Source organism: Saccharothrix xinjiangensis, assembly GCF_039527585.1.
Taxonomy (GTDB): Bacteria; Actinomycetota; Actinomycetes; order Mycobacteriales; family Pseudonocardiaceae; genus Actinosynnema; species Actinosynnema xinjiangensis.
Map to the genome: position 1 here is coordinate 115,344 of NZ_BAAAKE010000025.1, position 46,840 is coordinate 162,183.

17 protein-coding genes (1 of these 17 running past the window's edge) are annotated in these 46,840 nt (G+C 76.3%); 5 read left to right on the forward strand and 12 right to left on the reverse strand.

Going from position 1 to position 46,840, the window contains the following annotated elements; translation table 11 throughout:
- Positions 1–1,039 carry the 3' portion of a beta-ketoacyl-[acyl-carrier-protein] synthase family protein gene (locus ABD223_RS34220; RefSeq protein WP_344040868.1) on the forward strand. The gene continues 233 nt to the left of window position 1, outside the view, so only the last 1,039 of its 1,272 coding nucleotides appear in the window; its start codon lies off the left edge, out of view; the stop codon is at positions 1,037–1,039.
- A complete protein-coding gene (locus tag ABD223_RS34225) occupies positions 1,036–2,802 on the forward strand; it encodes a CoA transferase subunit A (RefSeq protein WP_344040869.1) in 1,767 nt (588 codons plus the stop codon). Before ABD223_RS34220 ends, ABD223_RS34225 begins: the two co-directional genes overlap by 4 nt.
- Here ABD223_RS34225 and ABD223_RS34230 read toward each other — a convergent pair.
- Both ABD223_RS34230 and ABD223_RS34235 read right to left on the reverse strand, forming a co-directional pair.
- Positions 2,793–4,256, reverse strand: a complete 1,464-nt coding sequence (locus tag ABD223_RS34230; protein ID WP_344040870.1) for a phytoene desaturase family protein — start codon at positions 4,254–4,256, stop codon at positions 2,793–2,795. The two genes, ABD223_RS34225 and ABD223_RS34230, sit on opposite strands and share 10 nt — an antisense overlap.
- A gap of 16 nt (positions 4,257–4,272) precedes the next feature.
- Positions 4,273–5,598, reverse strand: a complete 1,326-nt coding sequence (locus tag ABD223_RS34235; RefSeq protein ID WP_344040871.1) for a hypothetical protein — start codon at positions 5,596–5,598, stop codon at positions 4,273–4,275.
- Positions 5,599–5,877: 279 nt separating this feature from the next.
- Between ABD223_RS34235 and ABD223_RS34240 the strand changes: the two genes are divergently transcribed.
- Positions 5,878–7,581, forward strand: coding sequence for an MFS transporter (locus tag ABD223_RS34240; RefSeq protein WP_344040872.1), 1,704 nt, complete (start codon positions 5,878–5,880; stop codon positions 7,579–7,581).
- Between the two features lie 92 nt (positions 7,582–7,673).
- Positions 7,674–10,550, forward strand: a complete 2,877-nt coding sequence (locus ABD223_RS34245) for an AfsR/SARP family transcriptional regulator (RefSeq protein WP_344040873.1) — start codon at positions 7,674–7,676, stop codon at positions 10,548–10,550.
- An 86-nt stretch (positions 10,551–10,636) separates the two neighbouring features.
- On the opposite strand, the gene ABD223_RS34250 is transcribed toward ABD223_RS34245, so the two are convergent.
- The 3 genes from ABD223_RS34250 to ABD223_RS34260 are packed head-to-tail and all read right to left on the reverse strand — an operon-like array spanning position 10,637 to position 14,980.
- Complete coding sequence (locus tag ABD223_RS34250) at positions 10,637–11,899, reverse strand: cation:proton antiporter (RefSeq protein WP_344040874.1); 1,263 nt, start codon at positions 11,897–11,899, stop codon at positions 10,637–10,639.
- 10 nt (positions 11,900–11,909) lie between these two features.
- Complete coding sequence (locus tag ABD223_RS34255) at positions 11,910–13,496, reverse strand: class I adenylate-forming enzyme family protein (protein WP_344040875.1); 1,587 nt, start codon at positions 13,494–13,496, stop codon at positions 11,910–11,912.
- Positions 13,493–14,980: a carboxylesterase/lipase family protein gene (locus ABD223_RS34260; RefSeq protein ID WP_344040876.1), complete on the reverse strand. Its 1,488-nt coding sequence runs from the start codon at positions 14,978–14,980 to the stop codon at positions 13,493–13,495. Before ABD223_RS34260 ends, ABD223_RS34255 begins: the two co-directional genes overlap by 4 nt.
- Before the next feature lie 255 nt (positions 14,981–15,235).
- Here ABD223_RS34260 and ABD223_RS34265 point away from each other — a divergent pair, with 255 nt between their 5' ends.
- Positions 15,236–16,279, forward strand: coding sequence for an LLM class flavin-dependent oxidoreductase (locus ABD223_RS34265; RefSeq protein ID WP_344040877.1), 1,044 nt, complete (start codon positions 15,236–15,238; stop codon positions 16,277–16,279).
- A gap of 88 nt (positions 16,280–16,367) precedes the next feature.
- On the opposite strand, the gene ABD223_RS34270 is transcribed toward ABD223_RS34265, so the two are convergent.
- From ABD223_RS34270 to ABD223_RS34300, 7 genes are all read right to left on the reverse strand, one after another.
- Entirely contained in the window at positions 16,368–16,913 is a 546-nt protein-coding gene (locus ABD223_RS34270) for an EF-hand domain-containing protein (RefSeq protein ID WP_344040878.1), read from the reverse strand.
- A gap of 53 nt (positions 16,914–16,966) precedes the next feature.
- Positions 16,967–18,199: a cytochrome P450 family protein gene (locus ABD223_RS34275; protein WP_344040879.1), complete on the reverse strand. Its 1,233-nt coding sequence runs from the start codon at positions 18,197–18,199 to the stop codon at positions 16,967–16,969.
- Between the two features lie 11 nt (positions 18,200–18,210).
- A complete protein-coding gene (locus ABD223_RS34280) occupies positions 18,211–18,711 on the reverse strand; it encodes a hypothetical protein (RefSeq protein WP_344040880.1) in 501 nt (166 codons plus the stop codon).
- Positions 18,712–18,751: 40 nt separating this feature from the next.
- Positions 18,752–25,921: an SDR family NAD(P)-dependent oxidoreductase gene (locus ABD223_RS34285; RefSeq protein WP_344040881.1), complete on the reverse strand. Its 7,170-nt coding sequence runs from the start codon at positions 25,919–25,921 to the stop codon at positions 18,752–18,754.
- Positions 25,922–26,014: 93 nt separating this feature from the next.
- Complete coding sequence (locus ABD223_RS34290) at positions 26,015–31,015, reverse strand: type I polyketide synthase (RefSeq protein ID WP_425564065.1); 5,001 nt, start codon at positions 31,013–31,015, stop codon at positions 26,015–26,017.
- 34 nt (positions 31,016–31,049) lie between these two features.
- The gene (locus ABD223_RS34295; protein ID WP_380647004.1) at positions 31,050–41,759 is read right to left on the reverse strand and encodes an SDR family NAD(P)-dependent oxidoreductase; all 10,710 of its coding nucleotides are present in this window, start codon (positions 41,757–41,759) and stop codon (positions 31,050–31,052) included.
- Positions 41,760–41,798: 39 nt separating this feature from the next.
- A partial coding sequence (locus tag ABD223_RS34300) for an SDR family NAD(P)-dependent oxidoreductase (protein WP_344040884.1) occupies positions 41,799–46,840 on the reverse strand: 5,042 nt, incomplete at its 5' end.

Below are 46,840 nucleotides of genomic sequence, written 5' to 3' on the forward strand. Positions count from 1 at the left end.
GAAGTACAGCACCGAGATCCTGGCGGGCATGTCCGCGACCACCCTCGCGCTGCGCGACGCGGACCTGCGGGAGGGCGACGTCGACCCGAGGCGGCTCAGCGTGATCGAGTCCAGCTCGCGCGGCGGCCTCCAGTGGTGGGTCACCGAGGGCGCGGACCGGCACGGTCAGGACGGGCTCGGCAGCGGCGCGATGTTCCGCGGGCTGCCGGCCTCCGCCGCCTCCCTGGCCGCGATCCACCTGGGGGCGCGCGGCCTGGTCACCACGCTGAGCAGCGCGTGCGTCGGCGGGCACCACGCGGTCGGCCTGGCGCTGCGCGAGCTGCGCAGCGGCGCCAGCGACGCGGTCCTCGTCGGCGGGCACGAGTTCCCGCTGGTGCCGCCGGTCCTGCGCAGCTTCGAGGCGCTCGGCCTCGGCGTGCTGTCGACCGAGCGCGACGAACCGGGGCGCGCGGTGCGCCCGTACAGCAGGGACCGCAACGGCATGGTGCTCGGCGAGGGCGCGCTGGCGCTGTGCCTGGAACGCGCCTCGACCGCCCGGGAGCGGGGCGCCCGGCAGTACGCGCACGTCCTGGAGCACCGGGCGATGAACGAGGCCGGGCACGCCACCTCGATGAACCTGACCGGCAAGCCCACCGCGGAGCTGATCACCGAGGTGGTCGAGGCGGCGGGCAGGCGGCTGGAGGACGTCGGCTACTACTGCGGGCACGGGACGGCGACGCACCACAACGACCTGGCGGAGTGCCGGTCGATCCGGTTGCTGTACCCGGGGCGCGAGCCCGCGGAGCTGCCGCCGCTCGGCTCGAACAAGCCCATCTTCGGCCACACCCTGGGCATGTCGGGGATCGTCAACATCGCGGCGACCTCGCTCATGCTGGCCCACCAGGAGCTGGCGCCCACGATCAACCTCGACGAGGTCGACCCGGAGTGCGACCAGGACCACGTCACGGCCGCCCGCGCGGCGGAGTTCGACCTGGCGGTCTCGCTGTCCTTCGCCATCGGCAGCCAGGTGTCGGTGGTGGCGCTCGGCGCGGCCCGGTGAGCGCGCCGGAGGTCGCGGCGGACGTGGACGAGCTGGTGGCGCGCCACGTCCGCCACGGCATGCACCTGCACTTCAGCGCCACGATGTCGCGGCCGAACGCGCTGCTGAACGCCGTCGCACGCCGGTTCCGCGGCACGCGAGGGCTCACCGTCAGCGTCCCGGCGGTGCACTCCAACGCGCACGCGCTGGCCCTGGCCGGCGCGGTGGACCTGATGATCACCGGTTTCCTGGGCGAGACCTACCCCACGCCGCGCCCCTGCCCGCTGTACCGGGACGTGCTGGCCGGCGAGCCGTTCACGCTGGAGGCCTGGTCGCTGCTCACCCTGACCCAGCGCCTGGTCGCGGCCGGGAGCGGCCAGCCCGCCGCCGCCACGTCGGCCCTGCTGGGCACCTGGCTCGCCGAGGGCAAGGAGCACGCGCTGGCGCCGGCGGCCGACCCGTGGACGGGCGAGCCGGTGGCGCTGCTGCGACCGCTGCGGCCGGACCTGACCCTGGTGCACGGCGCGTGCGCCGACCGGCGCGGCAACGTCGTGCTGTGCCGGCCCTCCGGCGAGGGCCCGTGGGCGGCCTACGCCGCGCGGCTCGGCGTCATCGCCTCGGTGGAGCGCATCGTCGACGACGCGGTGGTCGACGCCCACCCGCAGGACGTGGTGATCCCCGGGCAACGCGTGCTCGGGCTGTGCGAGGCCCCGTTCGGCGCGCACCCGCAGTCGCTGCGCACCCAGGGCATCGGCGGCGTGCCCGGCTACCGGGACGATTACGCGTTCCTCTCCGCCACCGCGCTGGCGTGCGCGGACCCGGGCACCGCGCGGACCTGGTTCGACGAGTGGATCGACCTCGACGGCGGCCACGGCGCGTACCTCGACCGGCTCGGCCCGGACCGGCTCGCCGCGCTCACCCGGGACGACGGGCTCACCCGGGACGATGCGCCGGGGCCGACGCGGGCGGGAGCGCGGGTCGGCCCGGTGCGGGCGGGAGCGCGGACCGACCCGGCGCGGGTGGACGCGCGGACCGACCCGGCGCGGGCGCGGACCAACCCCGCGCCCGCGACCCGCCGGGAAGCGCTCGTCGTCCTGGGCGCCCGCGCGGTGGCGCGGCAGGTGCGCGAGCGCGGCTTCGACACCGTCCTCGCGGGCATCGGCGCGTCGCACCTGGCCGCGTGGCTGGCGGCCGACCTGCTGCGCCGGGAGGGGCGTGAGATCGCCCTGGTGGCCGAGCTGGGCTTCTACGGCACCCGGCCGCACGAGGGCGACGTCTTCCTGTTCAGCCAGCGGCACGCCGACCGCTCCCAGCAGCTGTCCTCCATCGGCGAGGTGCTCGGCGGGATGGTGGCGGCCAACGACCGCTGCCTGGGCGTGCTGGCCGCCGCGGAGATCGACGAGAGCGGGGACGTCAACACCTCGTTCCTGCCCGACGGCGGGTGGCTGACCGGGTCGGGCGGCGCGCACGACATCGCCGCGTCCTGCGACTGCGTGGTGGTCGCGGCCTCCGGCCGGCACCGCTACGTGCCGAAGGTGGCCGCGGTGACCACCAGCGGGCGGCGGGTGCTCACCGCGGTCACCGAGTTCGGCGTGTTCCGCCGCGAGTCGGGCGACGCGCCGTTCCACCTCGACAGCGCCCTCGACCCGGGCGCCGCGCGGTCGCTGGTGGCCGAGCGCACCGGGTGGGGGTGCGACACCTCCGGCGCGGTCGCGGAGGAACCGGTGCGCCCGGACGAGCTGGCCGTGCTGCGGGCGCTCGACCCCGAGGGCCACTACCGGTGACCACCGCCGGGTGAGAGCGGCGGCGCGGACCGGAGGCCGAACTCCCGCCGCAGCGCCGACCGCGCGGCCAGGTGCCCGCACATGCCGTGCACGCCCGGTCCCGGCGGGGTGGCCGAGGAGCACAGGTACACGCCCGCCAGCGGGGTCCGGTACGGGTCGAGGCGCGGCGTCGGCCGGAACACGGCCTGCCGCAGCGTCATGGCGCCGGCGGCGATGTCACCGCCGACGTAGTTCGGGTTGTACCGCTCCAGCGCGGCGGCGCTGGTCCCCTGCCGGGCCACCACGGTGTCGGTGAACCCCGGCGCGTGCCGCTCGATCCGAGCGGTCACCGGCGCCACGGGGTCGGCGGGGTCGCCGTTGGGCACGTGGGCGTAGGCCCAGACCGGGCGCAGGTCGCCCGCGCCGCGATCGGGGTCGGCCGCGCAGGGGTCGACCACCAGCACGAACGGTTCGGTCCCGGGCCTGCCGCCGGCCACCGCCGTCTCCTGGCGGAAGACCTCCCGGAGCGTGCCGCCGAGGTGGACCGTGCCCGCCCGGCCCACCTCCGGGTCGGTCCACGGGATCGGCCCGGACACCAGGAAGTCCACCTTCGCCGCGCCCGGACCGTACCGGTAGGACCGCAACCGCCGCCGGTAGCGCTCGGGCAGGAGCGGGCCGGCGAGCGCGAGGAACCCCCGGGGGCCGACGTCGAGCAGCACGGCGCGGGCGTCCCGGAACTCCCGGAGGTCGGTGACCCGGTGGCCGGTGACCACCTTCCCGCCGTGCGCCACCAGGTCCGCCACCAGCGCCTCCGCGATGCGGGCGCTCCCGCCGCGCGGCACGGGCCACCCGGCGCCGTGCGCGAGGTGGCCGAGCAGCAGGGCGACCGCGGCCGACGTGGGCGTGGGCATCGCGCCGACCACGTGCGCCGCCACGCCCGCGAGCAGCGCCCCCGCCTCCTCGCCGGCGAAGCGGCGCGCCGCGAGCGGGGTGCCGTGCGCGAGGACGCCCCGCGCCAGCAGGGGCAGCACCGCCGGGTCGGCCGGCAGGCCGCGCTGGGCGGAGAGCAGGAAGTCGACCAGGCCCCGGCTGTGCTCCAGCAGCGGCGTCATCAGGGCGCGCCACCGCGGGCCGTCCGCGCCCAGCCGGGCGCAGGTCTCGTCGAGGTCGCGGTGGGCGAGCGCCGCCCGCCCGCCGGGGAACGGGTGCGCGTAGCTGATCTCCGGCGCGAGCAGCTCGACGCCGCGCGCGGCCAGGTCGAACTCGCGGAAGAACGGCGACACCGGGGCCATCGGGTGCACGGCCGCGCAGATGTCGTGCCGGACGTCCGGGTGGAACAGCGCCCGGGAGCGCAGGCCGCCACCGGGGTCGTCGGCCAGCTCGTGCACCTCGACGGCGAGGCCGGCCCTGGCGGCGGTGACCGCCGCGGCCAGGCCGTTCGGCCCGCTGCCCACCACCACGACGTCCGGAGCCACCGCTCCTCCTCCTCGCTCAACCGGCGTGCACGGCCGCCGGGTCCACGTTGATGATCGGCGCGACCAGGATCGGGCCGCCACGCGCGGGCGCGCCGGCGCGCGGGTCGTCGACGAACGACTGGGCGGCGTCGTCGAAGACCAGCGGGACGAGCCGCACGTCGGCGCCCACCTCCCGGGCGATCCGCGCCAGCTCGCCCGCGACCGGGCCGGACACCACGTGCCGCCCGTCCCGCAACTGGTCCAGCACGTGCTCCGGCACCGCGCCCGAGGCGTCCTCCGGGGAACCGCCCTCCCAGGACACGCGGAAGTACGTGGTCCGCCACGGCGGCCGGTACCCGAAGACGCGGGCGTTGCTGTACGGCCGCACGTTGGAGAACATCGCGAACGCCCACTCCGACTTCACCCCGAGCAGCAGCAGGGCGAAGTTCGCCACCACCACCACCAGGACGACCACCGGGCCGGCGCCCCACGCGCCCGGCTCGCCGCCCGGCGCGGAGATGGACCGCCACACCGCCACCGCGGCCATGCCGTAGACGGCCGTCAGCACGACGGTGACCGAGAGGCCCGCCGCGAACCTCGGGCCCGAGCGCAGCACGCGCCGCACCACCGAGTAGGCGGCCACGGCCGGCACCGCGGCCACTCCCAGCACCACCAGGTGCCCGCCGCCGAGCAGTTCGCCCAGGGGCAGGTGGGCGCCCGTGGCCTGGTACCAGAAAGCCAGGCACACCAGGGAGAAGTGGTAGTTGCCGACCACCCCGAAGAAGAAGTGCAGGGCGACGCACGCGAGGAACGCGGCCAGGACGCCGCGGTCGGCCAGCAGCGCCACCCCGGAGCCCAGCTCGGCGAGCACGACCACGAACGGGCTCGTCACCGCGAACCACCGGGGCGAGCGCAGCCGCACCTTGTCCAGCCCGTCCGCCAGGACGAACCTGCCCACGCTCGTCTCGGAGAACAGGAAGGCGCGGTTGCACTTCACCAGGCCGGAGATCAGGTACACGCAGCCGAGCAGCAGCCGGGCCGCGGTCACCTGCTCGGCGGGCGGGAGGAAGACCAGGACCGCCGCGCCGAGGAACGCGAGCCACAGGTGGTTGGAGATGCGGAGGTTCTGCGCACCGACCCAGCACGCGTACACCGCCAGGGCGAGCACGCCCGCCACCCGGTCCCCGGTCGCCAGCAGGACCAGGAAGACCGGGATCCCGGCCACCTGGAGGGCGGTGAACAGCGGGCGCGGCAGGCGCAGCCCCAGCGCGGGCGCGAAGCTCAGGGTCAGGTACCGGGGTCGGGTGACCAGGTACATGACGACGTGCGCCAGCAACCCGGCCCCGAGTAGCAACAGGAACAAGTCCGCCCCCAAGGTCTGTTCGATGGCGCCGCCGACCGGTCGCACCGGGATTGAACCAGCGCGGTGGCGGGTGGGCGCAGTTCCGCGCGGCACCGCGTGATCACCGGGCGGTAATCGCGGCCCGCGCACCGGCGCGGACCGGCGCTCGCCGGCACTACCGTGGGCGCGGGCGTGCCCGAGCACACCGGCCCACGACGCCCGCTTCGCCGGAACCCCGTTGCCAGGCCTGCGCCCCGCCCTGCCCCGCTCCGGCGAACGGGCCCGTCGAAAGGACCTCAGATGACCGGTGCGCCCACGAAGTCCGCGAGCGGGGGGTCCTCTGTGGACCGCTACCGCTGGGTGGCGCTGACCAACACGACCGCCGCGCAGTTCATGGCGCAGCTCGACGGCTCGATCATCATCATCGCGCTGCCGGCGATCTTCCTCGGCATCCGGCTCGACCCGCTGGACCCGGGCAACATCGCCTACCTGCTGTGGATGATCATGGGTTACCGGATGGTGCAGGCGGTGTTCGTGGTCATCGTCGGCCGGTTGGGCGACATGTACGGCCGGGTCCGGATCTACAACGCGGGCTTCGTGGTGTTCACCATCGCCTCCGTGCTGCTGTCGGTGTGCCCGTTCGAGAGTTCGGGCGGCGCGCTGTGGCTGATCGGCTGGCGGTTGCTCCAGGCGCTCGGCGGCTCGATGCTCCAGGCGAACTCGGCCGCCATCCTCACCGACGTGTTCCCGCGCGAGCAGCGCGGTTTCGCGCTGGGCATCAACCAGGTCGCCGGGCTGTCCGGCCAGGCCATCGGCCTGGTCGCGGGCGGCCTGCTGGTCGAGCTGGACTGGCGCGCGGTGTTCTGGGTGAACGTGCCGGTCGGCGTGTTCGGCACGGTGTGGTCCTACCTGCGGCTGCGCGACAACGGGGTGCGCCGGCCCGGCCGCGTCGACTGGTGGGGCGGCGCCGCCTTCACCCTCGGCCTCGGCGCGGCGCTGGTCGCGGTCACCGAGGGCATCCAGCCGTACGGCGGCCGGGCCATGGGGTGGACCAACCCGCTGGTGGTGGCGCTGCTGCTCGGCGGCGCGGCGCTGCTGGCGGCCTTCGTGGTGATCGAGACGAGGGTGGCCGAGCCGATGTTCCAGCTCGGGCTGTTCCGCATCAGGGCCTTCGCGTTCGGCAGCCTGGCGGGGTTCCTGGTGTCCGTGGCGCGGGGCGGCCTCCAGTTCGTGCTGATCATCTGGCTCCAGGGCATCTGGCTGCCCCTGCACGGCTACGACTACGAGCGGACCCCGCTGTGGGCGGGCATCCTGCTGCTGCCGCTGACCGCCGGGCTCCTGGCCTCCGGCCCCGTCTCGGGACGCCTGTCCGACCGGTTCGGCGCGCGGGGCATGGCCAGCGCGGGCATGGCCCTGTTCGCGGCCACCTTCGTGGGCCTCCTGCTGCTGCCCATCGACTTCCCCTACTGGGCCTTCGCCGTGCTGATCGCCCTGGCCGGCATCGCGTGCGGCATGTTCGCCGCCCCGAACACCTCCTCCATCATGAGCAGCGTGCCCGCCCACCAGCGCGGCGCGGCGTCCGGGATGCGCTCGACGTTCCAGAACTCCGGCACGGCGATCTCCGTCGCGGTGTTCTTCTCGCTCATGACCGCCGGGCTGGCCAACGCCCTGCCCACCGCGCTGGCCACCGGCCTGCGGGAGAACGGGGTGCCCGCGGGCGCCGTCGAGACCGCCGACGCCCTGCCGCCGGTGTCGTCGCTGTTCGCCGCGATGCTGGGCGCCAACCCGGTGCAGCAGCTGGTCGACCCCGGTGTGCTGGCCTCGCTGCCCCCGGCGCAGCAGGCGACGCTCACCGGCAGGGAGTTCTTCCCCGGGCTGATCTCGGCCCCGTTCCACCAGGGCCTGGTGGTGGTCTTCGCCACCGCCGCCGGGCTGTGCGTGCTGGCCGGCCTCGCCTCGCTGCTGCGCGGCCCCCGGGACACCCGGTCGACCGAGCGCCACTAGTGCACACCTTAGAAACGCCGTCGCCGGCGTTCGCCGCCCCCGACAGCGGCTACGGTCGGTGGCAGGTTGTTCACCCTAAGTGCGAGGGGCAGATGCGATTCAACGTCCTGGGAGAGCTGACGGTCCTCGTCGGCGCTCGGCAAGTCCCCCTGGGGGGCGTCAAGCAACGCGCCACGCTCGCGTTCCTGCTGCTGCACAACAACTCGTTCGTGCCGGCCAGCGCGCTGATCCAGGCCATGTGGCCGCAGGGGGCGCCGCCGACCGCGCGCAAGATGCTCCACAACGCCGTGTCCCGGATCCGGACGATGCTGTCCGAGGCCGGTGACGACGCCCCGTTCCGGCTGATCACCCACGCGCCGGGCTACCTGCTGCACGTCGACCCCGACCACATCGACCTGGCCAACTTCGAGGCGCTCGCCGACCGCGGGCGCACCGAGCTGCTGGCGGGCGACCCGCAGCGGGCCGCCGGCACCCTGCGCGAGGCGCTGGACCTGTGGCGCGGCCCCGTCCTCGCGGACCTGGTCGAGGTGGGCATCTCCTGGCCGGAGGTCACCGCCGTCCAGAACGCCCGGACCGGCGCGCTGGAGGACCTCATCGAGGCGGAACTCGCCTGCGGGCGGCACGCCGAGGCCATCGGCGAGCTGGAACTGGCGGTCCAGGCCGAGCCGCTGCGGGAGCGGTTGTGCGGCCAGCTCATGAGGGCCCTCTACCACTGCGGGAGGCAGGCCGACGCCCTCACCCTCTACCACCGGACCAGGACCGCGCTGGTCGAGCAGCTGGGCCTGGACCCCAGCAGCGAGCTCCAGGAGCTGCAACGCGCCATCCTCAACCACGACCTCGTCCCGGACCAGCTCAGGGCGCCGCGGCCGGCCGAGCCCGCCGTCGCGGTCGTGCGGGACGACCCGGCGCCGGTGGCGCCCGGGACCGCCCCGACCGCCGACACCGCCCCGCGCGCGGCGGCCCTGGGCCGCGACCCCGAGGTCAAGCAGGTCACGGCGCTGTTCGCGACGGTCCGGCCCGCGGTGGGCGGCGACGTCGACCTCGAACACGTCGACCGCGCCCGCCGGCACGTCGACGAGGTGCTGGGGCGCGAGGTGGAGCGGTGGGGCGGGACGGTCGCGGGCACGCTCGGCTCGGTGTGGCTCGCCGTGTTCGGCGTGCCCAGGAGCAGGGACGACGACGCGCAGCGCGCCGTGCTGGCGGCCGACGCCATCGGTGACCGGCTGCGCGCCGACGTCGCCCTCGCCGCCGGGTTGGCGGCGACCGTCGCGGTCGCCACCGGCGAGGTGCTGGTCCGACCGCACCCCGACCTGCCGTCCGCCGCGCCCGCGATCAGTGGCGAGGTGCTGGACACCGGGATGCGGCTGCTGCTGTCGGCGACGCCCGGCCTGGTGGCGCGGTGCCCCGCGACCGAGCGGATCACCGCAGGTCAGGAGGGGGCGATCGCCTCGGACGGTGCGGTCGGGTTCCCGACGCCGGCGCACTCCCCGGCGGCGCGGGTGCCGTTCGTCGGCCGCGACCGCGAGCTGGGGATGCTGCTGCGGCAGGTCGACGAGGCGGTTCGGGGCGGGCGCAGCCAGCTGACGACGGTGCTGGGCGGGGTCGGGATCGGCAAGAGCCGGTTGGTGCGGGAGTTCGCGGACGCGCTCGGCGCGAGGGCTGTCGGCGCGGGAGCACCCGGCTCGGGGACTGCCGGCACAGGCGTGTTCGGCGCGGGCGCGGGCAGCGCGGGTGTGTTCGGCGCGGGCGCGGGCAGCGCGGGTGTGTTCGGCGCGGGCGCGGGCAGCCCCGGCGATGTGGGCAGTGCGGGCAGCGCTGGCAGCGCAAGCGGTGCGGGCAACGTGGTCGGCGTGGTCGGCGTGGGCGCGTCTGATGCCGCGCGGTGCGTCGTGCGCCGCGTGCCGTCCTGGCCCGCCGGGGCCGCGCGGCTGTCCTTGCCGGCCGACATCGTCCTCGGTGCGGCGGGCGTCGCACCCGGCGCGGACACCGCGGAGGTGGACCGCGCCCTCGCCCGAGCCGTGGCGCGGCTGCCCGGTCTGGGCGACCAGGCCGCGGCGGTCCTCGCCGACCTGCGCGCCGCGGTCGGCGGCGAGCTGCCCGACCCGACCTCGGCGTGGCCCTCGGTGCGGCTCTTCCTCACCGAGACCGCGGCCGTGCGGCCCCTCGTGGTGGTCGTGGAGGACGCGCACTGGGCGACGGGCGCCGTGCTGGACTTCCTGGGCGACCTGGTCGAGAGCGCGGCCTGCGCCCCGCTGGTCGTCGTGGTGACCGCCCGGCCCGAACTGCACGAGCAGCACCCCGGCTGGGGCGGCGGCAAGCCCCAGACCTGCACCACCACGCTGGAACCGCTGGCCGACGCCGACATCGCGGCGGTGCTCGACCCGCTCCTCGCCCCGGACCGGGGCGCCGCCTCGCCCGGCCCGCGGCCGGACGCCGTCGGCGGCGCGCGGACGCGGGACCGCCTCGTCGCGCTGGCGTGCGGCAACCCGCTGTTCGCGGTGGAGTACGCGCGGATGCTGCGGCGGGCGCCGGGAGGGGAACGCGCGTCGGGTCCTTGGCCGTTGCCGAACCGGGTCCGGGGCATCCTCGCCTCGCGGCTGGACGACCTGGCCGCGCCGGCCAAGGCCGTGCTGCTCGACGCGGCGGTGCTCCGCGACGGCGTGTGCGACGAGGCCGTGGCCGCGCTGGGCGGGTGCACCGCGGAGGAGGCCGCGCGCTGGCTGGCCCACCTGGAACGCCGCAAGTTCCTCCGCCGGTGCCACCCCGGGGTGTCGGGCCGACCCTCCTACGTGTTCTGCCACCCGCTCGAACGGGAGGCCGCCTACCAGCGGCTGCCGCGGTCCGCGCGGGTCCGCAAGCACCGGCTGGCGGCCTCGTGGCTGGACGGCGCGGCGCGGCACCTGCCCGACCTGCCCGCCCAGCACCGGCGGTTGGCCGCGGCGCTGGAGCACACCTCGGTGGCCGCGTAGCCGGCCGCCGCCCCCGGGACCAGTCCCGGGGGCGGCGGCTCATCGGCGCGAGAAGAGCGGGAGAGGTGGGCAGCCCCGGCCGGCCGTCAACCCCGGGTCCCGGACCGCTCGGCCGAATCCGGCTCGGCGCGGTCCGCACCGTCCTCCGCCCCCTTCCGGGCCCGCGCGTTCAGCCAGGTCAGCAGCGGACCGGACATGGCGGTGGTGATCACGGCCATCGCCACCATGAGCGAGTACAGCTCCTGGTTGAGCAGCCCGATCTGGAGGCCGACGCCGAGCGCGATCAGCTCGGTCAGCCCCCTGGTGTTCATCAGCGTGGCCAGCACCGCGGAGTCGTTGCCCGACAGCCCCTGCGAGCGGGCGGCGAGGTACGTGCCCGCCATCTTGCCCACGACCGCGGTGACCATGATCAGCGCCAGGTCGAGGAGACCGCCCGCGCCGAGGCCGGACAGGTTGACGTTCAGGCCCGCGACCACGAAGTAGACCGGCAGGAACAGCGCGGTGCCGACCTGCATCCGGTGCATCAGGTCCTCGCGCACGACGTCGTCGGCGACCCTGGGCATCACGAGCCCGAACAGGAACGCGCCGAAGATGAAGTGCAGCCCGAGGAGCTGCGTGGCGGCGGCCGAGGCCAGCACGCCGATCAGCACGACCGTGAAGTTGCCCAGCGTCAGCGGCGCTCCCGGCACGAGCAGCCGGGCCAGGAACGGGCGGACCGCCACGAACATGAGCACCACGTAGGGCACGACCAGCAGCACCTGCCAGTGCGGCACGCCGTCCCGCCCGGCGATCGCCTGCACCAGCGCCAGCGCCGACCACGCCGCTACGTCGCACACCGCCGCCGCGGACAGGGCGATCGTGCCGAGGCGGCTCCCGCTCATGCCCCGGTCGGCGATGATCCGGGCGAGCACCGGGAACGCGGTCACCGCGAGCGCCACGCCCATGAACAGCACGAAACCCAGCCAGTTCGACGTCTCGTGGTGCCGCACCAGGTGCAGCGACAGCAGCACGCCGAGCAGGAACGGCACGAGCGCCGAACCCAGCGCCGTGACCGTGGCCAGCCGGCCCGAGCCGCGCAGCCGCGAGCGGTCGAGCTCGTAGCCGACGATGAACATGAACAGCACGACGCCGAGGTTGCCGACCGCGGCCAGCAGCGGTCGCACGTCCGCCGGGAACAGCGTGGCCGGGATCGCCCCGGCGAACAGGGTCGGCCCGAGCAGGATGCCCACCACGATCTCACCGATCACCGCGGGCTGCCCGAACCGGCGCGCCAGCGCGCCCGCCGCGCCCGCGAGCCCCACGATCAACGCCAAGTCCACCAGCAGGAGAGCCGCCTGGTGCTCCGTCATCGTCATCCCCTCAGTCGTCGGTCGTGAACGCCGCGCCGGCCGGGACGCGCGACGCCGCCAGGCGGCGCAGCTCCCGCTTGTCGACCTTGCCTCCCCCGGTCAGCGGCAGGGAGTCCAAGGTGGACGAGTAGCGCGGTTCGTAGAGCGGGCCCAGCCGCGCCGCGGCCTCGGCGCGCACGACCGCGAGGTCGGGCGCGCGGCCGGGTTCCGCGACCAGGAAGACGTGCACGGCCTCGCCGAACCGCTCGTCCGGCACGCCGACCGCGGCGGCGGCACGCACGCCGGGCAGCCCGACCAGGACGTCCTCCAGCAGCCGGGTGTAGACGTTGCTGCTCGTGCGGCCGGTGACGACGACGTCCTTGACCCGGTCCACGAGGTGCAGGAACCCGTCGGGGTCCAGCCGGCCGACGTCGCCGGTGGCCAGCCGGCCGTCCCGCAGCACCTCGGCGGTCGCCTCCGCGTCGCCGAGGTAGCCCGCCATGACCAGCGGGGAGCGGACGAACACCTCGCCCGTGCCGCCGGTCGGCAGCACCGCGCCCGCCGGGTCGCGGACCTCCAGCTCCACCCCGGGCAACGGCCGGCCGCAGCTGCCCCAGACCCGGTCGTCCGCTCCCGCGAGGGCCGCGGCGTCCAGCCTGGCGATGTTCAGGCACTCGGTGAGCGCGTAGACCGTCGACACGACCGGGCCGAACCGCTCGACGGCCCGCCGCAGCAGGTGGGGCGGGGTGGCCGCGCCGCCGATGCTCAGCGCCCGCAGCGCGGGCAGCGAACCCGCGCGGCAGTCCGGGTGGTCCAGCAGCTCCGCCACCATCGGCGGCACCAGCCCGGCGGTGGTGATCCGCTCGTCCCGCAGCACCGCCAACACCCGCTCGACCTCGAACCCGTCGAGCACGACCTGCGTCCAGCCGCCGAGCGCGCCCGCCACGGACATCGAGTGCCCGGCGACGAACGTGACCTGCCGGGCCAGCAGCGACCGGGTGCCCGGCGGCGACGCGCGGCCGACCATGCCCGCCATCAGGTCGTACACGACGCGCGTGTGCGCGACGAGCTTCGGCCGGCCCGTGGTGCCGCCGGTGTAGAGCACCGTGACCGGTTCGCCGGCCGGGACGCCCGCGGCGGGGTCGTGGCGCTCCGGCCACCGCGCGGGGCACGCCGCCGCCGCGTCGAGCAGGTCCGCGCCGAGGCGCGTGGGGCCGAGCCCGAGCAGCACGGGCGGGCACGCGCCGAGTTCCGCCAGCTCCGCGACCCGGTGCTCGTGCACGTCGTCGAAGACGATCGCGACCGGGGTGGTCAGCCGCAGGTGGGCGGCCAGCTCACCGGTGCCGACCGGGCGGACCAGCACCGCCCGGCAGCCGAGCAGGTGCACGGCGAGCTGGGCGAGGACCGACTCGGGCCGGTTGGACAGGAACAGCCCGACCGCGTCACCGGGGCGCACGCCGTGGCCGAGCAGGGCGTTGGCGAGCCGGAGCAGCCGCCGCCGCGCCTCGGCCCGGGTGACGCGCCGCGCGCCGTGGACGAACGCCTCCCGGTCGTCCTCCCGGCTCCACCCGTCCAGGACGTGGTCCACGTAGGTGCCCGAGGGCCCGGAAGCGGTCACCGGTCGCCGCCGACCGCGACGCGCCACAGCCGCCCGTGCGCCGCCCCGTTCGGGTCGGCCACCGCCCGCGACTCGTCGTCGAAGACCATCGTCACCCGGTCCTCGCCGTAGCGGGGCCAGGCGCCCGGGTCCGGGTCGCCGGTGCGGGCGAAGCGCGCCCACGCGCCGTTGACCCGCCGCGCCAGGTGCCGGGGCGGGGCCGACCCGTACAGATCGGTCGCGCCCAGGTGGTCCAGCGCGTCGAACACGAACGGCAGCTCCATCGAGTGGCACGCGCCGAGCGGTCGTTCCGCCGGGTCCGGGCACCAGTCGAACCGGTACGCCCACACCGCTCCCCCGGCTCGCGCGTGCGCGTCGGCCAGCTCGGTCGCGGGCCGGTGGAACACCCAGTCGGTCATGACGTCCACGAGCGGGTCGCGGCCGGGGGCGGCGTAATCGGCCAGGGTTTCGCGGACCGGGTGGCCCAGGCCGGTCAGCAGCGCGCCCACGACGTGTTCGAGCACGGGCCGGGGTGGGCCCACGCCGGTGGCGGTGCGCGCGTCGTCGCGGTTGGCGCCGACCACGAGCGGCACGGCCGCGGTCCGCCCGGCCCGCACCGCGTCCAGCAGCCCGGTGGGCAGCAGGTCGCCGTCCACGACGGGTTTGAAGAGCTGGCCGCCGAGCTTGTCCGGCATGGTGGTCGCGCAGAACGCGGCCTGCCGGCGCAGCACCTGCTCGGCGGGCGCGGTCAGCAGCTCGGCCGCGGTGGAGCGGTCGAGCCCGGCGGAGCGGAGGAAGCGGTCCGCCACCGACTCGGCCTCCTCCGCGCCGTTCGGCTCCAGCACCCCGCCGCTCTGGATGACGACCTTGGCGAACAGGCCCCGGGCGTCCGGCGCGGCGAGCAGCGCGGCGGCGCTCGACGCGCCCGCGGACTGGCCGAACAGCGTGACGTTGCCCGGGTCGCCGCCGAAGGCCTCGACGTTGTCGCGGACCCAGCGCAACCCGGCGAGCTGGTCCAGCAGGCCGGTGTTGCCCGAGGCCGCGTGGTCGCCGTCGAGCAGGCCCGCCAGGCGCAGGAAGCCGAAGACGCCCAGCCGGTAGTTCAGCGTCACCAGGACCACGTCGTGCGCGGCGGCCGTGCGCGTGCCGTCGTACCACGGCTCGCTGCCCGAGCCGCTGAGGAAACCGCCGCCGTGCAACCAGACCAGCACGGGTCGCCGCCCGGCGTCGGCGGCCGGCGTCCACACGTTGACCGTCAGGCAGTCGTCCTCGTCCCAGGGCCGGGTCGGCGCGCCGACCAGCCCGTCCAGGGACGACCCGGCCGGTTGCGGCGCGTCCGGGCCGAACCCGCCCGCGTCGCGCGGTTCCCGCCACGGCCGCACGTCCTCCGGTGGTCGGAAGCGGCGCGGGCGCGCGAACGGGATGCCCGCGAAGCGCAGCACGTCCCCGGCGCGGCGGCCCACCACGGGGCCGCGGGCGGTGTGCACGGTCGGTCGGTCGGTCACGCTGGATCCCCGTCCTGCTGGGTGGCCCCCGGACACCGGCCGGGGCGGTCGGTCGCGGCGGACGCTATCCACCGGCGGGATCGGCGGGCGATGTCCCGCGACCACCGGCGGGTAACCGGCCGGCCGGCCGCGCGGCGGGTTACCCGGTGCTGGGAGCGCGGTGGGTCCGGCCCATCGGCACGGCCGCCGGGCGCGGTTAGCGTCACGTGCCCGCCGCTGGTCGGCGCCGCACCGAGAGCCCGGAGGGCAGCACCGATGCAGGTTGAAGTGGTCAGGCACAGCACCACCAGCGTCGACGTCGCGGAGCTCGCCAGGGGCGCCGCCGCGATCGGGCTGGCGGGCGTGGCGCAGCCCGAGCTGGAGACCGACCCGTTCGTGCCGCTGGCCGTGGCGGCGCTGGCGGACGACCGCCTCCGGCTGTCCACGGCCGTCGCCATCACCTTCGCGCGCACGCCCATGGCGATGGCCCGCGCGGCGCGCGACCTCAGCGAGCTGTCCGGTGGGCGGTTCGTGCTGGGGCTGGGCACGTCGGTGCGGCCCGTCGTCGAGTCGCACTACGACAGCGAGTACGCCCCTCCCGGTCCCCGGTTGCGGGACTACGTGAAAGCGCTGCGGGCGATCCAGCTCGGCTGGGCCGGCGGCGACATGCGGTACGAGGGGCGCTACCACCGGGTCGTGCCCGTGCCCGGTTTCGCCGCCGTGCCGGGGCAGGCCGTGCGGGCGCCCGTGACGCCCGTCCACCTGGCCGCGCTCAACCGGTACAACCTGCGCACCGCCGGCGCGCTGTGCGACGGCCTGGTGGTGCACCGGTTCTGCACGCCCGACTACCTGCGGGACGTGATGTGGGGGCACGTGGCGGACGGGGCCGCGGACGCCGGCCGCTCCCTGGACGGGTTCGAGACCGTGCTCAACGTGTTCGTCGCGACCGGGGAGGACGAGGGGGCCGTGGCGCGGCAGCGCGAGTGGATCCGCGCCCAGGTGGCCTCCTACGGGTCGGTGCCCGCCTACCACCCCGTGTTCCGGCACCACGGCCTCGGCGACGTGGGCGATCGGCTGGTGGCCGCCGCTCGGGCCGACCTGCCGCTCGCCGAGCGCGCCGCCGCCGTGCCCGACGACGTGCTGGACCTGTTCTGCGTCAGCGCCACCCACGCCGGGCTGCCCGCCGCGCTGGTCGAGCGGTGCGCCGGCGTGGCCGACCGGGTCCGGCTGGACCTGCCGGTCGGCCCCGTGCTCGCCGACGTCGTGGCGGCGCTGGCGGACGTGCCCGGCACCGGGCGGGTCGGGGAACCGCGGCCCTGACCCGGGAGGGGTCGCGGCCGGGCGCCGGGGAGTTCGAGGCGGGGTCGCGGATCCGCCGGCCAGGTGCCGCGCGCCCGGCGACGCGTGCTCAGCCGCTGCCGAACATCAGGTTGCCGGGCGCGTCCGGGTCGGCGCCGCTGAAGAACTCCCGGCTCGCCCGCTGGAACTCCTCCAACGAGACCCTGCCGCTGCCGTCGGAGTCGACGGCGGCGAAGGCCCGGCGGCACTCCTGTTCGGGGACCAGGGCGGTGGAGGAGAACAGCGCCACCCACTCGTCCTGGCTGATCCAGCCGTCGTCGTCCCGGTCGCACAGGGTGAAGAACCGGGTGGCGATGCCGCGGATGGCCGCGTCGAACCCGTCCGGGTCCGCGGCGAGTTGCCCGAGGAAGGCCGCGATCAGCTCCTCGGACGTCACCTGGCCGTCCCCGTCGCCGTCCATCGGGGCGATGACGTGGTGCCACAGGGCGAGGCAGGACTCCCGCAGGTCCACCGCCTGCGGCGAACCCTCCTCGTAGCCGAGCCGGGCGCAGAACCGCGTGGCGGTGGCGGCCAGGTCGTCCGCTTGCAGGACGCCGTTGTCGTCGGCGTCGAGCCCGCGGAAGTAGCGGGCGTACTTCTTCCGGATGAGTTCCACTGCCGTGCCTCCTCGGTGCCCCGGCGGGGATCCCCGCCGGGGCACCCACGGTCTCACGGGCGCAGGCGCACCGGCAGCGACACCGGGCCGCGGAAGAACGAGTGCACCAGCCAGTCCACGTCGCCCGGGTCCACCGCGAGCGCCAGGTCCGGGAAGCGGTCGAACAGCCGCCCGAAGGCGACCTCCAGCTCCAGCCTGCCCAGCGCCGCGCCGACGCAGTGGTGGATGCCGTGGCCCATGGCCATGGTGCCGGAGGTCGAGCGGGTGATGTCGAACCGGTCGGGGTCCGGGAACCTGTCCGGGTCGCGGTTCGCGGAGGCCAGCGACAGCAGCACGAACTCGTCCGCCGGGATGACCACCCCGCCGACCTCGACCGGCTCGGTGGTGAACCGGATGCTGGCCGACAGGCCGGAACCCTCGTAGCGCATCAGCTCCTCGACCGCGCCGGGCAGCAGTTCCGGTCGGGCGCGCAGCGCGGCGAGCTGCCCGGGGTGCAGCAGCAGCGTCAGCACGCCGTTGGTGATCTGCTTGCTGGTCGTCTCGTGGCCCGCCATGAGCAGCAGCAGCGCCATCGACACCAGCTCGTCCGGTGCGAGCCGGTCCTCGTCGTCGCTGACCCGCACCAGGTCGGTGAGCAGGTCGTCGGTCGGCTCGTGCCGCTTGGCCTCGCACAGCCGGCCGAGGTAGCCGACGAGCGCCTGGTAGGCGGCGCCCAGCTCCGCCGGGGGCACCTTGCCCGCGTAGAGGGTGTCCGCCCAGCGGAAGAGGTCCTCCCGGTCGTCGGGCGGGACGCCGAGCAGCTCGCCGATGACGGCGATGGGCAGCTGGAGCGACAGCGCCGGCACGAGGTCGACCGAGGTGTGGGCGGCCATCCGGTCGAGCAGGTCGTCGACGATGCCCTCGACCCGCCGGCGCAGCGCCTCCACGCGGCGCACGGTGAACTCCCGGCCGACCAGGTTGCGCAGCCGGGTGTGGTCCGGCGGGTCGCTGTTGACCATGTTCGCGGTCAGCCCGGCGGGGAAGCCGGTGGCGTTGCCGGACACCGCGCTGTGCACGGCCATCAGCTCGCCGATGCGGTGGCCGTCCTTGGCGAGCCGGTGGTCGGCGAGCAGCGCCCGCACGTCGGCGTACCGGGTCACCAGCCAGGCGGTGAGGCCGCGGTAGGTGGTGACCCGGTGGACCGGCGCGTGGTCGCGCAGCCACGCGAAGGTCGGGTAGGGGTCGAGGTGGAAAGCCGGCCCGTACGCCTCCGGCGCACGCTCGGGCGAAGTCTCGCTGACGGTCACGGGGTCCCCCCTCACCAGGCCGCCGGGTCCCCGACCCGGTGGCACTCGAAGACGTCGATCGGCCGCCACTCCTCCTCCGGCGTCGCCCGCGCGTAGGAGCGGGAGACGAAGTGGTCGTCGTCGATGCGGTGGAAGACGTCCCGGACGTACCGGTGGGCGTTCAGCTCCACCACCGCGTAGTGCCCGGTCACCACCAGCTCGCCGTCCCGCCAGCCCGGCGAGGAGCCCGAGCCCCGGCTGCCGGAGTCGGCGATGTAGTGCACGCCCAGCTCGCCGTCCACGGGGTTCCAGCCGAACGTCCAGCGGCCCGCCATCGTGCCCGGCCAGGTGACGTCGACCTGGAGGTGGCTCCCGCCGAGCGCCGGCGTGCCGTGCATGTGCATGACGGTCGGCGGCGAGCCGTCCGGTCGCGGCCTGCCGACGCACTCGTTGTGCCCCAGCAGGAAGTCGAGCGCGCGGAGCTGCTCCGGCGGGGCGGGCAGCACCGGTCGCCCGGTCTGTGGTGTGCTCATCTGGCCTGCTCTCCCGGGTTCGTCAACGGGGTTCGGTCGGTCACAGGACCCGCTCCAGCCACCCGTGCACGGCCGCGGCCGTGGTGCCGGGGTGGGTGGACATCATCGAGAAGTGGTTGCCGGGCACGACCGCGACGTCGTGGTACGTGCCGTCGGTGCACGGCTGCTCGCGCACCTCGGCGGGCTTGTCCTCGCCCGACATGTACTGCCCGGCGCGGACCAGCAGCGTCGGCACCCGCGTCGGCGCGGGCCGCCAGTCGTCGAACATGCCGAGGTAGCCGCCCATCGCGATGAGCTGGTGGCCGAGCGGCGCCGCGCCGCTGTCCTCGGACAGCAGCTCGTGGCGGCGGGCCTGGGCGCGCATGAAGTCACGCCGCACCGTGACCACCATCTCGCCGGGCCAGTAGGTGTCCAGCAGCACCACCGCGGCCGGCGGGCGGCCGAGGTCGCACAGGTGGCTCGCGACGCCGTGGGCGATCCAGCCGCCCGAGGAGTGCCCGACGAGCACGACCGGGTCGATCCCGGCGTCCTCCAGGACCGCGTTGCCGCAGACCCGGAACAGCGCGTCGAGGTCGGCGGGCACCGGCTCGCCCTCGGTGAAGCCGAGCGGCCGCAGCGCCGACACGTCGCGCGGTTCCGGCAGCCCGGCGGCGAACATCGAGTACGCGGTGTCGAGCATCGGCGCGATCGGCGGCACCACGCAGGTCAGCGACGGGCGGGCCGAGCCCGACGCCAGCCGCGCGAGCCGCGGCGCGCCCGCCGACGCCACGTCGGTGAACACCGGCAGCAGCCGGGCCGCCGCGGTGAGCATGACCATGCCGTCCTCGAAGCGGCCCTCCTCCACGGCGCGCAGGTAGAGGGACACCACCGTGTCCTCCGGCCCCGCGGCCCGTTCGGCGGCCGGCGTCGCCGGCGCCTCCGGCCGCGCGTCGTCCGGCACCTCCAGCTCCCCGACGAGGAACCCGGCCAGCTCGTCCGCGGTCGGGTAGTCGAAGATCGTGGTCACCCGCAGCCGGACGCCGGTGGCGGCGTTCAGGCGGTTGCGCAGCTCCACCGCGGTGAGCGAGTCGAAGCCCAGCTCGCGGAACGTGCTGTCGGTCGGGACGCCGTCGGCGGAGACGTGGCCCAGCACGACCGCGATCTCGGCGCGGACCACGTCGGCCAGCGCCCGCGCGCGCTCACCGGCGGGCAGCGCCGCCAGCCGCCGCAGCAGGTCGGAGGTGCCCTCGCCGCCCGCGCCGGGCGCGGTCCGGTCGACCGCGCGCCGGGTGCGCACCCGCACCAGGTCGCGCAGCAGGGCCGGGACACCGCCGTCGGGCAGGCGGGAGGCGCTCGGCTTCAGCCCGATGGGCACCGGCACGGCCTCGTCGACCTCCAGGGCCGTGTCGTACAGCGCCATGCCCTGCTCGAAGCCCAGCGGGGTGATGCCGCCGCGGGTCATCCTCGACCTGTCGGCCTCGCCGACGTGCCCGGACATCTCGCTGAGCTGACCCCAGAAGCCCCACGCCAGCGACACCGCGGGCAGGCCGCGGGCCCTGCGCCACAGCGACATGGCGTCCACGAAGGCGTTGGCGGCGTTGTAGTTCGCCTGGCCCGCGGTGCCGAGGACGCCGGCGGCCGAGGAGTAGAGCGCGAACACCGCGAGGTCGGCGTCCGCGGTCAGCTCGTGCAGGTGCCACGCGCCGTCGACCTTGGGGCGCAGCGGGACGTCGAGCCGCTCGGGGGTCAGCGAGCCGAACACGCCGTCGTCGAGGGCGCCCGCGGTGTGCACCACGGCGGTCAGCGGGTGCTCGGGCGGCACCGCCGCCAGCACCGCGGCCAAGGCGTCCCGGTCGGCCACGTCGCAGCGGGCCACCACGACCTCCGCGCCGGACGCGGTCAGCTCGGCCACCAGGTCGGCCGGCGCGCCGCGGCGGCTGAGCAGCACCACGTGCCGCGCGCCCTGCTTGACCACGTGCCGGGCGGCGACGCCGCCGAGCATCCCCGAGGCGCCGGTGACCAGGACGGTGCCGTCCGGGTCGGGTCGGCGCGGCACCCGCAGCACGACCTTGCCCACGTGCCGGGCCTGCGAGATGAACCGGAACGCCTCCGGCGCCCGCCGCACGTCCCAGGCCCGCACCGGCAACGGCGCCAGCGCGCCCGACTCGAACAGCCCGACCAGTTCGGCCAGCATCTCCTCGACGCGGTCGATGCCCGCCTCCATCAGCTGGAACGGCAGGTAGGACACGCCGGGGTGCTCGGCGGCGACCCGCTCGGGGTCCCGCACGTCCGCGAGGCCCATCTCGACGAACCGCCCGGACGGCGCCGTGCGGTCCAGCGACGCGTCCAGGAGGTCGCCGGTCAGCGAGTTGAGCACCACGTCCACCTGCGGGAAGGCGTCCGCGAAGTCCGTGGTGCGCGACGACGCCAGGTGGTCGTCGTCGACGCCGAGCGCGCGCACGGCGTCCCACTTGGCCGGGCTCGCCGTCGCGTACACCTCGGCGCCGTAGTGCCGGGCGAGCTGCACGGCGGCCATGCCGACACCGCCGGCGGCGGCGTGGACCAGCACCGACTGCCCGGCGCGCAGCCCGCCGAGGTCGCGCAGGCCGTAGAGGGCGGTGAGGAAGGCGACCGGGATCGCCGCGGCCTGCTCGAACGTCCAGTTCTCCGGCACGCGCACCAGGGCGCGCCGGTCAGCCACGGCGGTCGGGCCGAACGCGCTGTCGAACACGCCCATCACGGGGTCGCCGGGCGCGAGGTCGGTGACGCCGGGGCCGACCTCGGTGACGACGCCCGCGCCCTCGCCGCCGAGCCGGGGCGTGCCCGGGTACACGCCCAGGGCCATCAGCACGTCGCGGAAGTTGACGCCCGCCGCGCGCACCGCGAGCCGCACCTGCCCCTCGGCCAGGGGCATCGCGGCCTCGGGCGCGGGTTGCAGCAGCAGGTTCTCCAGCGTGCCCGCCCCGGTCAGGCCGAGCCGCCACGGCCCGTCCGCGGGCGCGTCGAGCAGGCCGTCGGTGGCGACCCGGGCCAGCCGGGCGGCGAACGCGACGCCCTTGCGCACGGCCACCTGCGGTTCGGCGGCGGCGAACGCGGTGTCCACGACCGCGGGCAGGACCGCCGCGCCCGAGGGCAGCTCGTCGACGTCGACGAGCAGGACGCGGTCGGGGTTCTCGGTCTGCGCGGACCGCAGCAGGCCCCACACGGGCGCGGTCACCAGGTCGGGCGACTCGCCGTCCTCGACGGCCACCGCGCCCGTGGTCACCACGACCAGCCTCGACCCGGCGAAGTTCTCGTCGGTCAGCCACGCGTTGACGACGTCCACCACGTGCGCGGCGACCTCGCGCACCAGCGCCGGCACGTCGTCCCCGGCGGGCGGGTCGACCGGCAGGACGACCACGGCCGGCGGCACCGCGCCCTCGGCGACGAACGACGCCAGCGAGGACCACCGGTCGAACGGGCGCATCGCCGTGTCGGTCGCGCCGAGCGCCGCGGTGACCGGCGAGTCGCCGAGCGAGGCCCAGCGGCCCGTGCCCGGCGCGGCGCCCGCCACCGGCAGCGGCGACCAGCGCGGCGCGAACAGCGACCGGTGGTGCCCGCCCGCCGGCTCCAGGTCGCGGGGCGAGACCTCCCGGGACACCAGGGACCGCGCGGTCAGCACGACCTCGCCGCCCGGGTCGTAGCAGGTCACCGCGACCGAGTCGGCGGCGGTGCGGGTCAGCCGCACGCGCAGCGCGGTCGCGCCGGTCGCCAGCAGCCGCACTCCGGTCCAGGCGAACGGCAGGCGCGCGGCCCCGCCGCGCTCCAGCTCGTCCGCGGCCGACAGCAGCACGGCGTGCAGCGCCGAGTCCAGCAGGGCGGGGTGCAGGCCGAACCGCTCGACGTCGCCCACCGCCTGCTCGGGCAGCTCGACCTCCGCGAACAGGTCGTCACCCGACCGCCACGCGGCGGTCAGGCCCCGGAAGACCGGGCCGTAGTGGTAGCCGATCGCGTCCAGCCGCTCGTACAGGCCCTCGACCGGCAGCGGTTCCGCGCCGGGCGGGGGCCACTCGCCCAGCCGACCGTCCGCGCCGCCGCCCGCCGCCGCGACGAGCAGGCCGGTGGCGTGGCAGGTCCAGTCCTCCTCGGCGTCCGCCGCGTCCTCGGGCGTGGAGTAGACCGCGAACGGCCGCCCGCCGTCGACCTGCTGCTCGCCCACGGCGACCTGGATCGACACGCCGCCCGAGGTCGGCAGCGGCAGCGGCGACTGGAGGGTCAGCTCCTCGACGTGCCCGCGGTCCACCCGGTCGCCGGCGCGGACGGCCAGCTCCAGCAGCGCGGTGCCCGGCACCAGCACGGTGCCCAGCACCGCGTGGTCGGCCAGCCAGGGGTGGGTGCGCAGCGAGAGCCGCCCGGTGAGCAGGACGCCGCCGGAGTCGGGCAGCGAGATCTCCGCGCCGACCAGCGGGTGCCCGGTGGCGGTCAGGCCCATCGACGCGGCGTCGCCCGCGCCGGCCTCGTCGGCGAGCCAGTAGCCGTCCTGCTGGAACGCGTAGGTCGGCAGGTCGACCGCACGGGCGTCGCCGCCCTCGAAGGCCCTGGCCCAGTCGACCCGCACGCCGTGCGCGTGCGCCTGCGCGGCGGCCAGCAGGAACCGGTCCAGGCCGCCCTCGTCGCGCCGCAGCGTGCCCCAGGTGTGCGCGCGGGCGTCGGTGTCGTCGATGGTGCCCTGGATGCCGACCACGAGCACCGGGTGCGGGCTGATCTCCAGCAGGAGCGGGAAACCGCGCTCCAGCGCGGTCCTGGTCGCGCCCTCGAACCGCACGGTGTGGCGCACGTTGCGGAACCAGTGGTCCGCGTCCAGCCCGGCGGTGTCCTCCTGCTGCCCGGTGACGGTGGAGAAGAACGGCACCGCGACGGAGGTCGGCGCGAGGTCCGCGACGATGGCGTGCAGCTCGTCGCGGACCCGCTCCACCTGCACGGAGTGCCCGGCGAGGTAGACCGGGATGCGGCGGGCGGTGACGTCCCGGTCGGTCAGGTGCCGCTGGAGCTCGTCGAGGGCGTCGGGCTCTCCCGAGACCACCACGGCCTGCGGGCCGTTCACCGCCGCGACCGAGATCCGGTCACCCCACGGCTCCAACTGCGGCAGCAGCTCGTCGTAGCCCAGCCGCACCGACATCATCCCGCCCAGGCCGGACAGCGGCGCGAGCATCCGGCTGCGCAGCGCCACCACGCGGGCGGTGTCCTCTCGGGAGATCGCGCCGGCGACGTGCGCGGCGACGATCTCGCCCTGGGAGTGGCCGATGACGGCCGACGGGTCGACCCCGTAGGAGCGCCACAGGGCGGCCAAGGACACCATCACCGCGAACAGCACCGGCTGCACCACGTCCACCCGGTCCATGTCGGGCGCGCCCTCGACGCCCCTGAGCACGTCTTCGGGCGACCAGTCCACCCAGTCGGCCAAGGCGCGCGCACAGGCGGCGAACTCCTCGGCGAACACCGGTTCGGTGTCCAGCAGACCGGCGGCCATGCCCACCCACTGCGAACCCTGACCCGGGAACACGAACACCACCCGGTCGTCCGGGCCGGCCCGGCCCGACACCACGTTCGCGGCGGTGGAGCCCTCGGCCAGCGCCGTCAACCCGCGCACCAGCTCGTCCCGGTCCCGACCCACCACCACGGCCCGGTGCTCCAGCGACGACCTCGTGGTCGCCAACGAGTACCCGATGTCCACTGTGGACAGATCAGGGTCGTTCCCGACGAACTCCAGCAACCGCGCCGCCTGGGCCCGCAACGCCTGCTCCGTGCGAGCCGACAACACCCACGGCACCGCCGGGAGCGCGCGGCCCGCCGGCGCGGTGTCGGCGGCGGTGTCGGGCGCCTGCTCCAGGATGACGTGCGAGTTGGTGCCGCTGGCGCCGAAGGAGGACACGGCGGCCCGGCGCGGCCTGCCGGTCTCCGGCCACGACCGGGACTCGCGCAACAGCTCCACCGCGCCGGAGGACCAGTCCACCTGCGGTGTCGGCTCCTCCAGGTGCAGCGACCGCGGCAGCAGGCCGTGCCGCAACGCCATCACCGTCTTGATCACACCAGCCACGCCCGCGGCGGCCTGGGTGTGGCCGATGTTCGACTTGATCGACCCGAGCCACAACGGGGTCTCACGACCCTGCCCGTAGGTGGCCAGCAAGGCCTGGGCCTCGATCGGGTCGCCCAACGCCGTGCCCGTGCCGTGGGCCTCCACCGCGTCCACCTCGGTCGTCGAGAGCCCCGCGTTGGCCAACGCCTGGCGGATCACCCGCCGCTGCGAGGGGCCGCTCGGCGCGGTCAGGCCGTTGGACGCGCCGTCCTGGTTCACCGCGCTGCCCCGCACCACCGCCAGCACCCGGTGACCGTGGCGCACCGCGTCCGACAACCGCTCCAACAGCACCCAGCCCGCGCCCTCGGACATGGCGGTGCCGTCCGCGGCGGCGTCGAACGGCTTGCAGCGCCCGTTCGCGGCCAGGCCGCGCTGGCGGGAGAACTCGACGAAGGTCGCCGGGGTGGCCATCACGGTCACCCCGCCCGCCAGCGCCAGCGAGCTCTCGCCCTGCCGCAGGGACTGCACGGCCAGGTGCAGCGCCACCAGCGACGACGAGCACGCCGTGTCCACGGCCACCGACGGGCCCTCCAGGCCGAAGGTGTAGGACACCCGGCCCGAGGCGACGCTCGCCGCGCCGCCCGCGAGCATCTGGCCCTCGAAGCCCTCGGGCGCCTCGCGGAAGCGGGAGACGTAGTCGTTGTGGGTCACGCCGGCGAACACGCCGGTCCGGCTGCCGCGCAGCGCCGCCGGGTCGACCCCGGCCCGCTCGAACGCCTCCCACGCGGTCTCCAGCAGCAACCGCTGCTGCGGGTCCATGGTGAGGGCCTCGCGCGGGCTGATGCCGAAGAAGGCGGGGTCGAAGCGGTCGGCGTCGTGCAGGAACCCGCTCTCCCGCACGTAGAACGTCCCGGTGCGGTCCGGGTCGGGGTCGTGCCGGGAGTCGACGTCCCAGCCGCGGTTGACCGGGAACCCGGAGATGGCGTCCACCTCGTCGGCGACGAGCCGCCACAGCTCCTCCGGCGAGGCCGCGCCGCCGGGGAAGCGGCAGGCCATGCCGACGATCGCGATCGGCTCGGCGGCGCGCTCCTCCACCTCCCGCAGCCGCTGCCGGGTCTGGTACAGGTCGGCCGTGACGCGTTTGAAGTAGTCGGCGAGCTTGGAGTCCTCGGACATCAGGCTGTTACCACCAATCGGGGAACCGGAACGCGCAGCCGCGCGGGGTCAGGGGGAACCGCGGCGCCGGCGTGGCGCGTCGCGGACCGGTGATCAGGCACCGAACTCGTTGTCCACGAACCAGTACAGGTCGTCGAGGCTCGCGTCCCGCAGGGTCTCGACCACGTCTTCGGCCGCGCCGCCGGTCCCGTTGCCGGCCGCACCGGCGCCCGCTCCGGCGAGCACGGCGCGCAGCCGGGGCTCGACCACGTCCCGGGCCGGGCCGAGCCGCGCGAGCGCGGCCTCCAGCTCGTCGAGCCTGGCCAGCACGTCGGCGGCGGGGTCGGGACCGGACCGGTCCAGCTCGCCCGCCAGGTGCCCGGCCAGGACCGCCGTGGTCGGGTGGTCGAACACGAGGCTGCTCGGCAGCGCGAGGCCCGTCCGCTCGACGAGCCGGTTGCGCAGCTCCACCGCCGCCAGCGAGTCGAAGCCGATGTCCCGGAACGCCTGGTCGACCTCGACCGCGCGGTCGTCGACGTGCCCGAGGGTCGCGGCGACCTCCCGGCGCACCAGCTTCCGCAACTCGGCCTCCCGGTCCGCCGCGCCGAGGCCGTCGAGCCGCCGCACCCAGTCGGGCACGTCGTCGCCCGCCACCGGCTCGGCGGGTGGCGGCGGCGCGGCCAGGTCGCCGAGGAGCCGGCTGGGGCGCTGCGCGGTGAACAGCGGCGCGAACCGCGACCAGTCGACGTCCGCGACGGTGACGCAGCCCAGGTCGTGCTCCACCGCGACGCCGAGCGCGGCCAGCGCCGCGGCCGACCCCATCGCGGGCAGGCCGTGGCGGACGGCGGCGCGCTCCGCGTCGGGCCCGGCGGCCATGCCGCCCCCGGCCCACGGTCCCCAGGCGACGGAGGTCGCGGCGGCTCCCGAGGCGCGGCGGCGGGCGGCCAGCGCGTCGAGGAACGCGTTGGCCGCCGCGTACGCGCCGTGCCCGCCGCTGCCCCACACCCCGGAGATGGAGGAGAACAGCACGAACGTGCCGACCTCGTCGCCGATGAGCGCGTCGAGGTTCCGCGCGCCCGCGACCTTGCCGCGCAGCACCGCGTCGAGCACCTCGGGCGTGGTGTCGACGAGGTCGCGGGTCTCGATCACGCCCGCGGTGTGGAACACGGCGGTCAGGGGCCGGTCGGCGGGGACGCCGGCGAGCAGCCCGGCCAGCGCGGACCCGTCGGCCACGTCGCACGCGACCACCTCGGCGATCGCGCCCAGGGCCGCCAGGTCCTCCACCAGCCGCTCGACGCCGGGCGCGCGGAGGCCGGTGCGGTTGGTCAGCAGGAGGTGCCGCGCGCCGCGCTCGGCCAGCCGCCGGGCGACCAGCCCGCCGATCCCGCCGGTGCCGCCGGTGATCAGCACGGTGCCGGCGGACTCGCCGGCGGCCGGCGCGGTACCTGCCGGCGCGGTACCTGCCGACTCGACGCCGGCCGGCGCGGTACCTGCCGGCGCGGTACCTGCCGGCGCGGTACCTGCCGGCGTGTTCGCCGGGAACGTGCCGGGCGCGGGGGTCTCCAGGCGCACGAGCCGTCGGCCGGCCAGGCCGCCCGGTCGCACCGCCACCTGGTCCTCACCGGTCGCGCCGCCGAGCACGGCGGCCAGCCGGGACGCGACGGCCTCGTCGAGCGCGGCGGACAGGTCCACCAGGCCGCCCCAGCGGTCCGGGTGCTCCAGCGCGGCGACCCGGCCGAGGCCCCAGACCGCCGCCTGGTCCGGGTCGGGCAGCGGGACGTGCACGGCCTCGCGGGTCAGGCACCACAGCGGGGCCGCCACGTCCGCGTCGGCGAAGGCCTGGACCAGCACCGCGGTCGCGGCCAGGCCGGCGGGGACCGGCTCCGGGCCGGGCCGGGTGAGCGCGAGCAGGCTCACGACGCCCGACAGGTCGTCGCCCGCGCACCGGGCCAGCTCCTCGGCCAGGGCGGCGCGGCTCGTGCCGGGGTCGACCTCCAGGCGCTCGACGTCCGCGCCGCGGCGGACGAGACCGTCGACGACCTCGCGCACCCAGCCGTCCTCGGCCCGGTCCCACGGCACCAGCGCGAGCCAGCGGCCCGTCAGCGCGCCGGGCGCGGGGTCGGGCAGCGCGGTCCACTCGACGCGGTGGAACCAGCCGCCCACGGCGTCCTCCTGCCGCCTGCGGTGGCGCCAGCGCGCCAGCACGGGCAGCGCGACGTCCAGCGCCGAGCGGGCGTCCTCGTCGGCCCCGTCCGCCAGCTCCGCCACGTCGGCCCGCTCGACCGCGTCCCAGAACCGCCGGTCCACCGGGTCCGCGCCCGTTCCCACTGCGCCCGACCCCACTGCGCCCGTCCCCACCGGGCCCGGCTCCACCGCACCGGAACCCGCCGGGTCGGGCAGCAGCCAGAAGCGCTCGTGCTGGAAGGCGTAGGTCGGCAGGTCCACCGGGCCCGCGCCCGGGAACAGCGCCGCCCAGTCGACCGCCGCACCGCGCACCGCCACCCGGGCTACCGCCTCCAGCACCGCCGCCGCCTCGGGCCGGTTCCGGCGCACCGAGGGCACCCAGGCCGCGCCGGTCACGCCGCCCTCCGCGCCCAGGCCGGTCAGCACGGCGTCGGGGCCGAGTTCGAGGAAGGCCGTCACGCCGTCGTCGGCGAGGGCCCGGACGCCGTCGGCGAACCGCACGGTCTCGCGGACGTGCCGCACCCAGTAGTCCGACGTGGACACCGCCGGGTCCGCGACGCGGCCCGACAGCAGCGACACCACCGGCAGCTCGGCCGGGTGGAACGCCAGCGAGCGCACCACCTCCGCGAAGTCCGCGAGCACCGGGTCGACCAGCGAGGAGTGGAACGCGTGGCTCACCGCGAGCCGCTTGGTGCGCCGACCCCGCCCGGCCAGCGCGCCGGCCGCCGCGAGCACCGCGTCCTCGGGGCCGGAGAGCACCGCGGCCGCCGGGCCGTTCACCGCGGCCACGTCCACGCCGGGGTGCCCGGCCAGCACCTCCAGGACCTCGTCCTCGGCCGCGGCCACCGCCACCATCGCGCCGCCGGTCGGCAGCGCGCCCATCAGCCGGCCCCGCGCGGACACCAGCGCGCACGCGTCGGCGAGCGACAGGACGCCGGCGACGTGGGCGGCGGCGATCTCGCCGACGGAGTGGCCGCCGACCGCGTCCGGCCGCACGCCCCACGACTCGACGAGCCGGAACAGGGCGACCTCGAACGCGAACAGCGCGGGTTGCGCCAACTCCGTCCGCTCCAGCGCGGTGTCGCCGCCGAGCACGACCTCGCGCAGGCCGGGTCCCAGGTGCTCGCACGCCGCGTCGAACGCCGCCGCGAACACCGGGAACGCGGCGTGCAGCTCGCGGCCCATGCCGGCGCGCTGCGCGCCCTGGCCGGTGAACAGCACGGCCAGGCCGCCACCGGCGCGACCCTGGACGAGGGCTGGCGACCCCTCGCCGAGCGCCAGCGCCGCCAGGCCGCCGAGCAGCTCGTCCCGGTCCGCGCCCAGGACCACGGCCCGGTGCTCGAAGGAGCTGCGGCGGGCCAGTTCGCGGCCGACGTCCCCGGCCGCCAGGTCCGTGCGCCCCGAGACGTGCTTGAGCAGCCTGGCGGCCTGCGCGCGCAGCGCCGGCCCGGTCTTGCCGGACAGCGCCCAGGGCAGCAGCGGCGGCGTGGCGGCCGGGTCGCGCGGCGACTCGGCGGCCGGCTCGCGCGGCGGCGCGGGCGGCGCCTGTTCGAGCACGGCGTGGGCGTTGGTGCCGCTCGCGCCGAACGACGAGATGGCCGCCCGGCGCGGTTGACCGGTCTCCGGCCACGTGCGCCGCTCGGTGAGCAGCCGCACCGCGCCCGAGCTCCAGTCGACCTGCGGGGTGGGCTCCTTGACGTGCAGGGTCTTGGGCAGCACGCCGTGCCCGAGGGCCTGCACCAGCTTGATGACCCCGGCGATGCCCGCCGCGGCCTGGGTGTGGCCGATGTTCGACTTCACCGAGCCCAGGTGCAGCGGGCGGTCGGCGGGCCGGTCGGCGCCGTAGACGGCGAGCAGCGCCCCGGCCTCGATCGGGTCGCCCAGGCTCGTCCCGGTGCCGTGGGCCTCGACGGCGTCCACCTGGAGCGGCGCCAGGCCGGCGTGGTCCAGGGCCTGCCGGATCACCCGCTCCTGCGCGGGCCCGCTGGGCGCGGTGAGGCCGTTGCTGGCGCCGTCCTGGTTGACCGCGCTGCCCCGGACCAGCGCCAGCACCCGGTGGCCGTGGCGCTGGGCGTCCGACAGCCGCTCCACGGCCAGCCAGCCGACGCCCTCGCCCATCGACGTGCCGTCCGCGTCGGCCGAGAACGCCTTGCACCGCGCCTGCGGCGACAGGCCGCGCTGCCCGCTGAACCCCACGAACAGCGTCGGGGTGGTCATCACCGTGACCCCGCCGACCAGCGCCAGCGGGCACTCGCCCCGGCGCAGCGCCTGGATCGCGAGGTGCAGCGCCACCAGCGACGACGAGCACGCGGTGTCCACCGTCATCGCCGGGCCCTCGAACCCGAACGTGTAGGACACCCGGCCGGACAGGATGCTGGCGGTCGCGCCCGTGACGCCGTAGCCGGACCCGCCCGCCTCGCTCCGGGACAGGCCGATCACGTGGTCCTGGCCGTTGTTGCCGACGAAGACGCCGGTGCGGCTGCCGCGCAGCGCCACCGGGTCGATGCCGGCCCGTTCGAGCACCTCCCACGCCGTCTCCAGCAGCAGCCGCTGCTGCGGGTCGGTGGCGACGGCCTCCTTGGGGCCCATGCCGAAGAACGCGGCGTCGAAGTCGCCCGCGCCGAGCAGGAAACCGCCCTCGCGGACGTAGGACTTGCCGGGTTTGCCGGGCTCGGGATCGAACACGGCCCCCACGTCCCAGCCGCGGTCGCGGGGGAACGGCGAGATGGCGTCCACGCCGTCGTCGACCAGCCGCCACAGGTCCTCGGGCGAGGCCACCCCGCCGGGCAGGCGGCAGGACATCCCGATGATGGCGACGGGCTCGGTGTCCCGGTCCTCGGCCTCGCGCAGCCGCCGCCTGGTGTCGTCCAGGTCGGCGGTCACCCAGCGGAGGTAGTCGACGAGCTTGTCCTCGTTCGTCATCCTGCTCAGTCCTTTGTCCGGTCGCCACGCGTCGACGGGGCGATCAGGCGCGGCTGCGCCCCAACTCGTTGTCGATGAAGGCGAAGATCTCGTCGGTCGACGCGGCGCCGAGGTCGGTCCTCCCGCCGGCGCCGGCGGCCGGTGCGGCGGTCAGCTCCGCCGCGCGCCGACCGCGCGTCCACCGGTCCAGCAGGGCGCGCAGGCGCTCCGCCACCTGTCCCCCGGTCGCCTCCTGCTGCGGGATCGCGGCGAGGGCGGCCTCCAGGCGGTCGAACTCGGCCTGCGCCGGCAGCGCCCGCGCGCCGCCACCGCCGGGCGCCAGCTCCGCCAGCAGGAAGTCCGCCAGCGCCCGCGGGGTGGGGTGGTCGAAGACCAGCGTCGCGGGCAGGGTGAGCCCGGTGGCGACCTTCAGCCGGTTGCGCAGCTCCACGGCGGTCAGCGAGTCGAACCCGAGGTCGCGGAACGCCTCGTCGGTGGGCACCTGCCGGGCGGAGGCGTGGCCGAGCACCGCGGCGGCCTGCTCGCGGACCACCTCGACCAGGAACCGGCCCCGTTCGGCGGGCGACATCGCGGTGAGGCGGTCGACCAGCCCGGACGCCGGTGGCGGCGCCGCGTCGGCTCGCCGCCGGGCCGGGGTTCGGACCAGGCCGCGCAGCAGGGCCGGCACGGCGCCGTCCGGCGCGCGCAGCGCCGCGACGTCCAGCCGCATCGGCAGCACGGCGGGCAGGTCCAGGCCGAGGCAGGTGTCGAACACGGCCATGCCCTGCTCGAAGCCCATCGGCCGCAGGCCGCCCCGGTTCACCCGGCCGCGGTCGGCCGCGCCGAGGTGCCCGGCCATGCCCGGCGCGTCCGGGTCGGCGCTGTCCGCCCACATGCCCCACGCCAGCGACACGGCGGGCAGGCCGAGCGCGTGGCGGTGCGCGGCGAAGGCGTCGAGCCAGGCGTTCGCGGCGGCGTAGGCGCCCTGGCCGCCGCCGCCCAGCGTGCCCGCCGCCGAGGAGAAGACCGCGAACGCGGCGAGGTCCAGGTCCAGCGTCAGCTCGTGCAGGTGCCACACCGCGTCGACCTTCGGCCGCAGCACGGCGTCGACCCGCTCGGGCGTCAGGGAGCCGAGCACGCCGTCGTCCAGCAGGCCGGCCGTGTGGACGACGGCGGTGACCGGGTGTTCGGCGGGCACCGCGGCCAGCACGGCGGCCAGCGCCTCCCGGTCGGCTACGTCGCAGGCCGCCACGGTGGCCTCGGCGCCCAGGTCGGCGAGGTCCGCGACGAGCCGGGGCGTGGTCGGCGCGTCGTGGCCGCGCCGGCTGACGAGCAGCAGGCGCCGCGCGCCGCCGGCGGCCAGGTGGCGGGCGACGTGCCCGGCCAGCATCCCGGACGCGCCCGTCACCACCACCGTCCCGTCGGGGTCGGGCGACCGCGCGGGTTCGGCGGGCGCGGCGGGCACCCGGGCCAGCCTGGCCACCGAGGCGGCGGCGCCGCGCACCGCGACCTGCGGCTCGCCCGCGGCCGTCGCGGCGGCCACCACGCGGGGCAGGTCCGCGGCGGGTTCCCCGTCAAGGCGAGGCAAGTCCGCAGTGGGTTCCCCGTCGAGGTCGACGAGCACGACGCGGTCCGGGTTCTCCGACTGCGCCGAGCGCAGCAGGCCCCACACCGACGCCTGGGCCGCGTCGGGCGCGCCGTCGCCCGGCGCGGTCACGGCGCGCCGGGTCAGCACCACCAGGCGGCCGGTGGCGAAGCGCTCGTCGGCCAGCCACCGCTGGACGTCGCCGAGCACGCGTGCCAGCACCTCGCGCACCGCGCCGGGCACGTCGCCGTCCCCGGTGGCGGCGACGGGCAGCACCACCACGTCGACCGGTTCGCCGTCGTCGGCGAGGTCCGACCAGGAGGGGAACCACCGCGCCGACCCGAGGCCGGGCACGGGCCGGTCCGCGACCACGGCCCAGCGCTCGGTCGCGGGTTCGGGGGCGGTCACCGCCAGCGGCTCCCAGCCCAGCCGGAACAGGCCCCGGTGGTGCCCGCCCGCGGCGGCCGCGGTCGGTGCGGCGGCGATCTCCCGCACCAGCAGCGAGTCCACCGCGACGACCGGGCGGCCCAGCTCGTCGACGGCCGTGACCGACACCGTCTCCTCGCTGGTCAGGTCCATCCGCACGCGCATCGCCCGCGAGCCCTCCGCGAACAGCCGCACGCCCGTCCAGGCGAACGGCAGCCGCAGCGGCTGGTCGTCGGTGCGCGGCTGCCCCGCGATCAGGGCGTGGAACGCGGCGTCGAACAACGCCGGGTGCAGGCCGAACGCGCCCGCGTCGCCGCTCGCCTCGGCGGGCAGCGACACCTCCGCGAACACCTCGCGGCCCCGCACCCACACCGCGCGCAGCCCCTGGAAGATCGGCCCGTAGCCGTAGCCGGCGGCCACGAGCTGCCGGTAGACCTCCTCGGCGGTCACCGCCCGCGCGTCCACCGGCGGCCACACCGCCAGCGCGCCGACGTCGGGCTCGCCGGCCGCCGGGGCCAGCCAGCCGGTCGCGTGGCAGGTCCAGTCCTCGTCCTCCAGCTCGTCACCGGTCGGCACCGGTCGCGCGTAGACGGTCACCCGGCGCTGGCCGTCGTCCAGGGGCGCCGCGATGACGACCTGCACCGCGAACGCGCCCCGCTCGTCGAGCAGCAGCGGCGCCTGGACGGTCAGCTCCTCGACCCGGTCGCAGCCGACCTGCGCGGCGGCCCGGAACGCCAGCTCCACGAACGCCGTGCCGGGCACGATCGTCATGTCGGACACGACGTGGTCGGCCAGCCACGGGTGCGTCGGCAGGGAGATCCGGCCGGTCAGCACCAGCTCACCCGAGTCCGGCAGCGGGATTTCCGCGCCCAGCATCGGGTGCCCCGCGCCGACCAGGCCCATCGAGGCGGCGTCGGCGCTCGCGGCGGCCGGGGCGGGCCAGTACCGCTCGTGCTGGAACGCGTAGGTCGGCAGGTCCGCGACGCGCGCGCCGGCGAACACCGGCGTCCAGTCGACCGCCGCGCCGTGCACGTGGGCCTCCGCCAGCGACAGCAGCACGCGGTCCGCGCCGCCGTCGTCGCGCCGCAGCGTGCCCCAGGTCGCGGCGTCCACGCCGGCGGCGTCCGCCACGTCCTGCACGGACATCACGAGCACGGGGTGCGGGCTGGCCTCCAGCACCAGCCGGTGGCCCGCGGTGAGCGCCGCCAGGGCCGCCCGGTCGAACAGCACGGTGTCGCGCAGGTTCCGGTGCCAGTAGTCGGCGTCGAGGTCGTCGGTGCCGCGCCGGTCACCCGCGACGCAGGAGAAGAAGGGCGTGTCCACGGCGGTGGAGACGACGTCGGCGAGCACGGTCAGCAGCTCGTCGCGGATCAGGTCCACCTGCGCGGAGTGGGCGGCGTAGTCCACCGGGATGCGGCGGGCGGTGACGTCCTGGTCGGTCAGGTGCCGCTGGAGCTCGTCGAGGGCGTCGGGTTCGCCGGAGACCACCACGGCCTGCGGGCCGTTCACCGCCGCGACCGAGATCCGGTCACCCCACGGCTCCAACTGCGGCAGCAGCTCGTCGTGCCCCAGCCGCACCGACATCATCCCGCCCAGGCCGGCGATCCTGACCAGGGCGCGGCTGCGCAACGCGACGACCTTCGCGGCGTCCGCGCGGGACAGCGCGCCGATGGCGCAGGCCGCCGCGATCTCGCCCTGGCTGTGGCCGATGACGGCCGAGGGCTCCACGCCGTAGGAGCGCCACAACGCGGCCAACGACACCATCACCGCGAACAGCACCGGCTGCACCACGTCCACCCGGTCCATGCCCGGCGCGCCCTCGACGCCCCTGAGCACCTCCTCGGGCGACCAGTCCACCCACTCCCGCAGCGCGGCGGAGCAGGCGGCGAACTCCTCCGCGAACACCGGCTCGGTGTCCAGCAACCCGGCCGCCATGCCGACCCACTGCGAACCCTGACCCGGGAACACGAACACCACCCGGTCGTCCGAACCCGCCCGACCCGACACCACGTTCGCCGCGGCCGAACCCCCCGCCAGCGCCGTCAACCCGCGCACCAGCTCGTCCCGGTCCCGACCCACCACCACGGCCCGGTGGTCGAGGACGGACCTGGTCGCCACGAGCGAATACCCGATGTCCACTGTGGACAGATCAGGGTCGTTCCCGACGAACTCCAGCAACCGCGCCGCCTGGGCCCGCAACGCCTGCTCCGTGCGAGCCGACAACACCCACGGCACCGCGATCGGCTCCGATGGCGTGGGACCGGTGTCGGTCGCCCCCTCGGCTTGTTCCAGGATGACGTGCGCGTTCGTGCCGCTGATGCCGAAGGAGGACACGGCGGCCCGGCGCGGCCTGCCGGTCTCCGGCCACGACCGGGACTCGCGCAGCACCTCCACCGCGCCGGAGGACCAGTCCACCTGCGGTGTCGGCTCGTCGACGTGCAGGGTGCGGGGCAGGACCCCCTGCCGCAACGCCATCACCATCTTGATCACACCCGCCACACCCGCGGCGGCCTGCGCGTGACCGATGTTCGACTTGATCGACCCGAGCCAGAGCGGGGTCTCACGCTCTTGCCCGTAGGTGGCCAACAACGCCTGGGCCTCGATCGGATCACCCAACGCCGTGCCCGTGCCATGACCTTCCACGACATCCACATCAGCCGACGACAACCCCGCACCAGCCAACGCCGCACGGATCACCCGCTGCTGCGACGGACCATTCGGCGCCGTCAAACCATTCGACGCACCATCCTGGTTCACCGCCGACCCACGCACCACCGCCAACACCCGACGACCATGACGCACCGCGTCCGACAACCGCTCCAGCAGCACCCAACCGACGCCCTCGGCGACGGCGAAGCCGTCCGCGGCGGCCGAGTAGGCCTTGGAGCGGCCGTCGGCCGACAACGCGCCCTGCTTGCTGAACTCGACGAACTGGGTCGGCGTCGACAGGATCGAGCAGCCGCCGGCCAGCGCCATCGAGCACTCGCCGCGGCGCAGCGACTCGGCCGCCAGGTGCAGCGCCACCAGCGACGACGAGCACGCCGTGTCCACGGTCATCGCCGGGCCCTCCAGGCCGAAGGCGTAGGCGACGCGGCCGGACATCACGCTCGCGCCGACCCCGGTGGCGCGGTAGCCCGCCAGGTCGTCGGAGCTGGCGGCGAGGACCAGCGCGTGGTCCTGGCCGTTGCTGCCGACGAACACGCCGGCGTCGGCGCCCCGCACGGCGGCCGGGTCGAGGCCGGCCCGCTCGAACGCCTCCCACGCGGTCTCCAGCAGCAGCCGCTGCTGCGGGTCCATGGCCAGCGCCTCGCGCGGGTTGATGCCGAAGAAGCCCGCGTCGAACAGGCCCGCCCCGCGCACGAAGCCGCCCGTGCGGACGTAGGAGGTGTCGGGCCGGCCGCGCTCCGGGTCGTACAGCGCGGCGACGTCCCAGCCCCGATCGGCGGGCAGGTCGGTGACGGCGTCGACCTCGTCGGCCACCAGCCGCCACAGGTCCTCCGGCGAGTGGACGTCACCGGGCAGTCGGCAGGCCATGCCGACGATCGCGATCGGCTCGTCGGCCGCGCCGGGCGCCGCGGGTTCGCGCGCGGCGGGGAGGTCCGCGCCGTCCAGCAGCGCCCGCAGGCGCTCGCCGAGCGCGCCCGCCGACGGGTAGTCGAACACCAGCGTCGCGGGCAGCGGCAGGCCGGTCGCGGCCCGCAGGCGGTTGCGCAGCTCCACGGCGGTGATCGAGGCGAACCCGAGTTCGCGGAACGGCTGCCGCGGCGGCACCGCGGCGGCGTCGGCGTAGCCGAGCACGACGGCGGCCTCGGTGCGCACCAGGTCCACCAGGGCCCTGGTGCGCTCGGCCGCGGGCAGCCCGGCCAGCCGCCGCGCCAGCCCGGTCGCCGCGCCCGACGCGGCCACGTCGACCGTGCGGCGGTTCGGGGCGGTGACGAGGTTGCGGAGCAGGGGCGGCACGTCGCCGCGCGGCACGGGCCGCATCGCGACCAGGACCGGTTCCGCGCCGAGCACGGCCGCGTCGAGCAGGACCAGCTCGTCCCCGACCGGGGGCCCGTCCGGGTCCCAGGCCAGCACGAGGGCGGGCGACCCGGCGGCCCGGCGACCGCGGACCACGGCCTCGGCGACCGCGTCCGCCACGCCGTCACCCGGAGCGCCGAGCAGGCCCGCGGTGGAGGAGAACAGCACGAACGCCGACAGGTCCCGGTCGCGGGTCGCCGCGTCCAGGGCGGCCGGTGCGCCGGGAGCGGTGTCGTCGCCGGGCACGTGCAGCACGGCGGTGAGCGGGGCGTCGGCGGGCAGGTCGGCCAGCAGGTCGTCGAGCGCGGGCGCGTCGGCGGTGGCGGGGTCCCAGTCGACGGCGACCACCTCGCCGGGCAGGTCGACGGCCGCCGCGCCGGGGCCGGCCAGCACGACGCGCCGCGCGCCGCGGTCGAGCAGGTGCGCCACCAGCGGCGCGGTGACCGGGGTGGGCGGGCCGCACACCAGCACGGTGCCGGCCCACGGCGCGGTGGTGCTCGGACCCGCGGCAGCCGGCCCGGCGGTGTCGAGTCCGGCGGCATCCGGCCCGGCGGTGTCGAGCCCGGCGGTGTCGAGCCCGGCGGGGACCCGGACCAAGCGCGGGACCGACGCCGCGCCACCGTGCACGGAGACCACCGGCTCACCGGCCGCGAAGGCCGCGCCGAGCACGTCGGGCAGCGCGTCGAACGACTCCGCCGCCCCGTCGGTGTCCACCAGGAGCACGCGGTCGGGGTGCCGCGCCTGCACCGAGCGCATCAGGCCGCCCACGGCGGCGTGGGCGGGGTCGGGCGCGGGCGCGGTGGCGTCCGTGGTGAGGACGACCAGGCGTCCGGTGCGCGCGCCGGCCAGCCAGTCGTCGACGAACGCGGTCACCTCCGCGGTGGCCGCCTCCGCCGTCCCGGCCGGGCCCACCTGGAGCACCAGCACCGGCGGTTCGCCGTCCACCAGGAACTCCGACAGCTCGGCCCGCTCGCGCACGACCGGGGCCGCCACGGGTTCGGCGTGCCCGAGGGCCAGGGGTTCCCGGTCCGGCCGCAGCAGCGACCGGCGGGGCGCCGCGGCCCGGCGGTGCGCGGTCGGGTCCACCTCGCGCACGAGCACGGTCCCGGCGGTGACGACGGGATCGCCGCCCTGGTCGGCGGCCAGCAGCGACAGGGAGCCGTCGGCGCGCAGCGCCAGCCGCACCCGCAGCCGGGTCGCACCGGCCGCGAGCAGGCGCGCGTCGGACCAGGAGAACAGCATCGCGGGTGGCCGGTCCTCGTCGGCGGACACCGCGAGCAGGGCGTGGAACGCCGCGTCCAGCAGGGCCGGGTGGAGCCCGAACCCGCCGACGTCCGCGTGACCCGGCTCCGGCAGCTCCACCTCGGCGAAGACCTCGTCGCCCCGCCGCCACACCGCCCGCAGCCCCTGGAACAGCGGGCCGTAGCCGAAGCCCTCGTCCGCCAGCCGCTCGTAGAGGCCGTCCAGGTCAACCGACCGCGCCCGGGTGGGCGGCCACTGCCGCAGGTCCGCCTCGGGCCGGTCGGACCCGGCGCCCAGCCGGCCGGTCGCGTGGCACGTCCACGGCTCACCGGCCCGGCCGCCGTCGGTCCGGTCGTCGGCCTGGTCGTCGGGCCGGGAGTAGATCGCGATCGACCGCCGCCCGTCGTGCGGCCCGCCGACGAACACCTGCACCGAGACGCCGCCGTGCTCGGGCAGCAGCAGCGGGGCCTGCACGGTCAGCTCGTCCACGGAGCCCGCGCCGACCAGGTCGCCCGCGCGGAACGCCAGCTCCAGGTAGGCGGTGCCGGGCACGAGCGCGGCGCCGAACACGGCGTGCTCGGCCAGCCACGGGTGGGTCCGCCGGGACAGCCTGCTCGTCAGCAGCACGCCGTCCGCGCCGGGCAGCGCGGTCTCCGCGTCCACCAGCGGGTGCCGCCCCGGCGCCAGGCCGAGCGACGAGGCGTCGGTCGCGCGCGGCGCGGGCTGGAGGCGGTACCGGTCGTGCTGGAAGGCGTAGGTGGGCAGGGTCGTGGTCCGGGGCGCGGCGCCGGCGAACAGCGGGGAGAAGTCGACGCGGACGCCGTGCGCGTACGCATGCGCCAAGGCGCGCACGAACCGGTCCCGGCCGCCTTCGCCGCGCCGCAGCGTCGGGCACACCACCGCGGGCACGCCGCTGTGCTCGGCGATGTCCTGGAGGCCCATGGCCAGCACCGGGTGGGGGCTGATCTCCAGCAGCAGCCGGTAGCCGTGGTCGAGCACGGCGCGCGCGCCGTCGGCGAACCGCACGGTGTCGCGGACGTTGCGGTACCAGTGGTCCACGTCCAGGTCGGCGGTGTCCAGGCGGGTGCCGGTGACGGTCGAGAAGAACGGCACCGGGCTCGGCCGCGCGGACAGCGTCGTCAGGACGTCGAGCAGGTCGTCGCGGATCTGGTCGATGTGCGCCGAGTGGCCGGCCACGTCGGTGGGCAGGTCCCGCACGCCGATGCCGTCGGCGGCCAGCTCGGCGCGCACCCGGTCCAGCGCCTCGCGCTCACCGGACAGCACCACGGCGGCCGGCCCGTTGACGGCGGCGACCGAGATCCGGTCGCCGTACCGCGCGATGCGCGGCAGCAGCTCGGCGACGCCCGAGCGGACCGACACCATCGCGCCCGCGCCGCCCAGGCTCTCCTGGAGCGCGGCGCGCACCGCGACCACGTGCGCCGCGTCCTCGCGCGACACCGCGCCGGCCACGCACGCCGCCACGATCTCGCCCTGGCTGTGGCCGATGACGGCGGAGGGCTCCACGCCGTAGGAGCGCCACAGCGCGGCCAGCGACAGCGTCACCGCGAACAGCACCACCTGCGTCACGTCGACCCCGTCGAGGTCCGGCGCGCCGGGCGCCTGGCGCAGCACGTCGGTCGGCGACCAGTCGACCCACTGCGTGAAGGCCCGCTCGCAAGCCAGGAACTCCTCGCGGAACACCGGTTCGGCGTCGAGCAGCTCCACCGCCATGCCGGGCCACTGCGACCCGTAGCCGGGGAAGACGAACACGGCCTTGTCGCCGTGCTCGGCGACGCCCTCGACCACGGCGGCCGACGACTCACCCGCGGCGAGGGCGGCCAGGCCGGCCACCAGCTCGCCGCGGTCGCCACCCAGCACCACCGCGCGGTGTCGGAAGGCGGTGCGGGTGGTAATCAGGGAGTGGGCGACGTCCAGCGCGGTCGCGCCGGGGTTGGCCTCGACGAAGGCCAGCAGCCTCCGGGCCTGTTCCCGCAGCGCGCCCTCCGTCCGGCCCGACACCACCCAGGGCAGCAGTCCGACCGGGGCCGCCCCGGGGTCGTGCCCCGGCACGTCGGCCTGTTGGTGCTCCGCGTCGCCGTCTGACCCGTCCCCCGGTTCCCGGACCTCGGGGGCCTGCTCCAGGACCAGGTGCGCGTTGGTGCCGCTGACGCCGAAGGAGGACACGGCCGCGCGGCGGGGCGCGCCCGTCACCGGCCACGGCGTCGGCTCGCGCAGCACCCGCACCGCGCCCGCCGACCAGTCCACCGCGGTCGTGGGCCGGTCCGCGTGCAGCGTCCGGGGCAGCAGCCCGTGCCGCATCGCCAGCACCAGCTTGATCACGCCGGCGACCCCGGCGGCGGCCTGGGTGTGGCCGATGTTCGACTTCAGCGACCCCAGCCACAGCGGCCGGTCCGCGGCACGGCCGCGCCCGTAGGTGGCCTGGAGCGCCTGGATCTCGATCGGGTCGCCCAGCGCGGTGCCGGTGCCGTGCCCCTCCACGGCGTCCACCTGGTCGGGGGTGAGGCCCGCGTCGTCGAGCGCGGCCAGCACGACCCGCTGCTGCGCGGGCCCGTTCGGCGCGGTCAGGCCGTTGGACGCGCCGTCCTGGTTGACCGCCGACCCGGTGATCAGCGCCAGCACCTCGTGGCCGTTGCGCCGCGCGTCGGACAGCTTCTCCAGCAGCAGCCAGCCGACGCCCTCACCCCAGCCGGTGCCGTCCGCGCCCTCGGCGAACGCCCGGCACCGGCCGTCCGAGGCCAGCGCGCCCTGCTGGCCCGCCTCCACGAACATGGCGGGCGTGGCCATCAGCGCCACGCCGCCCGCCAGCGCCAGCGAGCACTCGCCCCGGCGCAGCGAGAGCGCCGCCAGGTGGATCGACACCAGCGACGACGAGCAGGCGGTGTCGACGGTGAGCGCCGGACCGCTCAGGCCCAGGGAGTAGGCGACGCGGCCGGAGAGCACGCTCGCCGTCGCGCCCGTCACGCCGTAGCCGGCGACGTCCTCACCGGCGTTCGCCAGGACGATCACGTGGTCCTGGTTGTTGCTGCCGACGAACACGCCGGTGCGGGTACCGCGCAGCGAGGTCGGGTCGATGCCCGCGCGTTCGACGGCCTCCCAGCCGGTCTCCAGCAGCAGGCGCTGCTGGGGGTCCATCGCCAGCGCCTCGCGCGGGCTGATGCCGAAGAAACCGGCGTCGAACCGGTCCGCGCCGGGCAGGAACCCGCCCTCGCGCACGCTGGAGATCCCGGACAGCAGGTCGAGGTCCCAGCCGCGGTCGTCGGGGAAGCCGGTGATCGCGTCCGCGCCCTCGGCGACCAGCCGCCAGAGGTCCTCCGGCGCGCCGACCCCGCCGGGCAGGCGGCACGCCATGCCGATGATCGCGACGGGCTCGTGCTCGGCCTCCTCGACCTCGCGGAGCCGCTCCTGGGTGGCGTGGAGGTCCGCGGTGACGAGCTTGAGGTAGTGGAGGAGGGTTTCTTCTTCCGCCATGGGGAGAACCAGTCCTTCTTCCGGCTGGGTGGGGCGGGCCCCGGGGTGCGGTCAGGTCCTGCTGCGGCGGCCGAGGGTCGAGTCGACGAGGGCGAGGATCCCGTCGGCGTCGGCCGCCGCGACGTCTTGGGCGAACCGGCTGCCGCGGTCGGCCCGGCCGGTGCCGGTCCACGCCGCGAGCAGGCGGCGGAGCCGTTCGGCGACCTGCCGGTCCACGGCCTCGTCGCGCTGCTGCGCGGCCAGCACGGCCTCCAGCCGGTCCAGTTCCGCCAGCGCCGGTGGCGGCGCGGGGTCCGCGTCGACGAGCGCCGCGGCGAGGAACCCGGCCAGTTCGCGGGAACTGGGGTGGTCGAACACCGCGGTCGCGGGCAGCACGAGCCCGGTGGCGGTCTGGAGCCGGTTGCGCAGCTCCACCGAGGTCAGGGAGTCGAACCCGAGGGCGCGGAACGCCTCGTCCGGCTCGACCAGGTGCGCCGAGGCGTGGCCGAGCACGGCGGCGGCCTCCGCCCGGACCAGTTCGAGCAGCACGTGCTCGGCCTCGTCCGCGCCGCGGCCCGCGAGCCGCTCGGCCAGGGGCCTTCGCGACGCGGTGGTGTTGTCGGCCGTCCGGGGCGGGCGCGCGCCGGCGAACGCCCGCAGCACGGCCGGGAGGTCGGGCGCGCGGCGCAACCCGGCCACGTCCAACCGGATCGGCACGATCACCGGGTCGTCCCGCTCCAGGGCCGCCGACCACAGCGCGAGGCCGTCGTCCGACGACAGCGGCAGCGCGCCCGAGCGCCGCGCCCGCGCCACGTCGGCGTCCGCGAGCCGCGCGGTCATGCCGCCCTCGGCGTCCCAGGGACCCCAGGCCGGCGCGAGGCCCGCGAAACCCTCGGCGCGGCGTGCGCCGACCAGGGCTTCGACGGCGGCGTTGGCCGCGTTGTAGGCGCTCTGCCCGGCCGAGCCGAGCACTGCGGACGCGGAGGAGAACACCGCGAACAGCGCCAGGTCGCGGTCCCGGGTCAGCTCGTGCAGGTGCCAGGCGCCGTCCACCTTGGCCCGCAGCACCTCGCGCAGGCGCGGGGCCGTCATCGATTCGACCGGCCCGTCGTCGAGCACGCCCGCCGCGTGGACGACACCGGTCAGCGGCGCGTCGGCGGGCACCTCCGCGAGCGCGGCGCGCACCGCTCCCCGATCGGCCACGTCGGCGGCCACGACCGTGACACCCGCACCCGCCCGCTCCAGGTCGGCCACCAGCTCCGCGGGCGCGGGCCGCCTGCTCAGCAGCACCAGGTGGCGCGTGCCCCGGTCGGCGAGGTCGCGGGCGACCAGGCCGCCGAGCCGCCCGGACGCGCCGGTGACCAGCACCGTGCCGTCCGGGTCGGGTCGGCGCGGCACCCGCAGCACGACCTTGCCCACGTGCCGGGCCTGCGAGATGAACCGGAACGCCTCCGGCGCCCGCCGCACGTCCCAGGTCCGCACCGGCAACGGCGCCAGCGCGCCCGACTCGAACAGCGCCATCAGTTCCCGCAGCAGCTCCTGGACGCGGTCCACGCCGGCCTCCAGCAGCTGGAACGCCCGGTAGGACACCCCGGGGCGCCGCGCGGCCACCTCGTCGGCGTCCCGCACGTCGGCGAGCCCCATCTCGACGAACCGGCCGCCGGGCGGCAGCAACCCCAGCGACGCCTCGACGAACTCGCCGGTCAGGGAGTTGAGCACCACGTCGACCCGCCGGAACCGGTCGGCGAACCCCGTGTCCCGGGAGGAGGCGAGGTGCGCGTCGTCGACGCCGAGCGCGCGCACGGCGTCCCACTTGCCGGGTCCGGCGGTGGCGAACACCTCGGCGCCCAGGTGCCGGGCGACCTGCACGGCGGCCATGCCCACGCCACCGGCCGCCGCGTGCACCAGCACCGACTGCCCGGCGCGCAGCCCGCCGAGGTCGCGCAGCCCGTACAGGGCCGTGAGGAACACCATCGGCACGCTCGCGGCGCGGTCGAACGACCAGTCGTCGGGCATCGGTACGAGGGTCCGGTGGTCGGTCACCGCGAGCGGCCCGAAACCGCGGGTCAGCAGGCCGAGGACCCGGTCGCCCGGCGCCAGGCCGGTGACCCCGGCCCCGACCTCGACGACCACGCCGGCGCCCTCGGCGCCCAGGCTCGGCCGCCCCGGGTACACGCCGAGCGCCATGAGCACGTCCCGGAAGTTCACCCCGGCGGCGCGCACCTCCACCCGCACCTCGTCGGGCCCCAGCGGGGCCACCGCCTCCGGGGCGGCGACGGCGGCCAGGGCGTCCAGCGAACCGGGCGCGTCGACGTCCAGCCGCCACGGCCCCTCGGGCACCGGCAGCAGGTCGGCGGGCGCGCGCGTCAACCGAGGCACCACCGCCTCGCCGGCCCGCACCGCGACCTGCGGTTCACCGGCCTCGACCGCCGCCGCGACGGCTGCCGCGACCCCGGCGGGCACGACCCCGGCCTCGTCGTCCGCCTCGTCGCCCGTCACGTCGACGAGCAGCAGCCGGCCCGGGTGCTCGGTCTGCGCCGAGCGCACCAGGCCCACCACCGCCGCCGCGACCGGGTCGGGCACCTCGCCGTGGTGGACGGGGACCGCGCGTTCGGTCAGCACCACCAGCCTGGAGGCGGCGAACCCGGGATCGGCGAGGAACGCCCGCACCTGCTCCAGCACCGCCGTCGCGCAGGCGTGCAGGGCCTCGATCCCCTCGCCCCGCGCCCGCACGGGCAGCAGCACCGGGGCATCCCCCGGCGGTTCGTCGAGACGCCCCCACCGCGAAGGGCCGGCGGGTCCGAGCGGCAGCGGGACCCAGTCCACGCGGTACAGGGGCAGGTCGGTGGCCGGCCCGCCCCGGGGCGCTTCACGGGAGACCAGCGAGCGGGCCGAGAACACCGGGCTGCCCGCGCCGTCCACGGCGGTCACCGACACGGTGTCCGCGCCGGTCCGCGTCAACCGCACCAGCAGGCTCGACGCGCCGGAGGCCGACAGGCGGGCGTCGCTCCAGGAGAACGGCAGCCGGACCGCGTCGGGGTCGGCGGCCACGACGACCGCGTGCAGCGCGGCGTCGAGCAGGGCGGGGTGCAGCCCGAACCCGTCCGGCGCGGCGCCGTGGCCCGGCTCGACGCGGGCGAAGAGGTCCGCGCCCCGTTGCCAGACCTCGCGCAAGCCCTGGAACGCGGGCCCGTAGGCGTAGCCCGAGTCGGCCAGGCGCTCGTAGTCCACGGCCACCGGGTGGGCGTCGGGCGGCGGCCACGTCAGGGGTTCGGTGGGCGCCACCGGTCCATCGGCCACGAGCGCACCCGTGGCGTGGCACGTCCAGCCGGCCGCGTCCGGGCCGCCGGGACCGCCCGGGTCCCCGAGGTCTTCGGGGCTTTCGGGTCGCGAGTGCACGGTCACCCGGCGCGCGCCGTGCTCGTCCGGCGCGTCCACGACCACCTGCACCGCCACCCCGCCCCGCTCGGGCAGCGGCAGCGGGGACTGGAGGGTCAGCTCCCGCACGTGCGGGACGCCCAGCCGCTGCCCGGCGTGGCAGGCCAGTTCGAGGAACGCGGTGCCCGGCACGATCAGCGCGTCCGCCACCACGTGGTCCGCCAGCCAGGGGTGGTCGCGCAGCGACAGCCGCCCGGTCAGCAGGGTCGCCCCGCTCGCGGGCACGGTGCTCTCGGCCCGCAACAGCGGGTGCGGGGAAGGCAGGAGACCGGCGGCGGAGACGTCACCGAGCGCGACGTCGGAGTCCAGCCAGTACGGGTCCCGCTGGAAGGCGTAGGTGGGCAGGTCGGCGGCACGGCAGCCGGCCGCCTCGATCCCGAGCACGGCGCCCCACTCGACCCCGACGCCGCGCACCCACAGCCGGGCCAGGCCCTCGACCAGGGATTCGGCCTCGTCGGCGGACCTGAGCAGGGGCACCCACTCCCCTTCGCCCACGGCGGACAGGACCCCGCCCGCACCGCACTCCACGAACGTCGTGACGCCCTTGTCCCGCAGGACGTCCACGCCATCGGCGAAGCGCACGCAGTCGCGCACGTGCCGGACCCAGTAGTCGACCGAGCGGACCTCGTCACCGGCCAGGCCACCCGACACCATCGAGACGAGGGGGATGCCGATCCCACCGAACTCCACACCGGCCAACGTGGCGGCGAAGTCGTCCAGCATCGGCTCCATCAGCACCGAGTGGAACGCGTGTGACACGTCCAAGCGGCGGTGACGGCAGTCCAGCTCCCCGACCGCCTCCAGCACCGCGTCCTCAGCGCCGGACAGCACCACCGAACGCGAACCGTTCACCGCAGCCACATCAACACCGGCCGCGACCTCACGTGCCCGTTCCTCGGACACCTCCACCGCGACCATCACGCCACCAGGCGGCAATGCCTGCATCAACCGAGCCCGCGCCTCGATCAACCGACACGCAGCCGACAACGACAACACCCCGGACACATGGGCGGCAACCACTTCACCGACCGAATGACCACCCACGAAGTCCGGCCGCAGTCCCCACGACTCCACCAGCCGGAACAACCCGACCTCGACCGCGAACACCGCCAACTGAGCCGAACCCGTCTCCCGCAACAGATCACCGTCACCGACCAACCGCCAGAGGTCGTCCGGGCTCATCCCCCACTCGCGACAGACCTCGTCCACCGCCTGGGCGAACACCGGGAACGAGCTGTAGAGCTGCCGACCCATCCCCACGCGCTGCGAACCCTGACCCGAGAACACCACCGCCACACCACCGGCGACGACCGAGCCGGACACCACCTCGGCCGAACCGCACACCACCGCACGCGACCCGAACACCGACCGCGACAACAACCCCGCCGCCACATCAACCGACGACACGTCCGGATGCGACTCCACCCACGACCGCAACCGGTCCACCTGCTCAAGCACCGCACCGTCCGAACGGCCCGACAGCACCCACGGCACCACCGGCGAGATCGACTCCCGGAGCGGCGCGGGTTCGTCCGCCGGAACCTGCTCCAACACCACGTGGGCGTTGGTCCCGCTGATGCCGAACGACGACACCGCCGCCCGCCTCGGCCGCCCCACCTCAGGCCACGGCACCGCCTCGGTCAACACCCGGACAGCGCCCGACGACCAGTCGACCC

Excerpts from the sequence above, each read along its gene's own strand:
- ABD223_RS34240 (WP_344040872.1), top strand. The coding sequence starts at position 5,878 with ATGACCGGTGCGCCCACGAAGTCCGCGAGCGGGGGGTCCTCTGTGGAC.
- ABD223_RS34245 (WP_344040873.1), top strand. The coding sequence starts at position 7,674 with ATGCGATTCAACGTCCTGGGAGAGCTGACGGTCCTCGTCGGCGCTCGG.
- ABD223_RS34250 (WP_344040874.1), bottom strand. The coding sequence starts at position 11,899 with ATGACGGAGCACCAGGCGGCTCTCCTGCTGGTGGACTTGGCGTTGATC.
- ABD223_RS34265 (WP_344040877.1), top strand. The coding sequence starts at position 15,236 with ATGCAGGTTGAAGTGGTCAGGCACAGCACCACCAGCGTCGACGTCGCG.
- ABD223_RS34280 (WP_344040880.1), bottom strand. The coding sequence starts at position 18,711 with ATGAGCACACCACAGACCGGGCGACCGGTGCTGCCCGCCCCGCCGGAG.
- ABD223_RS34285 (WP_344040881.1), bottom strand. The coding sequence starts at position 25,921 with ATGTCCGAGGACTCCAAGCTCGCCGACTACTTCAAACGCGTCACGGCC.